Below are 57,671 nucleotides of genomic sequence, written 5' to 3' on the forward strand. Positions count from 1 at the left end.
CGAACTTGCCGCCCGCGGCACCGCGGTCGTCAATCTGCTCTCCAGCCCGGGCAGCGGGAAGACGGCACTGCTCGAACGCGAACTGGTCCTGGCCCGTGAGACGGGTGTCCCCGTCGCGGCCCTGACCGCCGACCTGGCCACCGAGAACGACGCCACGCGCCTGGCCCGCTCCGGCGCCCCGGTCAAGCAGGTGCTCACTGATGGACTCTGCCACCTGGAGGCCCGGATGCTGGGCGGGCACCTCGACGGGTGGCTGCCCGACGACACCCGCCTCCTCTTCGTGGAGAACGTCGGCAACCTGGTCTGCCCGGCCTCGTACGATCTCGGCGAAACGCTGAGGGTCGTCCTCGCCTCGGTCACCGAGGGCGAGGACAAACCGCTGAAGTACCCCACCGCCTTCGGGCTGGCGCACCTGGTCCTCGTCACCAAGACGGACATCGCCGAGGCCGTGGAGTTCGACGAGGACGCATTCCGCGCCCATGTCGCACAGGTCAATCCCGGTGTGGAGGTGCTCCTCACCTCCGCCCGGCGCGGGGACGGCGTCGGGGCGCTCCTCGACCGGGCGCTGGACGCCGCGAACGGCGCCCCGGTCCACCGGCCCGTCATGGCCCAGCACCACCCCTCCACCCACACCCACACCCACACGCACGCGGAGCACGGCGCGGACGCTCACGGCCGGCCCCACACGCCTGCCGGCCGAGGCGAGCCGGACGCCGTGACGGATGCGCCCGGCGCCGTGGCGCGGACCCGCGCGTGACGACGCCACGCTCCGGCCCGGCCAGGGGTGAGCCGACGCAGCGCCGCCGGGTCACCGTCCGGGGCGTCGTCCAAGGCGTCGGGTTCCGGCCCTACCTGTACACGCGCGCCGTCGCGATGGGCCTGGTGGGACACGTCACCAACACCCCCGAGGGCGTTGTCGCGGAGGTCGAGGGAACACCGGCCGCCGTGGCCCTGTTCTGTGAAGGGATCGCGGCGGACGCGCCGCCCATGGCCGTTCTCGATTCCGTCGAGCACAGGGAAGTCCCCACCACGGGCGGCACCGCTTTCACCATCGTCGCCTCCCGGACCGGCGGACCCTCCCGCACGCTGGTCTCCCCGGACGTGGCCACCTGTGCCGACTGCCTCGCCGAACTGGCCGACCCCGCGGACCGGCGCCACCGGCACCCTTTCATCACCTGCACCAACTGCGGGCCGCGGTTCACCATCGTCACGGGTCTGCCGTACGACCGCGCACACACCACCATGGCCCGCTTCCCCATGTGCCCCGACTGCGCCCGCGAGTACGCGGACCCCGCAGACCGCCGCTTCCATGCCCAGCCGGTCGCCTGCCACCGATGCGGGCCGCGGCTCGATCTGCTGGTGCCACACCCCGATCCGGACCGGCCCCCACGGCGCGTGTGCGCGACTGATCCGGTCGCCGAGGCCCGCAGACTCCTGTCCGGCGGCGCGACCCTCGCCGTCAAGGGCCTCGGTGGCTACCACCTCGCCTGCGACGCGACCAACCCCCGGGCCGTCGCCGCACTCCGGCGCCGCAAGGCCCGTGGAGACAAGCCGTTCGCCCTGATGGCCCGGGACATCGATGACATCGAACATCTCGTCCATGCCGGTGCCGAGGAGCGGGCCCTGCTCACCGGCACCGTACGGCCGATCGTTCTGCTGAGGCGCCGCAGCCGCGCCGTCCCCGGACCGGGCGCCCCGGCGCCGTTGGACGAGGTCGCCCCGGGCAGCCCCGACCTCGGGGTGATGCTTGCCTACACCCCCCTGCATCACCTGCTCCTCGGCCTGCCCGGCGACCCGGCCGGGCCGCGTCTTCTCGTCATGACCAGCGGCAACGTGGCCGGGGAGCCGATCGTCACCGACGACGCCGAAGCGCTGGACCGGCTGGCAGGCCTGGCCGACGCCTGGCTGACCCACGACCGCGCGATCCACGTACCGTGCGACGACTCGGTCGTACGCGTCTGTGACAGGGAACGGCTGACCGTACGCCGTTCACGCGGATACGCTCCCCGGCCCGTCGAACTGCCTTTCCCGGTACCGGCGATCCTCGCCGCGGGGGGCGACCTGAAGAACACCCTGTGCCTGGCGGAGGGGCGCAGAGCCTGGCTCTCCGCCCATATCGGAGACATGGACGACCTCGCCACACAAGACGCTTTCGAGCACGCCGGACAGCAGCTGGAGACCATCACCGGGGTGCGACCCGAGGTACTGGCCGTCGACAAGCATCCCGGCTACCGCTCGGGGCGGTTGACCGGCCGTCTGGCCGGTGAGCGGCCCGTTGTACCCGTGCAGCACCATCACGCACACATCGCCTCCGCCATGGCCGAACACGGACTTGACGGCAGCCGCCGGGTGATCGGCGTCGCGTTCGACGGCACCGGCTACGGTGACGACGGAGCAGTGTGGGGCGGAGAGATCCTGCTGGCGGACTACGACGGATACCACCGGTTCGGGCATCTCGCGTATGTCCCCCTGCCGGGCGGTGACGCCACCGTACGGCGTCCCTACCGCATGGCCCTGGCACATCTGCACGCGGCAGGAATCGGCTGGGCGCCGGACCTGCCGTGCGCGGCGGCCTGCTCTCCCGGCGAACAGGGCGTGCTGGCCCGTCAGATGGAGCGCAATCTCAATTGCGTCCCCACCTCCAGTATGGGCCGGCTGTTCGACGCCGTCTCCTCCCTCACGGGCATCTGCCACCGGGCCGGATACGAGGCCCAGGCCGCCATCGCACTCGAAACCGCCGCCCTCGGGACAGCTGAGGACGACTGTCACGGATACGACTTCGCCCTGCGCCCTCCCGCACCGGACAGCGGGAGCGCACTGATCGCCGACCCTGCCCCCGTGCTGTCGGCGGTGGTCGACGATGTGCGCGCGGGTACCGCGCCGGGAGTCGTCGCGGCACGCTTTCATGAGGCGGTCGCCGCCCTTGTCCGCAGAACCTGCGTCCTGGCGCGTGAGCAGTACGGCCTGGACACCGTGGCCCTGACGGGCGGAGTGTTCGCCAACGCCCGGCTCTCCTCGGCCTGCGCCCGGATACTTCGCGGACACCACTTCACAGTGCTTCGGCACCACCGGATCCCCCCGAACGACGGAGGGCTGGCACTGGGGCAGGTGATGGTCGCTGCCCGGAGCCGTTCCGTACCCACGCTCCAGGGCCGCATCGGCGTGGCCCGGAGGAGCGCAGCCACCCACTGACGGCGTGTCCCGGCACGACCGGGCAGGCGGATCAACCACAGCAAGGAGAAGCCATGTGCCTGGCGGTGCCCGGCAGAGTACTGGAAATCGAGGAACGGGACGGCACACGCATGGCCACCGTCGATTTCGGCGGAGTGGTCAAGGAAGCGTGTCTGGAGTACCTGCCGGACCTTCAGGTCGGCGAGTACGCCATCGTCCACGTGGGGTTCGCCCTGCAGAAACTGGACGAGGAGTCGGCTCGGCAGACACTGGAGCTTTTTGCCCAACTCGGCATGCTTCAGGAAGAGTTCGGTGACCCGTGGGAAATGGCGGCAGAGGCGGGCGGGCTGCCGCTGCCCGGTGCCGGTGGAGCGGTCCAGGAGGCGCAGCAGTGAAGTACATCGACGAATTCCAGGACCCCGCACTGGCCCGGCGGCTGCTCGACGAGATCCGCTCCACCGTGACCAGGCCGTGGGCGCTGATGGAGGTCTGCGGCGGGCAGACCCACACCATCATCCGGCACGGCATCGACCAACTGCTGCCGGACCAGGTGGAACTGATCCACGGGCCGGGCTGCCCGGTGTGCGTCACCCCTCTGGAAGTCATCGACAAGGCGTTGGCGATCGCCTCCCGCCCGGAGGTGATCTTCTGCTCCTTCGGTGACATGCTCCGGGTTCCTGGCACCGGCCGGGACCTGTTCACAGTCCGCAGCGAGGGCGGCGACGTACGGGTCGTGTATTCCCCGCTCGACGCGTTGGAGATTGCCCGGCAGAACCCGGACCGGGAGGTCGTGTTCTTCGGAATCGGCTTCGAAACCACCGCACCGCCCAACGCGATGACGGTCTACCAGGCACGCAGGCTCGGCATCCGCAACTTCAGTCTGCTGGTGTCCCATGTCCGGGTGCCACCCGCGATCGAAGCGATCATGCAGTCGCCGAGCTGCCGGGTTCAGGCGTTCCTCGCCGCAGGACATGTGTGCAGCGTCATGGGCGTGGGCGAGTATCCCCAACTGGCCGAACGGTTCGGCGTCCCGATCGTGGTGACGGGATTCGAACCGCTGGACATCCTGGAAGGCGTGCGCCGTACAGTGGCCCAGCTGGAACGCGGTGAACACACGGTGGACAACGCCTACCCGCGCGCAGTGCGCCCAGAGGGAAACCCCGCCGCTCTGGCCATGCTGGAGGACGTCTTCGAGGTGACCGACCGGGCCTGGCGCGGCATCGGCGTCATCCCCGGCAGCGGCTGGCGGCTCTCGCCGCGCTATCGGGACTACGACGCGGAATACCGCTTCTCCGTGACCGGCATCGATACCCGTGAACCCGCTCAGTGCCGCAGCGGAGAAGTCCTGCAGGGCCTGCTGAAACCCCATGAATGCGAGGCATTCGGCACCACCTGCACCCCTCGCACCCCACTCGGAGCCACCATGGTCTCCAGCGAGGGCGCCTGCGCCGCGTACTACCTCTACCGGCGGCTGGACATGAAGAAGACCGCACCTGTGGAGGCGAGCTCCGTTGGCTGAGACCGTCGAGACCCCCACGCGCGGTGACGTATCCGCTTCGGCAACGCCTCCCTCCGGTATCCCACCGCTCGATCCCACGGCATGGACGTGCCCGGCCCCCTTGCGCGATCACCCGCGCATCGTGATGGGCCATGGCGGTGGCGGCGCGCTCTCCGCCGAACTGGTCCAGCACATCTTCGCCCCCGCCTTCGGAGGCGAAGCGCTCGCGCAGCTGGGTGATTCGGCGACGGTGTCGCTGGGCGGCGCCCGGCTGGCCTTCTCCACCGACTCCTTCGTGGTGCGGCCACTGTTCTTCCCCGGCGGCAGCATCGGCGACCTCGCGGTCAACGGCACCGTCAACGATCTGGCCATGAGCGGTGCGCGTGCCGCCTATCTGTCCTGCGGATTCATCCTGGAGGAGGGCGTCGAGCTCTCCGCCGTCGCGCGCGTGGCCGACGCCCTGGGCGCGGCCGCGCGCACCGCGGGCGTCGAGGTGGCGACGGGGGACACCAAGGTGGTCGAGGCGGGTCACGGGGACGGCATCTTCATCAACACCGCGGGCATCGGACTCATCCCGGCCGGAGTCGATCTGCGTCCGCAGCGTGTCGTCCCGGGTGATGTCGTGATCGTCAGCGGGGCTATCGGTGTCCACGGCGTGGCGATCATGAGCGTGCGTGAGGGTCTGGAGTTCGGAGTGGAGATCGAGAGCGACTGCGCGGCCCTGGGGGGCCTCGTGGAGGCCATGCTCGCGGTCACCCCGGACCTGCACGTACTGCGCGATCCCACTCGTGGAGGGCTTGCAGCATCCCTCAACGAGATCGCGACGGCATCGGGTACCGGTGTCGTGATTCAGGAGCGACACGTCCCCGTCCCTCCGCCGGTGGCCAGTGCCTGCGCCATCCTGGGGCTCGACCCGATGTACGTCGCCAACGAGGGGAAGCTGGTGGCGTTCGTACCGCGTGAACACGCCGACGCGGTCCTGGACGCGATGCGTGCGCACCCCCTGGGCCGGGACGCGGCAGTGATCGGGCAGGCGGTGGACGCCCACCCGGGCATGGTGGTGGCCCGCACCGGGCTCGGCGGTACGCGGGTGGTCGACCTGCCGGTCGGGGAGCAGCTGCCACGGATCTGCTGAGGGTCCGGCTCACTGCACCGGCTGGCCGCAGCCACCACGTAGGCCCGTCCGTACGACGACAGAACCGCCCCGCCCGTGTCCCCACGTGGGCGGGGCGGTTCCCGCTACAACGAACCGGCCATTTCGAGTTGCCCGCCGAACCCCGTGCGCGGCGGACCGCCGAGACGGACATCCGTCAGCGCTGGGGCCGGCAGCAGGAAAGCGAAGGGGTGCGGGAAGCCGTCAAGCATGGTTCTGGCCAAGAGCGACAGGTGCTCGTGGCAGTGGCGTGGTGACAGCGGCGCTGAATGCCTAGGGTCTGAGTGCGCGCAGCGGGGCAGACCGGTCGAACCATGGAAAAGGTCAAAGACGCATCGCACAGGGGGAAGCAGTGCCGCGTGTCAAACCCGTCCTGGCACGGGCCCTCCGTAAGACTCCCTTACTCCACCTGGACGCCGCCCACCGGGGCCGGGTGCGGCGTCTGGGACTGAAACTCGAGGAACACGGCCCCACCGGATCGGTGAAGGACCGCAGCGCCGTGGGGCTGTTACAGGCGCTGGACGACGAACGACCGCTCAGACCGGGCACGGTGGTGGTGGAATCCACCTCCGGCAATCTCGGTCTGGCCCTGGCCCGGCTGCTGCCCGCCATCGACTGCACCCTTCTCGCGGTGGTCGATCTCAAGACCCCGCACGCCACCCGCAGTATGCTCACCGACCGCGGCGCCCGGGTCATCGTCGTCGACGAGCCGGACGGCCAGGGCGGCTACCTGCTGAGCCGGCTGCGCACGGTGCGGGAGCTGTGCGCCCACAACCCTGCGTACCGCTGGCCCAACCAGTACGAGAACTGGGCCTCGCCCGACATCCACCGGCGCACCACCGGACCCGAACTCACCGAGCAGGCGGGACCGGATCTCGGCGCGGTGTATGTACCGGTTTCCACCGGCGGCACCCTCGCCGGCATCAGCGCACATCTGCGCGCGCACCGGCCCGATGTCGCCGCGGTCGCCGTGGACGTACGCGGCTCGCTCGCCGTTGCCGGCAGTGCCGGACGCCGGTTGCTGCCGGGCATCGGAGCCAGTCGGCCGTCGGCCTTCCTGGAAGGGCCGCACAGCTACGACCGTGCCGTGCACGTCGACGACATCGAGGCGATCGCCGTCTGCCGGATCCTCGCCGAGGACGTGGGACTCGTACTCGGGGGTTCCAGCGGCTGTGCCGTACGCGCGCTCCTGACCGACCAGGAGAACGGCTACATGGACGGCCGGCTCGCGGTCTGCCTGGCCGCCGACGGGGGCGGCAAATACCGCGACACGCTCTACTGCGACGACTGGGCGACCGAGCAGGGCGTCGTCAAGGAGATCACCGCCGCCGTGGAACAACTGCGCCGCGAAGGCCTCTTCTTCGACCGAAAGCACCAGGAGCACTGACCATGAGCGCGAGCACCACCCTTGACGGGCGGCGGACGAACCCCGACTACCGGCAGTTCCTGCCGATGGTGCAGGGTGCCACGCTGATCGAGTGGACCGGCACGGGACTGTTCCTCGCCGTCTCGACCATCTACTTCGTCAAGGTCGCTCATCTCAGCACCTCCTCCGTCGGCACCGGCCTCACCATCGGCGGGGCGATCGCCATCGCCGCCGCCGTGCCCCTCGCCCGCCTGGCCGGACGCTTCGGGCCGAAGCCGGTGCTGATCGGTGTGATGCTGCTGCGCGCGCTGGCCACCGTCGGCTATCTGTGGGTGGACGGCTGGTGGAGCTTTCTCCTCGTGGTCACCGTCATCGCCGTCACCGAGCAGTCCTCGCCCCCGCTGGTGCAGTCGTACGTCGGCGCGCGAGCCCCCGAGAGCCTGCGCGCGAAGGTGATGGCCGTGCAGCGCACCGTCGTCAACCTCGGCATCAGCCTGGGCGGTCTGATCGCCGGAGTCGCCCTGGGATCCGGAGCGCCCGGAGCGTTCCGGCCGCTGCTGATCGGTGGCGCACTCGCCTATGTGGTGGTGGCAGTGGTGTACGCCACCGCGCGGGGAGAGGAGGGCGTGAGGGCTGTCGAGAGCGCCCGTGTCGCGGATCTGCTCAAGGACCGCCGCCTGCTGGGCTTCACCGCGTACAACGCACTGGTGTCGCTCTGGATGCCGGTGCTCAACGTGGCCTTCCCGCTGTGGCTCGTCACCGCGACCGACGTACCGGAGCGCTATGTCGGCATCCTGTACGCCGTCAACACCGTGCTGTGCATCGCCCTGCAGTACCCGCTCAACCGCTGCTACAGCACCACGCGCCGGGCGTGGTACGCGTACGCGACCGCGGCAGTGCTGCTCAGCTGCGGCGCCCTGGCCTTCGCCGCCGCGCCCGGCTTCGGATCCCGGGCGGCGCTGCTGGTGCTGGGAGCTGCCGTCGTCCTTCTGACGTTCGCCGAACTGCTCCAGGTCGGCGCCTCGTGGACCCTCTCCTTCGACCTGGCACCGGAACGGGCACGCAGCGCCTACCTGGTGCTGTTCAACACCAGCCGCACCGTCGCCAACCGGGTCGCGGGCCCGGTGCTGATGACCGGCGTCGTCCTCGCCCTCGGCACGGCCGGCTGGATCGCGCTCGCCTGCGTACTGCTGCTCGGCGCGCTCGTCCCCTTCGCGGTGCTGCGCGGACCGCGCGGCACCGGCGGCTGAAGCATCCTCCGGACTGTCCCCACCATCACCGACCCTCTCGCCAAGGAGCCCCGCCCGTCATGGACTTCGAGCGCTACCCCGCCAGTCACTTCCGTCATTTGACCCGTGCGGACGTCATCGAGGCGGCCCGTGACGTGGACATTGTGACGGCGGTGGCCGAGGCGCTGACGCTGCACTCCGCCGGACAGTCGGTCCTTCCCGAGGAGGCCTATCTCGGCTGGACCACCCCGCAGGGCGACTCGGCCCGGCTGCTGGCCATGCCCGGAGCGCTGGTTCAGGAGGGCCGCCCACCGGTCATCGGCATGAAGACCATCAATGCCTCGATCGGCAACCCGGGACGCGGCATACCGCGCTCCCAGGGCTTCACCCTGCTCCTCGACCCGGAGACCGCCCGCCCCCTCGCACTGATGGAGGCCGCGTACATCAGCGCAATGCGCACCGCGGCGGTGACGGCGCTCGCCGTTCGTCATCTGGCGGTCGAGGAGCCGCGACAGCTCGCGCTCCTCGGCTGCGGCGCGCTCGCACAGGCGCATGTGGCGCTGCTGCTGCGCACCGTGCCCACCCTGCGCCGAATCGCGCTGTACGACGTGGCACCCGACCGTGCGAAGGCCGTTGCCCAGTACATCGCGTCGCTCCCCGGGGCTGCGGACATCGAGACCGTGCTCGCGGAGGGTCCGCACGAGGCGGTGCGCGACGCCGAACTCGTCGTGCCCGTCACGACGGTGACCCAGGGCTACATCGAACCGGACTGGCTGCGGCCCGGCGCGCTCGTCTGCCATGTCTCGCTGGACGACCTTACCGAGGCGGCGGTGCTCTCGGCCGACACGCTGATCGTCGACGACTGGAGCCTCGTCCGTGACGACCCGCGCCGGCTGCTGGGCCGGATGCACCGGGCGGGCACTCTGCTCGGCCCCGACGGCACCCCGCGAGAAGGAGTCACCGCACGGCCCGGTGCCCGCCGCGTCGACGGCACGCTCGGCGATGTGCTGGCCGGCCGGCACCCGGGCCGCCGCGACCAGGGCGAGATCGTGATCAGTAATCCGTTCGGTATGTCGATCCTCGACGTCGCCGTCGCCGACCGCATCCACGCCCGTGCCGAAGCCGCCGGTCTGGGTGCCCGGCTCTCACTCTGAGGAGGATCCGCATGACGATCGATCGATACGTCCAGGAGATCAACCGCACCATGTGGTCGTACGGCGAGTACCGGCACGTCGCCGATCTGCTGCGGCCCGGCGCCGAGGAACTGGTCGACCGGCTCGCCCCGGAGGCGGGCACCCGCCATCTCGACGTCGCCACCGGGAACGGAAACGTCGCGCTGCTGTCCGCCCTGCGTGGCTCCGTCGTCACCGGACTGGACTTGACCGACGAGTTCTTCCCCGACGCGCGCGAACGGTTCGCCGACGCCGGTGTCGCGGTGGAGCTCCACTGCGGCGACGCGCAGGAACTTCCTTTCACTGATGCCTCGTTCGACCTGGTGACCTCCACGTACGGAATTCAGTTCGCGCCCGATCACGCCGCGTCCTCGGGTGAGATGGCGCGGGTATTGCGGCCCGGTGGCCGAATCGGCATGTGCAATTGGACGGCACGCAGCTGGACCGCGCACTTCCAGGAGATCCTCTCCGCCTACTTCCCCTCGCCCAACGGCCACCAGGGGCAGCCCATGCTGTGGGGATCACCGGACTATCTCGCCGAACTGCTCGGTCCCGGATTCACAGTCACGTCCGAACTTGGGGAACTCTTCTACCCGTTCGGAACGGCCGAGGACCTGGTCGCCTTCTTCGAGAACTGCTTCGGACCCTGCATCGCCGCGAAGAACACCATCTCGCCCCCCTCGCGCTGGAAGGAACTGCGAGCGGAAATGGTCGAGATGACTGAGCAGTTCCACACCACCGACGACCGGGGCACAGGCGTGCCCGTCGAGTATCTGCTCGTTATCGCGGAGAAGAAGGGGGACCGGTGACCGGCCTGCCCGAGCACTACCCGGCGCTCCCGCTGGCCGAAGGGGCGCGGGAGCGGGCCGTTGCCGCGGCGCTGACTCGCAGCGAGCCGTACGAGCTGCGTGAAGGAGTCCACGCGTACGTCGAGCGGTATGCGGCCACGCACCCGGACCGTACAGCGATCGATGACGGCGAAGCCTCCCTCGACTACGGCCGGTTGGCGGACCGTATGCGCCGCACCGCCGCACGGCTCTCGACTGCCGGGATCTCTCAGGGGCAGATCGTCGCGGTCGGCGGCCGGCGCGGCAGCGATGTCGTCACGGCCTTCCTCGCGCTGGAGCTGCTGGGTGCCGTCTACCTGCCGGTGGACGCGGGCTGGCCCGCCGCCCGCGTCGAGTCGCTGCTCATCGACAGCGGCGCCGTGCTCATGCTGACCCCCGGCGGGCCGGCGGACAGCGGTGAACTGGTCAAGGGAGCCCGGGCGGCCGGTGTACCCACCGCGATACCGGAACCGGCGGACACCGCGTACACCCGGGCCGTACCGCCGGCCCCCGACGAGGTGCGCTACGTCCTCTACACCTCGGGCTCGACCGGCCGTCCCAAGGCCGCGATCGTCGAGCACCAGGGCATGCTCAACCATCTGTGGGCCAAGGTCGACGACCTGGGGCTGACCGCGGACGACCGGCTGGCGCAGACCGCACCGCTGGGATTCGACATCTCCGTCTGGCAGATGCTCGCGCCGCTGCTCGTCGGCGGCCGCGTACAGATCTTCAGCGACGAGGAGGCACAGGACGGCGCCCTGCTGCTGGCGGAGCTGCGCCGCCACGCAACCACGGTTCTGGAAACCGTACCCACACTGATCCGCTTCCTGCTCGATGCCCACGAGCGCGCGGACATCAGCCCCGGCGCGCTGCGCTGGATGATCGCCACCGGCGAGGAGCTGCCACCCGCCCTCGCCCGGCGGTGGCACGACGCCATGCCGGGCATCGGACTGCTCAACGCCTATGGCCCTACCGAGTGTTCGGACGACGTCACCCACGCCGTACTCGGCTCACCGGCCGCCGGGGTACGCCATCTGCCGATCGGCTCGCCCGTCGGAAACGCCGAACTGTACGTCCTGCGCGCCGAGGAGGGGGAGTGGCACGCCTGCGCCCGCGGGGAGACGGGGGAGCTGTTCGTCGGGGGACTCGTCGTGGGCCGCGGATACCTCGGCGACCCGGACCGCACCGCACTCGCCTTCTTCACCGACCCGTTCAGCGACGGCGGCGGACGCCTCTACCGCACCGGGGACGCCGTACGCGTACTGCCGGACGGACAGTTGGAGTACCTGGGGCGGGTCGACCGGCAGGTGAAGCTCGGCGGCGTACGCATGGAGCTCGCCGAGATCGAAGCGGTCCTCGGCGGCCACCCCAAGGTCGCCGCTTGCGCCGTCACTGTCCACACCCCCGACGACGACGGCGCCCTGGTGGCCCGCGAGAGCGCCCACACCCCGGCGACCGCACAGCCGCCCCGGCTCGTGGCGTACGTCACCGCCTCCGGCGACGAGGTGGCGGAAAAATCACTCCGCGCCCACCTGGCTGAACGGCTCCCCGCGCCGATGGTGCCGCACACCTTCGTCGTCCTGCCCCACCTCCCGCTCACTCGGAACGGCAAGACTGACTACAAGGCGCTCCCCGCACCACCGCGCCGCAGCCGCCCCGACAGCCGCCCGTACACGCCACCGCGCGACGATGCGGAAACCGCGATCGCCGCCCTCGTCGCCGAACTCCTCGGCATCGGGCAGGCCGGCCGGAATGACTCGTTCCTGGAGCTGGGCGGCGACTCGCTGCTGGCCATGCGGCTGGTCGCGGCCCTGCGTGAGACGGGTTCGCCCGCGGGCCTGCGCGATGTGCTGCGCGACGGCAGCCCCGCCGCACTCGCCGCGTTGGGCCGCCACCGGCAGCAGGCGGCGGGTATTCGTACGGAGACGGAGCGGGCATGGGACGCCCCGCGGACCCGGCCGCTCACCCCGCAGCAGGCCGGTGTCTACTTCCACTGGCGACTCGACCCGCTCAGTCCCTACTACAGCTACCAGGGCTCCCTGGAACTGGACGGGCCACTGGACGTGCCACGGCTGGCACGGGCCTGGCACCTGTTGCTCTGCGAGAACCCGCTGCTCCTCGCCCGGTTCGCCGAAACCGACGAGGCGGGCGGGCAGGAGGTGGTGCACCACTATCCGCACTGGGAGGTTTCACTGCCCGGCCGTGCGCGGCACATCACCGCCCACGAGTTCCGCACGGTGGCCGCCGAGGAAGCGGCCAGACCCTTCGACCTCCTCGCCGAACCCGCGCTGCGGGCAGAACTGTTCCGACTGCCCGGCGGACAGCACCGGCTGCTGGTCACCATGCACGAACTGCTCCTCGACGGCTGGGGCGCCACCGTGCTGTTCCAGCGGCTCGCCGAGCTGTACGAACAGCAGCCGGAGCGACCCGATCCCGAGCGAGCCACCCGGTACGACCGCTATCTGGACCACCTGGAGGCGCGCCTCGCCACCGACGAGGTGGCCGAGGCGGGGGAGTACTGGATGCGTCAACTCGCGGGGGAACTACCGGCACTTGAGATCGCGCAGAAGCAGCGGCCCGCCACGCCCTCCTACCGGGGCGAGATCACCGAGGCGGTCCTCGACGAGCGCTTGTCCCAGCGGCTGCGCGACACCGCACTGTCCGCCTCCGCCACCGCGTTCGTGCCCCTGCTGGCCGCGTACGCCCTGGCCCTGAGCTATTACAGCGATACGGACGAGGTGATCGTCGGCGCTCCGATGGCGGGCCGGGAGCGGCCGGAGACGGCCGAGGTCCCGGCGTTCACGCTCGCCATGCTGCCGCTGCGGCTGCCCATCGACCCGGCCGTGACCCTCGCGGAGTTCACCGCACGGGTGAGGGAGACGGTGTACGACGCGTACGCGGCAGCCGACCACCCCTTCGGCTGGACACTGCGGCGGCTTCCGGCCGCCTCACGGAGCTCCTCGGCGACACCGGTCTTCCAGACCATGCTCAACATGCTGCCGTACCCGGCGCGCGCCACCACCGCCTCGGACGTCGGGTTCCGCTTCGTCGAACTGGACACCGGCTACACCAAGTACGACTGCGCGCTGTACGTCCAGCCGCACGGCCCCGGCCAACTGCTGTTGCAGTACGCCTACCAGCAGGAGCTGCTCGACGCCCCGGCCGCCCGCAACGTACTGGAATCCACGCTGATCGCGCTGCGGGCCCTGACCGACCCGGAGCGTGCGGAGCACACCACCATCCGTTCCCTCGATCTGCTGCCCGGAGACGATCAACGATGACCACGCCGACCCTGCTGGAACGCTTCGCCGAGCAGGTGGCGGCCCACCCCCGGGCCGTCGCCCTGCGCCACACCGGCACCAGCCTCACCTACCGCGAACTCGACGAGTGGAGCGGCCGAATGGCCGCCCGGCTCGTCGCCAAGGGCACCGGCCCCGGCACGCTGGTGGCGCTCGCCGCCCAGCGTGGCCCCGCCGCGATCGCCGGAGTCCTCGCCGTACTGAAGACAGGCGCCGCCTATCTCGGGCTGGACCCCGCGATACCCGTGCGTCGGCAGCGCCGGATGGTGGAGGAGACAAGACCGCACTGCGTGCTGGCCGAGCCCGGACTCGACCAGTTCCCCACGCTGGACGCTCCCCGCGTCACGCTCGCACCCCTCACCGAGGGCCCGCTGCACCAGGCTCCCGGTCAGGAGCCCGACGAGGACTCGCTGTTCCACATCGTCTACACCTCGGGGACAACCGGAAACCCCAAGGGCGTGCGCATCAGCAGGCGTTCGGTCCGCGGTCGGCTGGAGTGGATGTGGCGGGACCACCCGTTCCCCGACGACGCGGTGCTGGCTGTCCAGAAGTCCCTGGCTCTGGTCGCCTCGCCCTGGGAGCTGCTGGGCGGACTGCTGAAGGGCATCCCGTCCGTCGTGCTCGGCACCGACGAGCTGCTCGACCCGGTGCTGTTCGCCGCCGCCGTCGACCAGGAGCGCATCACGCATCTCTTCCTCACCCCGCAGCTGATCGCGGGGCTGCTGGAGGAGAGCGCGAAACGCCCCGGCGGACACCACCCCGTACTGGTCACCAGCGGCGCCGACACCCTGCCGGTCGACACGGTCCTGCGCTTCCGCGAGGTCTGGCCCGACGCCACACTGCTGAACCTGTACGGCATGACGGAGACCGCCTCCAACGTCGCCGCGTACGACACCGCCCGACTGCCCGCGGACGCCGAACGCGTGCCCGTCGGCAGTTCCGTGGCGGGCGCCACGCTCTCGGTCCGCGACCGGCTCGGCCGACGGTTGCCACCCGGTGTGACGGGCGAGGTGTGGGTCTCCGGGCCGCCGCTCGCCCTCGGCTATCTCGGCGGTGACGGCGAGGAACGCTTCACCACGGACGACTCCGGAGTCCTGCACTACCGCACGGGCGACCGCGGCCGCCAACTCCCTGACACCGTAATGGAGATCATTGGGCGCGCCGACAACCAGATCAAGGTACGCGGCTACCGCGTCGAGCTGGAAGAGATCGAGGCCACCCTGCGCAAGGCGCCGGACATCACCGACGCGGGGGCGTACGCGGAGAGCGAGGGCGGCGAAGCACGCATCGTCGCCTGTGTCACTGCCGACGCGGAGACCGGCCCCACCGCACTGCGCGGCTATCTGCGCGACCGACTGCCCGACTACATGCTGCCCGCCCGGATCCAGCAGGTCCCACAGCTCCCGCTGAGCACCAACGGCAAGCTCGACCGCACCGCCCTGCGCACGCTCGTCGAGAGCATCGGTCAGAAACAGACGGCCGGATTCACCCCGTCCGACGCCACCGAGGCTGCTGTCGCCGCTCTCTGGCAGGAGCTGCTCGGCGCCCCGCCGGCCTCGGCGGACCAGAACTTCTTCGACGCCGGAGGCCACTCCCTGCTCGCCGTACGACTCGCCAACCGGCTGGCGAAGCCGGCAGGCCGACGCGTACCGCTGCGCCGCATCCTCGGCGCACCCACCGTCATCGCGATCGCCGCACTGTGCCGCGAGACCCAGCAGGAGGAGCCGTCATGAATGTCCCATGGTTGAGCGTGCCGGACGAGGGCCCACGGGGCGGCGCGGCCGGCACCCTCGCCGTCTGCTTCGCACCCACCGGCGCCCACGGTTCGACGTTCGCGAACTGGCGGGGGCGGCTGCCCGAGGACACCGCACTCGCGCTGATCACACCGCCGGGCCGCGGCACCCGCGTCGACGAGGAGCCCGTCACCGACATGGCCGCCTACGCGGATGCGGTGGCCGCCGAAGTACGCGCACTGCGGGGCGGGCGGCGACTGGTGCTGATCGGCGTCAGCCTCGGCGCGCTGCTCGCGTACGAGACGTGCTGCCGACTTCTCGACGCCGGGGTGCCGGTCGCGCGGCTGTGTGCCGTGGCCGGACAGTGCCCCGGCGACTTCCACGGCGACGGCGGCTACGTGACCGTCGAGGACGCCCGTGCCTTCGTCACCGGGACCGGACTGACCGACCCGGAGCTGCTGGCGGACCCTGAGTTCGAGGAGGTGCTGCTGCCTCCCGTCATCGCCGATCTGCAACTGGCCGCGCACTACGACGGCCGCCGGACTCCCGTACCGCACGTGGAGTTGCGCGCGGTGTGGGCCACCGACGACCCGCACGTGCCGGAAGCGACCGTGCGCCGCTGGGCCGACTGGACCCGCGGCGAGTGCACGATGCTGTCCGCCGAAGGAGGCCACTACGCCCACCAGGAGAATCCGGCAGCGGTCATCTCAGCCTGTCTGGACGGTCTTACCGGGACCCGGCCGTCACGGCGCTCCGTGCTCGGCGCCGGTGCTACGGCCGTCGCGGGCACCGTGCTGGGCCTCGGCACGGTGGCGGCCCCGGCACCCGGAGCATCGGCCGCCGCGCCTACCGCGGCGGGCAGCGTCTCCTTCGACGGCGATCCCACCGACCCCGTGAGCCTCGCCGTGGCCATGATCCGGCAGAACACCAGCAACCCCGGCGACGGCGCGCTCACCCTGCCGTTCGCCCAAATGCTCCAGGGCATCTTCCGCGCGGCCGGGGTCAGCACCGAGACCGTGCCCACCCCCAAGCAGGACAATGTACACTTCTTCGCCCGCGTCCCCGGCAGCGGGCCGGCCCGGAAGAGACCACTCGTCCTGCTCGGCCACTCCGACGTGGTCCCCGCCATCGGCGACAAGTGGACGACGGACCCCTTCGCCGGAGACATCGAGGACGGCAAACTGTACGGCCGCGGCTCGCTCGACATGAAGGGCGTCAACGCCGCCTTCGTCGCCGCTCTGTTGCGCCATGTCCGCGAGGGCGCGACCTTCGACCGCGACATCGTCTTCTGGTCCGACTGCGACGAGGAACAGGGGCCGTACGGAGTGCGCTGGTTCCTCACCGAACACCCCGGCCGGATCGAGGCGGGCGCGGTCATCACCGAGGGCGGCTGGGTGCTCAACCAGCGCGACGGCAGGACTCCCATGATCGCCTCGCTCACCTGCAACGACAAGCGCTCCCAGCTGCTGCGCCTGGAGACCTCCTCGTACGCCACCCACACGTCCAAGCCGTTCACAGGACAGGCTGTGATCCGGCTGGGCGAGGTGCTCGAACAACTCGGGGACTGGCGCGCCCACATCCGCCCCAACGCACTGTCCCGTCAGTACTTCGCCGAACTCGCCGAGGCCACCACCGACCGGTCACTCGCCGAGGCCGTCCGGGAGATGCTCGACGCCCGTACGGAACAGCAGCGGGACAGAGCGGGTGAAGCGGTGGTACGGCTCAGTGAGGCACCGGAGCTGCACAATGCGATGCTGCGGACCACGCTCGCCTTCACCTCCGCGCAGTCCGGCTACTACCCGAGCATCGTGCCGGGCACGGCGACCGCGGAATTCCGGGCGGCCTTCCTGCCCGGGGCCGACGACCCCGGCCGGATCGTCGCCGAACTGCGCTCGCTGATCGGCAACCGGGCGACACTGACCGTGGTCGGCAACCCCGGCGAGAGCGAACAGCAGGCCCTGGACCGGCTGCGCGGCTATCTGTCCGTACCCGACTCCAGCTACGACACGGACGTCTTCCGCGCCTGGCAGACAGCCGTACGCCGGACACACCCCGGAGTACGGGCCACCGCCTGCCAGTTCGAGGCGGTCACCAGCGCGGTGCCGTTCCGGGAACAGAATGTGCCCGTCTACGGCATGTATCCGTTCACCGTGAACCGGGACATGCTCAAGCGCATGCACGGTACCGACGAACACATCGGCGTCGAAGCCCTGCGGCAGGGCACCGAAACCGTCTACCGGCTACTGGCCGAACTGCGTACCGACGCCTGAGCCGACCGCACCGTACGGGCGCACCCGGCCGGGCACACCCGTACGGTGCGGTCGGAACCCCGACGTCATCCCACCCTGACCCGGTCGAGGGTGCGCTCGACCGCCCTCTTCCAATTCTCGTACCCCTCGGATCGCTGTGTCGCTCCACTGCGGATCCCAGCGCTTCGACTCCTGCCAGTGCTCCCGCAACTCGCTCTCATCGCGCCAGAAGCCGGTGGCGAGCCCTCCTCAAGTCCGCGCTCGATGAAGGAACCGGGCGTCACTTCTCCGACGGCAGGGGGATGCTGCCCTCCGGCTCCGGTTCCGCGGTGGGCAGGAAACGGCCGATGAGCGTCTTGTAGACGAACGCGCCGATCGGGCCACCCACGAGTGGGCCCACGATCGGCACCCAATAGTAGAAATTCCCGTATTGGTCCCGCCACGCACCTCCGTAGCCGGTGAGGAAACTCGCGAGCCGGGGCCCGAGGTCACGGGCCGGATTGATCGCGTACCCGGCGTTGGTGCCCCATGCCATGCCGATGGCCACCACGATGAGGCCCACGATGAACGGCCCCAGATTGGCGCCCGGCGGCGTATTGAGAAGGTCCGTGACCGCGAAGATCAGCAGCACAAGAATGGCGGTGCCGATGACCTGGTCGCGCAGCGCTCCCCATGCATGAACCGGAAGGGCAGGGTTTCCGTTGGCGGGCAGCGTCGAGAAGACGGACTGTGTCTTGATGGTGTGTCCCGGGTCCGCCTTCGCCAGGGCCTCGGTGTAGTTCCATCGCACCACCAGCGCCGCGACGAAAGCACCGGCGAGCTGCGCGAGTGCGTAGGGTGCGACTTTCTTCCAGGGGAAATCCTTGAAGGCGGCAAGCGAGAGGGTCACAGCGGGATTGAGATGAGCTCCGCTCAGCCTGCCCGCCACATAGACGCCCAGAGTGACTCCGAGGCCCCATGCCCAGGCGATGCTGTCGTGATCCCCGAGGCCCCCCGCCGGGTCGGTGAGTGCACCGCCCGCCACGACCTGGGCCACCACACCACAGCCGAAGAGGATGAGAACCATCGTGCCCAGGAACTCCGCCGAGAGTTCCCCGGTGAGTCCCGACATCTTGAGCCGCTCCATGGGGATCTCGCTTCCTGTCGAGTCACGACGTCGGCGGCATAGATCCACATATGAGCGTAGACGCAGGGAATTGGTTCCGCACTTGGTGGTGCAAGCAATGCCGTCCGCTCCGGGCTCACCGGGTGAACAGGCCGGATATCGCGCGTACGGTCAGGTCGAGTCAGGCCACGTCGACGTGGTCGAAGAGTTCGAGCGTCGTGCTGAGCACCAGTACGCAAGCCGTCACGTCGGCGTCGGTCAGGTCCCCGTCGACCTGACGCAGCAGAGCATGCTCACGGGCGAGGGCGGCGACCGCTTCTCTGTCTCCCGCTGCCCGCCGCCGCACGCTCGCGGCCGCCGGCACCGTCGCCGCACTGGCTCTCGCGCTGGCCGCCTGCGGCTCCTCCGAAGGTTCCGAGTCCAACGGCTCGTCCATCATCGCCAGGCTCTGACCGCCGACCGGGGTGCGGGCCTTCGCCACATGAAGGCCCGCACCTCCCTCTCGTACGTCATGCCGGACGAGCGCGGCCCCGCGGAGTCACGTGGTCGCTCAGCCCGCTTCCGGCGTTGCGAGCAGGTCGCCCACCTCCTCCGCGGTGGTGTCCTGGAGCTCCTCCGCGAGCAGCAGCCAGCGGGTGATGCCGACCGATTCGAGGAACGGCAGGTCGTGGCTGGCGATGACCAGCGCACCCTCGTAGGACTCGAGTGCGCTGGTCAGCTGCCGCACGCTGGCGATGTCGAGGTTGTTGGTCGGTTCGTCCAGCATCAGCAACTGCGGAGCCGGTGCGGCGAGCATCGTCGCGGCGAGCGCGGCACGGAAGCGTTCGCCGCCCGAGAGGGTGCCCGCCGGCTGTTCCGCGCGTTTTCCCTGAAAGAGGAAGCGCGCGAGCTGGGAGCGGATGTGGTTGTCGGTGATCCCGGGAGCCATGCGGGCCACGTTCGCCGCGACGCTCAGCTCCTCGTCCAGCACATCCAGCCGCTGGGGAAGGAACCGCAGCGGTACGAACGTTTTGGCCTCGCCGGACAGAGGAGCCAGCTCGCCGGTGAGGGTGCGCAGCAGCGTGGTCTTGCCGGCGCCGTTACGCCCGACGAGTGCGATCCTCTCGGGTCCGTGCACATGAAGATTGCCCTCGTGCAGCCTGCCGAACCGGGGGCGCAGTTCGTGCAGGCTCAGCACGGTGCGGCCGGTGGGAACGGCGGTGTGGGGGAGGCTCACGCGGATCTCGGCGTCGTTACGGATTGCGTCCGCGGCTTCTTCGCGTCGCTCCCGGGCCTCACTGAGCCGGTCCTCCTGGAGGCCGCGGAGCTTGTCCGCCGACTCCTGCGCGGACCTCTTGCGCTCCCCGGCGACGATCCGGGGGGCCCGCCGCTGGGCATCCATCTTCTTGCTGTGCCGCTGGCGACGTGCCAGCTTCACATGGGTCTCCTCAAGCTCGCGCTGCTGGCGGCGTACGTCCGCCTCGGCGGCCCGCAACATCCGCCCGGCGGCCTCCTGTTCGGTGGTCAGGGCCTCTTCGTAGGCGGACCAGCCGCCTCCGTACCAACTCACGGATCCGGACCGCAGTTCGGCGATGCGGTCCACGCGCTCCAGCAGTTCGAGGTCGTGACTGACCACGACCAGCACACCGGAGCGCCAGGAGTCGACGGCTTCGTAGAGCCTGCGTCGAGCGAACACATCGAGGTTGTTGGTCGGTTCGTCCAGCAAAAGGATGTCGGGACGCTCCAACAGCAGTGCGGCCAGACGCAGCAGGACGGTCTCGCCGCCGGACATCTGACCCACGGTGCGGTCCAGTTCGACGCCGCCGAGTCCGAGAGACCCCAGCGTCGCCAGGGCCCGTTCCTCGACGTCCCAGTCGTCACCGATCGTCTCGAAGTGCTTCTCGTCGACATCCCCGGCCTCGATGGCGCGCAGCGCGTTGCGCCGCTCGGCGATGCCCATAGCCTCGTCCACACGCAGTGTCGTGGCGAGGGTGATGTTCTGAGGGAGGTGGGCGAGGCTGCCGCCGATGGTCACCGAGCCCTGGGAGGGGCGCAGTTGGCCGGCCAGCAGCCGCAGCAGTGTGGATTTGCCCGCGCCGTTGGTGCCGACGAGACCCGTGCTGCCCCGGCCGATGCTGACAGAGAGCCCGTCGAAGACGGTTGTGCCGTCCGGCCACTGGAAGGACAGGGCGGAGCAGCTGAGAGAGGCGCCGGGGGTGGTGGGGGTTGCCATGGGTGATCCTCGCATTCGCAAGCGCGGTGAACGGGGGCTTCGCGTGCGAGCACCACGCAGCGACCGAACCGAGAGGGAGGTGCGGCGGTCCGAAAGATCGAGGGACGGCTCATGCACCGAGGTCGCATCCACGCGGGGTCACGGGCAGGAGAAAACACTGCTACTGCGTGACAGGCGTACGGCTGGGGCCGTACGGCGCGGTGATCGCAAACCTCAGATGCGCAACGTCCACCTCTATCGGAGACAACAGGACCCTCGAAACGATATCGATCCGGACGGCGAAAGGCAAAGCCTGGGCGCTGGGCGGGGGAGCGTGCGGAGCGTCACGCGGTGCGCCGCCGAAGCGGAGGGTTCCCGCGATGGCGGGCAAAGTGTCATGGTATGGGCGATTTGATTTGAATCGCATCCTTGGTTAACAAGAGGGCGCTTTATGAGGGTTGTGGCGCTTTAGGTATCGAGTGAAATGTCCCTTTTGTGGCTTCGTGGTATGAGTCACTCTTCAGGGTTCGGGATGCCGCGGATGGTGGCTCGGTTCCCTTCTGTGCAAGGAAAGTTGGCTTCGAGGTGTGAGGTGGATTACTGCAAATTCCGTGACTCGATCTTGCGAATTGATTGTGATCCAAAATCAGGGTCTTGTTCCTTTCGGTGTTTCTCGCCTACGGTCGCCGTGAATCCGGATGGAACGCCGAATCCTGCCGCCATCCGGGAATCCCACTCACTCACTCACGCATGGCAGGAGCGGGGGACCCAGGTAAGTCGCCGTTCCGGTATCCGGAACGGCTCGGGGTGAAGCTGCATTCTCATGCGGCCAGGCATCTCCAGCCTGAACCCGACAGCTCACCCCGTAGGCGCCGGAGAGGAATCAGTCATGCCCGCATCGGGTAAGTACCGTAGCCGCAAGTCCATTTCGCTGACTCGCGGTCTCGTCGCCGCGACCACGAGTGGAGCTGCCCTCATGCTTCCGCTGATCGGCGCGGGTGTCGCCTCGGCGGCGCCGGCCAAGGCGGTCAGCGCCGAAAAGGCCGCGGCGTCGACCGCCGCCACTGGCAAGGGAATTTCCGCACAGAAGGCCGCGCCCACCACCTATTCCGTGACCGCAGGCGATACCCTTTCCAAGATCGCACAAGAGCATTCGCTCAGCGGTGGCTGGGAGAAGCTGTACGAGGACAACCAAGAGATCATTGGCGAGAACCCTGCGCGGATTCTCCCGGGCATGAAGCTGACAATCGGTGCCCAGGCCGAGTCCAAGGCTTCCGGCGCGTCGAACGAAGTCGCTGCGTCCGCCACTTCCGCAAAGCCCACGACGTACACGAACGATCTGGACGGCTGGATCAACGAGTCGCTGGCCATCATGGCCGAGCACGGCATCCCCGGCAGCTACGACGGCATCCACCGCAACGTCATGCGCGAGTCCTCCGGCAACCCCCGGGCCGTCAACAACTGGGATTCGAACGCCGCTGCCGGAACGCCGTCCAAGGGTCTTCTCCAGGTCATCGAGCCGACGTTCCGTGCCTACCACGTGCCCGGTACGTCGACGGACAGCTACGACCCGGTCGCCAACATCACCGCGGCGTGCAATTACGCCGCCGACAAGTACGGCTCGATCGACAACGTGTCCGGGGCGTACTGACCCGCAGCAGCGCCGATGGCGGTCCAGGACCGACGGGTGGCGAGAGGCCGAACAGGCCACTCGCCACCCGTCGGTCAGGGGCCGCCTTTCGGCTGTTGGCCCGCATGGACAGCAGGCGCGTTCGACGTCATGCGGCACACCGGTGGGAGCCGGGAACGGACACATGGCCGGCGAGCCAGGACAGCAGGGGCTCCAACTCCGCCGCCGCTTCCAGCGCACGGTCGGCCAGCGCCGCCGTGTGCTGCGCGCAGTCCCCGCCGAGGGGAGGGGCGGCGGAGACCGAGCGGTACCGGAGGAAACCGGCACGGGGATGACCGGCGTCATGGCCGCGCGGCATGCGCTTCATGGTGTCGCCGGTGATCTCGTACCCCTGCGCCTCGAGTTCCTCGATGGCGCGCACCAGCTCGGGGCCGCTGTCCTGCGAGGCAACTGCCGTACGGAACAACGGGATCTGCCCCGGGTCCGGGTAGGTCCAGCCACCCTTGATCCGAAGCCCGTCGAGGTCGAAGCGCAAGCCGATCTCGACACTGCGCGTGATCCGGATCACCGCCACTTGGTGCTGCCACCACCACGGATCCTTGCGGAACCCCCAGACGGAGAAGTCTTCGTACGCCTGGTCCGCGTCGGCCATATCGTTCAGCAACGCGATCATGGGCTGCCGGACGAGGCGCTCCCGGTCCTTGCGCCGTTCCTCGCGTGCCTCTTGCGAAGGCATGCCCTCCAATCGCAGGAGTAGCTCGAATGCTTGCTCTGTCCAGCCGCTGAACGCTCTGCTCACACACGAGATCCTAATGATCCAGGACTTGTGGACGGGCGTGCCCCGGGCCCGGATCCGTAACCGTCACTCCTGGGCGGTCCCCGGCTCCTGAGCCGGTGGCGTGGGAACCGTCGCCGCTGCTCCCTCCCGGACGGACTGCACCACCGCGTCGTGAAGACGCCGGCTGTCGTCCTCGGAGCAGCACGGCACGGGGCTGCCCGACATGGTGAACCAGTCGATCGCACCCGTGTACTGCACAGTGACCTGGGCCGTGTCATCGGCCCAGGTCGTGTGAACAGTCAGGTCCCCGGACAGGACGCCGACCTCATCCGTGAGCACTCCACCGTGCCCGGAGAACACACCGCGAGTCGTCCATGACGCCCAAGCCATGTCTCCAGGCTGGCACCAGGGCCATGGATGCGCGACCCGCAGCATCCGTGCATCGCGACGCTCCGGGCGCCCCGCCCTTCCGAAATCCGGACCGGGTGAAACTTTTCACCGGATCCTGCTGCGGTAGCCGTCCCCACAGTCCCTCGGCAGAATGACGCGCTCTTAACGCCAAGCCATCGGTTCACCTCGCCAAAGCAACGAATTCCGTAGGTGAACACCTCTTGACCTGTGGAACTCGTCAGGATTGCATCTCACGCCGGGAACGACGAAACCACCCACCACGTCCTCGGCCGGAGGTGATACCGCTCCCGTGCTCAGACACCGCGCCTGTTGATCGGAATTGCACGATGGCCGAAACGCTCAGCGCGCCCCAGGCGCTCGCCCCAGCGACCGGCCCCACCCCCCACAGAAGCTCAGGCGTTCGATCGGCGTCGTCACGCTCCACCGGGCGCTGTACCGGCGGCCCCGCCGGGAGACTCGTCGGCTGGTCAGCATTCCGGAGAACGCGCAGTCCTGACCGGGGCCGACGACGCGCATCCCGACCCGGGGAGCCCGATCGCCTGACCGGGACCGGTGTGTCGACCCGGCAACGGAGCCGGCACCCGCAGGGGCCATCAAGGTGGGACCAGGCATCGTCGAAACGCGGGGAGTGGTAGCGAGATGAGTGTCGAGCGGGTGGGAGTCGTTGTCCACCAGGGCCGGCCCGAGGCCGTCGCCGCTGCGCGCGTCGTACGCGACTGGTGTGCGGACGAAGGCATTCCGTGCACGGACATCGACGTGTGGCGCGACGACGCACGCCGGCGCGGCGGGCGGGAAGAAGCCGATGTCGCGGGGAATCCCGACCTCATCGTGACACTCGGAGGCGACGGGACCTTTCTGCGCGGCGCCAGGATCGCGGCCAAGAACGATGCCGCCGTCCTCGGCATCGACCTGGGCCGGGTCGGCTTCCTGACCGAGGTGCCGGCCGAGGACGTCGTCCGGGCGCTCGACGCCGTCCACCATGGGCGGGCGGGTGTCGAGGAGCGCATGACGCTGACGATGAGGACCTCCCGCGTGCTCGAAGTGCCCCAGGACATCGACGCCCTGATGGCCTATGGACGACGTCCGATGCTGCCGCCTCCCCAGGTCGACCGGGAGGCGGAGGCCGGAGCGGAGGGCTGGGGCGTGGCGCTGGATGTCACAGCCCTCAACGACGTGGTCGTGGAGAAGCTCGCACGCGACCGGCAGGTGAGTCTCGGCGTCTACATCGGCGGCCGGCTCCTCGCCTCGTACTCGGCCGACGCTGTCATCATGGCCACCCCCACCGGGTCGACCGCCTACAGCTTCGCCGCAGGTGGTCCGGTGGTCTCACCCCGCATGGACGCCGTCATCTTCACACCCGTCGCAGCACACATGACCTTCGACCGCACAGTGGTTGCCGCGCCGGACGAACCGATCGCGGTGCGGGTCCTGCCCCACTCGGGGCAGGGCGTGGTCACGATCGACGGCCAACTGCGCGGCGTACTCGATGCAGGGGACTGGCTGGGGGTGTACGCGGCCCCGCGTCGCCTGCGGGTCATCAGGCTCGGCCCGCACGACTTCTACGGACGGCTGCGCACACGCCTTCGCCTCACGGACGCTCCGGCCACCGCCGCCGACGGGGAGAGCGCGCCCCTCTTCCGCCCCGACGGTCCGGTCCCGCACGACCTGGCCCATCTCCATCTCTCCCCGGCGGGCAGGGACGAGCCGGCCAGTGACTGACCGGGCAGGGCAGAGCCCGACGGCGGAAGGGTCTGACAAGAAGAGCCGATCTGCCGTACGACGAAGGAGCCGCACGCCCGGCCAGAGGGCAAGGTGACGAACCCTGCGTGACCTCGATGGGACTGACAACTCCCGGGCCGACGCGATGCGGTTGATTTTGCGGTGCAGGCGCGAAGACGGGGGAGTAAACCGCCGGGGTGACGGGAACAGCCATGCGCGCACCGATCGGGAGCTCCTGAATCAGGTCCGCAGGCAGTTCACAGGCGTTGTAGAGCTGTCCCTCACCACCGGTGATCCGCCGATCCGCCACAGAGAGCTGTAACAGCGGGTGGCAGCAGCCCCGCGAGAACCGGGTCTGGACGGGGCATGCTGCTTCGGGGCGCAACCAGTCGGCTGCCCGGAAGCGTTGTGTGCAGGGAGTACGTCTGCACAAGTTTGCACAAGAAGGAAGGAAGAAGGTCTTGATGCCAAGCAGGGGGACGTCACGCCGTGCAGTGCTTGCCGGGGGCCTGGGGGCGGTGCTGGCCGCTGTTCCCATGGCACCGGCCGCGTACGCCTTGGCCCCGGTGAGCGAAGCGGCACGGAAGCTGCGGAATCTGGAACGGGAGCACGCGGCTCGTCTGGGGGTGTTCGGGTGGAACACAGCGACGGGCAGGAGCGTCCTGCACCGGGCGGATGAGCGCTTTCCCATGTGCTCGACGTTCAAGACGCTGGCCGTTGGGGCCGTCCTGAGGGACCTCGACCATGACGGGACGTTGCTCTCGAAGGTCATTCACTACACGGAGCAGGACATCAAGAGGTCGGGAGGCGCGCCGGTGACCGGTCTGCCCGAGAACCTCGCGCACGGTATGACGGTTGAGGGTCTGTGCGGCGCGGCCATCTCGCAGAGCGACAACACCGCGGCGAACCTCCTGCTTGCGGAGCTGGGCGGACCGACGTCCGTCACGTACTTCTGCCGGTCCATCGGCGACACGGTGACCCGGCTCGACCGCTGGGAGCCGGAACTGAACTCGGCGGAACCGGGGAGTGTGGCCGATACCACCAGTTCCCGCGCCATTGGCAGGACGTACGCGCGGCTTGCCCTCGGGGACGCGCTGGGGGCGGGGGACCGGAAGCGATTGACCGGATGGCTGCTGGCCAGCACGACCGGCGGCAATCGCCTGCGCGCCGGCCTCCCGGAGGGCTGGACCATCGGTGACAAGACCGGCACCGGAAGCTATGGCACCGCGAACGACGTGGGCATCGTCTGGCCGCCCGACCAGGGGCCCATCGTGATGGCTGTCCTGTCCACCCAGAACGACGTCGCTGCCGTGCCGGACGATTCTCTGGTCGCCGATACAGCCGCCATCCTGGCAGCCGCCCTCACCTGACGCCGGTACCAACGGCCTTTTTGCTCGTACAGCGGGCTTTCGAACGCTGAAGCTCGTACGCGCCCGGTCGGCACGGCGGCATGGTGGTGCGGTGGTGCCGACCGGGGCGTGTAGCCAGTCCTTCGGGGAGTCCCCTTGGCCGCCCGGGAAGCGACCTGGCCGGCAGCGGAGCGCGAAGCGTGCGGAATACGGGTCCTGAACCGGTCCCACGCTTGAGGACGGGCTGACCCCGGACATCGAGCAGGCTGTCCGTCTGCGTGACCGACAGGGTCGCCGCTCGGGATCCGGCGCTTTTTGGCCACCGCAGCCCCCGATTGTGTCCTGTGTGTCCGGCCGCCCGATCATGAGGCCCGCAAAGCCTTGTGGGCCCTGCTCCATTGCCAGGACCGGGCCCCGAGCCATGCTGCCGTTTCGGCCCCGGCGAGCGAGATCCTGACCGCAGGGAAGGCCGTTCCGGCCCGGGTGGCCTTGCGGGCCCGGGCGGCCTTTCCGAGGCCTACCCGGCCCGCGCAGACCATTCGAAGGATCCCTCCCGGAAGGGGGAAATCATTAAGTCTCAATAGATTATCAGTAGTACTAATAACTCACTTGGCGGAGGTGAATTATTCGCATTCCGCCCAGCTGGTCCGCCTGGTTCATTGAAAACCGGACGGGGTGGCGAATCCTGTCCCGCCTTGCCGGCGCATCGAGCAAGGCTTGAATCTGACGGTTGATGGCGCCGGACGAGGAAATGGAAACAGGGCGGGCTCGCCCGGCGGGCCCGCTCGGGTTCGCAGGGTCCGTGAGGAAGTTCGCATCGGTCTCGGGATAAGAATTCATTCATGCGTGAACAAATGGTGTCCGACGCTTCGGTCTTGCGTGTCCGCAGGAACTCATCAGTTCCTCTTTCGCGGTCTGCGCATTCTTCTGTGCTAATTCCTTCGTAAAGGTGCTGCGGATGGAAAACTGCGAACCACTGCCCGGTGGTCGTCCGGAGAGGGGCTCCGGTCCGGTGCGGCCCAAGGGAACGCTCGCACTTTCGGTGCGCGCCGTTCTCCGTGCGTCGGCGTACCCGTTCCTGCTGGGAGCCGCAGTTTCGGTGGCCGCGACTGCACTGTGTCTCGACTGGGATCCCGGCCGTGTGAGTCCGCTCTTCCTGCTCGGCACCATCGCCTATCTCACCACTCTCGAACGTCTGATTCCGCATCAGCGCGCCTGGCACCCGAGCCGTAGTGAATGGCGTTGGTACGGCGTCTACTTCCTGCTGACGATGGCGGCGAGCGCCCTGTCGCAATATCTGGTCACCAGAGCCGTCTCCGTGGTGACTCCGGACGAGTCGGCGCTGCATCTCTGGGCCGAAATCCCCGCAGCCCTGCTGACCGGTTCACTGGTGAGTTACCTTGTGCACAGGCTGGGCCACGTCAGCCCGATATTGTGGCGACTGCATGGTGTGCACCATGTGCCGCAGAAAGTAAATGTCGCCAATAATGGCGTCAATCATGTCCTGGATATCGTTCTCGCGCAGGGGGCCGTTCAACTGACCTTGGCGGTGATCGGGTTCTCCCCTGACTCCGTATTCGTCGTGGGTCTTTTTGTGGCCGCGCAGGGCTATTTCGTCCACGCCAACATCGACGTGCGCATCGGCCGGCTCAATCACGTGCTCGCCAGCCCTGAACAACACCGCCTGCACCACAGCGCCGATCTGTCCGAGGCGGGCCACTACGGCTCGGATCTGTCGATCTGGGACCACCTTTTCGACAGCTACACCTGGAGGCCCGGCCGTGAGCCGATCGCGGTCGGAATCGGCAACCCCGCGTCGTTCCCCCCGACCGGCGAGATCGCCACCACCCTTTTCCGCCCCTGGCGCCGTGCGAAGAGGGCCGGACCCGGCTCCGCCTGACCGGTCTGCCTTCTTCGGGAAACCGCACCGCCCTCCCTTATCCATGCCGTGCCGCGGCGCCACGACTTGAGGAGTACGAACTTGCCCGATGTGAACAGTGCCTCTGCGAGCGACAAAGTAGCGATCATCGGCATGGGTTGCCGGCTGCCCGGCGGTGCGTCGGACCACCGCACGTACTGGCAGAACCTCATGGACGGCAAGGACTGCATCACACCGACACCGGCCGACCGCTACGACGTCACCACGCTGGGCAGCAGATACAAGGAGAAACCCGGACGTCTGCTCGGTGGCCGAGGCGGATACATCGACGGCTTCGACGAGTTCGACCCCGGCTTCTTCGGTATCAGCCCGCGTGAGGCCGATCATATGGACCCTCAGCAGCGCAAACTGCTGGAGGTGGCCTGGGAGGCGCTGGAGGACGGCGGCCAGCGGCCCTCGGAGCTTGCGGGAAGCAATGCTGCCGTGTTCGTCGGCGCGTTCACGCTGGATTACAAGATCCTCCAGTTCTCCGACCTGGGCTTCGCCTCACTGGCCGCGCACACCGCGACCGGCACCATGATGACGATGGTCTCGAACCGCCTCTCCTACTGCTTCGACTTCCGAGGGCCCAGCCTGTCGATCGACACCGCGTGCAGTTCCTCCCTGGTGGCGGTCCACCTCGCCTGCCAGAGCCTCAACAACAGGGAGACCGATCTCGCGCTGGCCGGTGGCGTCCTGCTGCACATGGCACCGCAGTACACCATCGCCGAGACGAAGGGAGGCTTCCTGTCGCCCGACGGCCGCTCACGTACGTTCGACGCCGGAGCAAACGGCTACGTGCGGGCCGAGGGCGTCGGACTGGTCGCGCTCAAGCGGCTGGACGACGCCGTGCGCGACGGCGATCCGATCCACGCAGTGATCCTCGGCACGGGGGTCAGCCAGGACGGCCGTACCAATGGCATCACCGTGCCCAGCGCGGACGCCCAGGCCGCCCTCGTGGAACGCGTCTGCGCCGGTGCCGGCATCACACCCGGGGCCCTGCAGTACGTGGAAGCGCACGGCACCTCGACGCCGGTCGGAGACCCGATCGAGGCGAACGCACTGAGCAGGGCGCTGGCCGTGGGCCGCAGTCCCGGAGCCGCCTGCTATGTCGGGTCCGTCAAGACGAACATCGGGCACACCGAAGCGGCAGCGGGCATCGCCGGACTCATCAAGACCGTTCTGTGTCTCAAACACCGCCGTATCCCGCCCCACATCAACCTGGAGCGGATCAACACCGCCATCGACCAAGAATCCTCCCCGTACCGGATCCCGACCGAGCTGACCGACTGGCCCGAGCACGAGGGCCCCGCACGGGCCGGGGTGAACTCGTTCGGCTTCGGCGGCACGAACGCGCACGTCGTGTTGGAGGAGGCACCCGAGAGGAACACGCAGCCGGCCGCGCCGAACGAACGGGCCTGGAATCTCCTTCCATTGACCGCCCGGACCCCGGAGGTCCTGCCGGAGCTGGCGGCGGGCATCCGCCGTGAGCTGGCAGGGGACCACGGACCGGAGGTGTCACTGCCCGACCTCGGCTACACGCTGGCCCGCCGCCGCCAGCACCTCGAGTCGCGGCTCTCCGTCGTGTACTCCTCACGGGCCGATCTGGACGAAGGACTCGCCGCCTTCCTACGGGGTGAGCCTCACCCCCGGGTCGTCCATGGCAGGCAGCTCGACACCGAACAGCGCGGCGGCCTGGTCTGGGTCTTCACCGGCATGGGGCCGCAGTGGTGGGGCATGGGCCGCCAACTGCTCCAGGGCGATGAGGTGTTCCGGGACGCGGTCACCCGCTGCGACTTGGCCGTCCGCAAGCTCGCGGGCTGGTCCCTGATTGAGGAAATGACGGCCGACGAAGCCGGATCGCGCATGGCCGAGACATGGCTTGCGCAGCCGGCCAACTTCGCCGTCCAGGTGGGACTCGCGGCCATGTGGCGCCAGTACGGAGTGCGGCCCGACGCCGTGGTCGGTCACAGCACCGGCGAGGTCGCCGCCTTTTACGAGGCGGGGGTCTACACCCTGGAGGACGCGGTCAGGATCGTGGTGCACCGCAGCCGACTCCAGCAGAGGCTGACCGGGACCGGCACCATGCTCGCCGTGAGTCTGCCCGAGGAGGAGGCGCAGTTCCGGCTGGGCGCGTACGGGGACGGGGTGTCCGTGGCCGCGGTCAACAGTCCCTCGGCGGTCACGCTGGCCGGGGACCGTAAGGCGCTCGCCGAACTGGCGGACGAGCTGCGGTCCGAGCAGATCTTCGTCAAGTTCCTGACCGTGCAGGTCCCGTATCACAGCGCCGCAATGGAGGCGATCAAGGATGAACTGCTGGTCTCACTGGACGGGATCGAGCCCCGGGCGGCGACGGTTCCGCTGTATCTGACGGGCCAGGAAGGCACCGCGCACGGCAGCGAGCTGGACGCCGGCTACTGGTGGAAGAACGTCCGAGACCGGGTCCGCTTCCGCTCAGCCGTCGACCGGCTCGCCGACGACGGGTACGGGCTGTTCCTGGAGATCGGTCCGCATCCGGTGCTCGGCCACTCCATCCGTGAGTGCCTCGACGACCGGGGCGCGGCCGTACGGACCCTTCCGTCGATCCGCCGCCAGGAGAATGAACCGGAGCGTTTCGCCACCTCGCTGGCGGAGCTGCACAACCTCGGCGTACCCGTCGCATGGGACACCCTGCACCCGGCGGGCAGTCCGGTGGCCCTTCCCCGCTACCCGTGGAAACGCGACCGTTACTGGACGGAACCAGGCCCCGTGGCGAAGGTCCGCCTCGGCGGCGCCGACCATCCATTGCTGGGCCGCCGCACGACGCACACCGAACCCACTTGGCACACGACGCTCGACACCGAGCGGCTGCCCTACCTCGACGACCATCGCATCCAGTCCACCGTGGTTTTCCCGGCAGCCGGGTACCTGGAGATGGCCACCCAGGCGGTCCGATCCCTGACCGGAGGCACCCATGTCGTACTGACGGACATCGAATTCCGTAAAGCGCTCTTCCTGCCCGAGGGCGAGGACCGGGCCGTGCGCCTGACGCTCTCGTCGCAGAACGCGGCGTTCACGATCGCGTCGGCAGGGGAGAGCGAGGGCGACCGGGCGGTGCACGCGAGCGGAGTCGTGCGCTCCGGGCAGCCGCGCCCGGTCGGCTCCCGTGTCGATACCGCCGCCCTCCGGGCACGAACCCGGCGCCGGCTGGACGGCGAGGACTGCTACGCGGCGCTGGCCGACCTGGGTTACCACTACGGCCCCGCGTTCCGGGCCATTGAGGAGGTATGGATCGGTTCAGGTGAGGTCCTCGCCCGACTCCGTCCACCTGCGGTGATCGGTGACGACGCGGCCGGACACCACATCCATCCCGTGCTGCTCGACGCCTGCTTCCAGTCGTTGCTGACGACACAGCTCCTCGACGACGACGCGGGCAAGCAGACCTCCGGCATCCGCCTGCCCCTGTCGATCGAGGAGGTGTGCCTCGCCCCGGTGGGAGACCGGCCGATCTGGGTGCATGCCACGGTGACCCGCAAGCACGCAGACGAGCTCGTCGGGGACATCGCGGTCTACGCGGACAGCGGCGAACCACTGGGCGGCATCGGTGGATTCCGTGCAGCCGACGTGGAGAAGGCGTCTACCGCGGTCGGCCTCGGCACGATCGATTCCTGGCTCGCCGAGACCGTCTGGATCGACAGACCCTTCGACGCCCCCGAGGACGAGGGCGAGGACGGAGCCGTGGCCGGCGCCGACAGCCACGTATTCACCGGCAGCGACTGGCTGGTGTTCGCCGATCGCCAAGGCGTCGGCGACGCTCTCAGCGCCCTGCTCGCCGCGCGCGGCGAGCGCTGCCACCTCGTGCGTCCGGGAGACACATACCAAAAGAGTGGCGACGGAAGGGAGTTCACTGTCGTGCCAGGGTCCGCCACGGACCTGGAACGGCTCTTCGCCGACCTGGGCGAGGACGGCGGAAGCGGCCGGGGCGGCGAGGCCGACGGAGCATTCTTCACAACCGTCGTGCATCTGTGGAACCTCGACCGGCCGCACCTCGGTGCGACCACATCGCAGGACCTTGTACAGCACAGAGACACCGGGGCGTACTCGCTGATCGCGCTCGCCCGGACACTGCTCTGTCGCGGGGCCGGCGGCCGACTGCACATCGTGACGCGCGGTGCGCAGCACGCAGAGCCCGGCGAGACCGTCGAGCCATTGGGGGCGCCCGCCTGGGGGGTCGGCCGGGTGCTCAGGCATCAGGAGCTGATTTCCCACCGCGGCAAGCTGATCGATCTGGATCCCGGCCGACAGGGAGAGACGGACTGCTGGGCCGACGCCCGGGCGCTGCTGCGCGAGGTGCTGATCGACGACGAGGAGGAGATTGCGCTGCGCGGCGCCGGCCGCCTCACCAGCAGAGTGCGGCAGGCCGAAGGGCTGACGCGCCCTCTTCCGCTGCGACTGCGCGCCGACGCGAACTATCTGGTCACCGGTGCCTTCGGAGCGCTCGGCCGACTGCTCTGCCGGACGCTCGTACGGCGTGGGGCGCGCAGTCTGATTCTGATCGGACGTACCGCGCTGCCGGAGCGCTGCACGTGGCGCGGTCTCGACCCCGCCACTGCCGAGGGCCGTGCCGTGGCCTTCGTCAAGGAGTTGGAGGCGCTCGGCACGCGGATTGTCCTGGCACCGCTCGACATCACCGATGAGGCCGCGTTTACGGCCTGGCTCGACGCACACCGGCTCACCGACCCGCTGCCCATCCGCGGGGTGTTCCATCTGGCCGGTCAGGTCCGCGACACTCTCGTCGCGGACATGGACCACCGGTCGTTCGCCGAGGCCCACGATCCCAAGGCCGTCGGCGCCTATCTGCTGCACCGGCATCTGCGGGACGAACCGCTCGACCACTTCGTCCTGTTCGCCTCGATCGCTTCACTGATGACCACGGCGGGCCAGACCAACTACGCCGCCGGGAACGCGTTCCTGGACGCGCTGGCCCAGCACCGTCGGGCGCTCGGCCTGCCGGGGCTGAGTGTGGACTGGGGTCCGTGGGCCACCGGCATGATCGAGGAGCTGGGGCTCGTCGACCACTATCTCCACAGCCGGGGGATGAGCTCGCTCGCACCGGACGTCGGCATGGCGGTCCTGGAACGCGTCATCGGCCAGGACCGGGCCCAGTTGCTCGTCGCGACCGTCGTCGACTGGCCGGTGTTCCTGGCCTGGTACGCCTCGCCGCCCTCGCTGGTGGCCGAACTGGCGGCGACGGCCTCCGTCGGCACGGCCACCGGGGCGGGCGACGGCATCCTCGACGCCTTCCGCGACGCGGACGCGCAGGAACGCCTCGCCCTGGTGACCCGGCGGTTCACCGAAGTGGCCGCCTCGGTGCTGCGGACGAGTCCCGATCAGATCGACCCTCAGGCGGGCCTCAACGCCCTGGGACTCGACTCTCTCCTGGCGATGGAGCTGCGCGCTCGGCTCAGCTCCGAGCTCGGCGTCGCTCCGCCTGTGGTGGCCCTGCTGAGTGGTACTCCGGCCGGCGAGCTGATCGCACAGCTCCACGACGGTCTGGCCGAGTCGGTGGCGTTCGCGGCGGGCGGTGACGACACGGCTGAGGTGGAGGTGTTCAAGGACGAGCTCCGTCATCCGCTGACGCAGAACCAGAAGGCCCTGTGGTTCCTCAGGCAGCTCAACCCCGAGGGCTACGCGTACAACATCGGCGGCGCGGTCGAAGTACGTGTCGCACTCGACCCCGAGCTGATGTTCGAGGCTGTCCGTTGCCTGGTCGCACGTCACCCCGCGTTGCGGACCAACTTCCTCACAGTGGACGGCCTGCCGTTGCAGCAGGTGTCGACGGCCCAAAGCCCGGACATCGCGCTGTTCGACGTGCAGGATCAGGAGTGGGAGGACATCCACCGTACAATCGTGGCGGAATACCGCAGACCGTACGACCTCGAGCATGACCCGCTGTTCCGCTTCCGTCTTTTCAAACGCGGGCACGACCGCTGGGTGATCATGAAGGCGGTCCACCACATCGTCTCCGACGCGATCTCGACGTTCACCTTCATCGAGGAACTCCTCGCGGTGTACGAGGGGCTGCGCCAGGGCCGTACGCCCTCGCTGCCGCCGGTCACCGCGCGCTATCTGGACTTCCTCAACGCGCAGAACCGCTTCCTGGCCGGTCCTGCGGCGCAGCACATGCTCGACTACTGGCGCTCGCATCTGCCGGCCGAGGTGCCGGTCCTGGAGCTGCCTGTCGACAAGCCCCGTCCGACCGTGCAGACACACAACGGGGCCTCGGAGTTCTTCGTGCTGGACGCGGCTCTCACCGCCCGTGTGCACGCCCTGGCCCGCGAGCACGACGTGACCCCGTTCATGGTGCTGCTCAGTGCCTACTACGTGCTGCTGCAACGCTATTCCGGTCAGGATCACGTCATCGTTGGCAGCCCGGTCACCGGCCGGACCGAGCAGGAGTTCGCCTCGGTCTACGGCTACTTCGTCAACCCGCTCCCGCTGCACGCGGATCTGTCCGGCGAACCTTCGGTCGCCCAACTGCTGCAACAGGTCCGCACGACCGTGCTGGGCGGCCTCGACAACCAGGATTACCCGTTCGTCCTGCTGGTCGACAAGCTCGGGCTCCAGCACGACCCCAGCCGCTCCGCGGTGTTCCAGGCCATGTTCATCCTGCTGACCCACAAGGTCGCCACCGAGAAGTACGGCTATCGGCTCGAGTACATCGAACTCCCGGAGGAAGAGGGGCAGTTCGATGTCACCCTGTCCGTCTACGAAGATGAGGCGGAGCATCGGTTCCACTGCGTCCTCAAGTACAACACCGACCTGTTCCTGGCGGAGACCATGCGGCGGATGGCCTCGCACTACACCACACTGCTCGACAGCATGACCCGGGCACCGGCCGATCAGCCCACCTCCCGGCTGGAGATGCTGACTGCCGAAGAGCGCGAGCGGCTGGTCTGCGAGTGGAGCGGCGCCGGGCGCACCACGCTGCCTCCCGGCGCCGGGGAGCGTGAGGCGGGCCGTGTCCGTCCGGTGCATCAGCTGATCAGCGCGGTCGCCGCCCGGTGCCCGGACGCTGTGGCGGTGACGGCGCCGGCGCCTCACGGGGCGGGCCTCCGGCTCACGTACGCGGAACTGGACCAACGCTCCGGGGAGCTGGCCCGGCGGCTGCGAACGCTGGGGGCCGGTGCCGGCTCGGTGGTGGCGCTGTGCCTGGACAAGTCGCCCGACCTGGTCATCGCACTGCTGGCGGTGCTCAAGGCCGGTGGCGCCTATCTCCCGATCCCGCCCGACCACCCGGCCGACCGCGTCGCCCACACCGTGCGGACAGCGGCCGCCACCCTCGTCGTCGTCGAGGACGACGCCTGCCGGGACCGGATGGCGGGGCTGTCGGCCGAGACGCTGACCCTGCGGGAGCTGTACGAGGCCGCGCCCGATGCGGACGGTGAGCGGGCGCCGGAGGCCGGATCCGAGGACCTCTCGGTCCTCGACTCGCCCGCATACATCATCCACACCTCCGGTTCGACCGGGCTCCCCAAGGCAGTGCAGGTCAGCCACCGGAACCTCGCCTCGGCGTACGGAGCCTGGCTCCAGGAATACCGGCTGGACCGTGACGTGCGGGTGCACCTCCAGATGGCGGCCCCGTCGTTCGACGTCTTCACCGGCGACCTGGTGCGCGCACTGTGCTCGGGCGGCAATCTGGTACTGGTCGACCGTGATCTGCTTTTCGACACCGAACGCCTGTACCGGACCATGCGCGAAGAACACGTCGACTGCGCGGAGTTCGTCCCCGCTGTCGTACGCGGTCTCATGGACCACTGCGAACGCGAGGGCCTGCGGCTGGACTTCATGCGTCTGCTGGTCGTCGGGTCCGATGCGTGGAAGGCAGGGGAATACCGACGACTGCGCGAGCTGTGCGGTCCGCACACCCGCCTGCTCAACTCCTACGGGGTTACCGAGGCCACCATCGACAGCGCCTGTTTCGAAGGACCCGTCGACGACCTGGAACCGGGCCGGACGGTGCCGATCGGGCGCCCCTTGAGCAACAGCACGCTCCATGTGCTGGATCAGCACGGTGAGCCCGTGCCGCCCGGCGTACCGGGCGAACTGTGGATCGGCGGCGAGGGCGTCGCACTCGGCTACGCGGGGGACCCCGCGCAGACGGTCCAGCGATTTGTGACCCGGACACTGAGCCGGGAGTCGGGCGCCGCACCCGTACGCCTCTACCGCAGCGGCGACGCGGCGCACTGGGACGCGGACGGTCGGGTCCATCTGCTCGGGCGGGTCGACGGCCAGGTCAAGCTTCGCGGCCATCGGATCGAGATCGGCGAGATCGAGGCCCACCTCGCCCAGTGGCCCCAGATGACCCGGACGGTCGTCACGGTGCGCCCCGACGCCCGGGGGGAGGACGTGCTCTGCGCCTACTGCGTACCGGCGGACGGCTCAGCGCTCGACCGGCGCGCGCTGCGTAGGCACCTTGAGGGACTGTTGCCCGCGTACATGGTTCCTTCCCACTTCGTCGCTCTGCCGGAACTGCCGCTGACCGCCAACGGCAAGGTCGATGTCGCCAACCTGCCGATGCCCCGGTTCGACGCGGACGACGAGCCGGAGGAACTGCTCGGCACACCGTTCGAAGTGAGCATGGCCCGGCACTGGAAGGAACTGCTCGGGCTGGAGCGGGTTGGCCTGACGCACGAGTTCTTCGAGGTCGGAGGCAGCTCCATCAAGCTCATCGAGCTGATCCACCGAATGCGGCAGGAGTTCGGCGTCGGCATCCCCGTCAGCCTGCTGTACCGGGTCACGACCCTGCACGGTATGGCCGCCACGGTGGAGCGTCTCGCCACCGGCAAGAGCGCGGACGACCTGCCCTGCCTGGACTTCAACAGCGACCGGGAGACGACGGTGTTCTGCTTCCCGCCGGCGGGCGGCCATGGACTCGTCTACCGGGGGTTCGCCGCCCAGCTGCCCGAGTACCGTCTGATCGCCTTCAACTACGTCCCCGGCGAAAGCAAGGTGGCCCGCTACGCCGACCTCGTCGAGTCCCTCCGGCCCGAGGGCAGATGCCTGCTGCTCGGCTACTCCCTCGGCGGCAACCTTGCGTTCGAGGTGGCCAAGGAGCTCGAAGAACGGGGACGCGACGTTGCCCACGTGATCGTCCTGGACTCGCGCCGCATCCTGGAGCCCTACGTCCCCGGCCGCGAACATTTCGAGATCTTCGAGGCAGAACTGGCCGAACACCTGTTCAAGCACACGGGGTCGGAGGCCGTCGCCCGCGAAACCCTCGACCACGCCGCGGAGTACCTGGCGTTCTGCGGCCGCACACCGAACCTCGGTGTGGTGTCCGCGACCGTCAGCGTCGTCACGGACGAGGACAGGACAGCCCTCTACGCCGTGGGCGCACGCGGCACCTGGCACGGCAGCTCCACCACGGCCACAGCCGTGCTGCGCGGCTCGGGAATCCACGCCGACATGCTCGACCCCAAGCATCTGGCCCGCAACGCCGAGCTGGTGCGCGGCATCCTCCAGGAGGGCGGCGCCGATGGCCGGTGACATCGACGCGTGGAGCGCCCGTGAGCGGGAGGCGGACGGCAGACCCCGTGTCATCGTGATCGGCGCGGGAGTAGCCGGAATGTCCACCGGATGCTACGCGCAGATGAACGGGATGCGGTCGCGCATCTTCGAAAAGCACGTGCTGCCCGGGGGCTGCTGCACGGCCTGGTCGCGCGACGGCTACATCTTCGACTACTGCATCGAGTGGCTGATCGGCACGGCCACCGGCAACGACGCCCACCAGGTGTGGCGCGAACTGGGGGCGCTCGACGGCAAGACCATCACCAACTTCGAGATGTTCAACCGAGTCGTCGACGAGACCGGCCGGTCAGTGGTCTTCTACAACGACCCGGACCGGCTGGAGCGGCACCTGCTCGCCCTCTCGCCCGCCGACGCCCGGCTGATCCGCTCGTTCTGCCGCGATCTGAGGCGATTCATCGCCATCGACCTGTATCCGTTCCTGACCGCCCCCGCCCTGCGGACCGTACGCGAAAGAGCGGCGACGCTGCGCACCGTCCTGCCCGCGTTCCGCCTGTTCTGGCGTACGGCGGCGACGCCGATGCACGAGTTCGCCGACCGGTTTCAGGACCCGTTGCTGCGCCGGGCGTTCCGCAACATCTTCTTCCAGGACCCGGAGGGCTTCCCGCTGCTCCCCTACCTGTTCAACATGGCCAGTGCCCACCACCACAACGCCGGTTTTCCGCAAGGAGGTTCGCTGGGACTGGCCCGGTCGATCGAGGAGCGGTACAAGGCGCTGGGCGGCGAGATCAGCTACCGGGCACGCGTCGAACGGATCATGGTCGAGGACGGGCGTGCCGTCGGCATCGAACTGCGCAACGGCCGGCGGTACTACGCCGACCATGTCGTCTCGGCCTGCGACGGCCACACCACGATCCACGGCCTGCTGCAGGGCCGGTACACCGGGCCGCGGATCGACAAGCTGTACAACGACCTGCTGCACCGTCCCGGCACCCTGTTTCCCGCCGTGGTCTCCGCCTTCGTCGGGGTCCGGGGCGGCCTGGGCCCCGACCGGGCGCACAGCACCACGTATCTGCTCTCTCCCGAGGACTCCGCACGACTGCCCGGCGCACTCCAGAGCAGTCTGGTGGTCCAATTGCGCTCCGACTACTCGGACGGGTTCGCCCCGCCCGGACGATCGGTGGTCCACTGCACCTACTTCAGCGACTTCGCCCACTGGAAGGCGCTGCGTGCCCGCGACCGCAAGGAGTACCGGGCGCAGAAGCGCCAAGTGGCGGACTTTGTAAGGGACTTCCTGGAACGCCGCCTGCCGGGCACGGCCGATCGCATCGAACTGGTCGATGTCGCTTCCCCTGCGACGACCAGGCGCTACACCGGGAACCACGACGGTTCCATCCTCGCCTGGAAGGCGTTCTCCGAGGCCGATGACATCGCGGCCAAGCTGGTCGGCAAGGACCGCATGCGCCTGCCGGGCCTGCGCGGCTTCTCGATGGCCGGGCAGTGGGTCGGCATGGGCGGCCTGATCCGTGCCGCGTCGACCGGCCGCTTCGTCGTGCAGTACCTCTGCGACGAGCTGGGACGCGGGTTCACGGCGTGTGAGAGCCGGGGCGGCGAGCCGTGGCATCCCGGGAAGCTGGGCCGTCTGCCCCAACTCGACAAATGGTCCGCGCGCGGGGATACCCGCACATGAACACCGAGGAGAGCAGGTTCTTGTCGCGTTCCGAACGAGAGTCGATGATCATCATCGGCGCAGGGCTCGGCGGTCTGTCCACCGGCTGCTACGCCAGGATGAACGGCTATCGCACCCAAATCCTGGAGATGCATGAACTGCCCGGTGGCTGCTGCACGGCCTGGGACCGTGGCGACTTCACTCTGGACCCCTGCGTCAGCTGGCTCCTCGGCAGCGGCCCCGGCAACGAGATGCACCAGATCTGGCTGGAGCTGGGCGCGTTGCAGGGCAAGGAGGTTCGGCACTTCGATGTGTTCAACGTGGTGCGCGGCCGTTGCGGACGGGCCGTGTACTTCTACTCCGACCCCGACCGGCTCCAGGCACATCTGACGGACATCTCGCCCGCCGACTCCGCTCTGATCCGGGACTTCTGCAAGCAGCTGCGCACGTTCCGCAGATGCCTCGCCGTCTATCCGTTCCTCAAGCCGGTGGGGTTGATGCCGACGCTGGAACGCTGGCGCATGCTGGCCTCCTTCGTCCCGTACTTCAACGTCGTGCGCAAAACCATCAGTGTCCTGATGACCGACTACTCGGCCAGGTTCAAGGACCCGCTGCTGCGTGAGGCGTTCAACTTCATCCTGTACGAGAAGCATCCGGCGTTTCCCGTGCTGCCGTTCCACTTCCAGCTCGCCTCGCACGCGAACCTCTCCGCGGGCGTCCCCGAGGGAGGGTCGCTCGGGCTGGCCGAGTCCATTGAGCGGCGCTACCGCAGGCTAGGCGGGGAAGTGACCTACAACGCCAAGGTCGAAGAGGTGCTCGTCGAGGACGACCGTGCGGTCGGGGTGCGGCTGAGCGACGGGAAGGAACTGCGCGCCGACATCGTCGTCTCGGCCTGCGACGGCCGCACCACGATGATGGATCTGCTGGGCGGCCGCTACCTCAACGAGGCGTACCGCCGTCTCTACACCCGGACCATCCGAGAACCCGGCATGGTGTTCCCCGGGTACTTCACGCTCTTCCTCGGCCTGCGCCGTGACTTCCCCGACGCCGACCCCTGCACGACCTATCTGCTCGATGAAACGGAAGCGGCCGAACTGACCGGCATACGGCACCCGAGCATCAACGTCCAGTTCCGCAGCAGGCACTACCCGGAACTCTCCCCGCGCGGGACGAGCATCGCGTACGTCACCTACTTCTGCGACATTGCCCCCTGGCGGGCCCTGGACGATGGCCCGGAGCAGGTCACCCGGACCCGTGGCGGCAAGGAACTCCACACGCTGCCGGTACGCCACGGCCGCGGGTACTACACGGCCAAGCGGCGGGCCCGTGACGCACTCGTCGCATTCCTGGAACGGCGCCACCCCGGCATCGCGGACGCGATCGTCGTGCGCGATGTGTCGAGCCCGCTCACCCAGGTCCGTTACACGGGCAACTACGACGGCACAGTGCTCGGCTGGCAGCCCTTCGTGGAGAGCGGCGAGACGCTGGAGACGCTCATCAAGAAGCACGGCCCCGGCCTGCCCGGACTGCGGAACTTCTACCAGTCCGGCGTATGGGCGACGACGGGTGGCCTGATCCGCGCGGCGGCGGCCGGTCGGCATGTCATGCAGTTCATCTGCCGGGACGACGGCCGGACGTTCACCGCGTCCGTCGACGAGAGCGGGCCGCCTCCGACCCATCGCGTCATCCCGGTGGGGCCCCGGCCGGACACACGGCCCGTCACAGAGGGCGGTCCGGCCCTCGCCGAGAGGAAGGGAACGGGATGAAAACGAAGAAATGGGTCGTGAACGAGCACATCGAGGGCATCCCCGACGTCGAGCGGGTCTACGAACAGGTCGAGGAGGAACTCGACATCGACCTCGCCCCGGACGAGATGCTGCTGAGGACCCGATATGTATCGGTGGACCCCTACCTCCAGGGGATCGCACTGGACACCCCGCTCGGCGCGCACATGGGCGCCGACTCGATCATGGAAGTACTGGAAGCGGGTCCGCTGGCGGCCCACCGGCCGGGCGATCTGGTGCAGGGGTTCGGCGGCTGGCGCACCCATCTCGTCAGCAACGGCGAGGCGACCCCTTGGCAGACGGGGACGTTTCCGATGGTCTTTCCGGCCTTCCGCCGTCTCAACCCGCGCTGGTACGACGACGCGCTGCCGCTCCCCACCGCGCTGAGCGTCATGGGCGGTCCCGGCATGACGGCCTGGGGCACCCTGACCAAGTTCCTGACGGTCCGCTCCGGGGACACGGTCGTGATCAGTGGCGCCTCCGGCTCCGTCGGCTCGCTGGTCGGCCAGCTGGCCAAGCTCGCGGGTGCCCGGGTGGTGGGCACCACCTCGACGGCGGAGAAGGCGGAGTACCTCGATGGGCTGGGATTCGACGCGGTCGTCGTCTACCGCCACGGGGACAGCTGCGAAGCGGTACGGGACGCCCTCACCCGGGTCGCACCGGACGGGGTCGACAAGTACTTCGACAATCTGGGCGGCACGGTGACCGATGCCGTGTTCTCCATGCTCAATGTCGGCAGCCAGGTGGCCGTGTGCTGGCAGTGGGCCACCCAGGTCGGCCGGGAGTTCTCCGGGCCACGGCTGCTGCCGTACATCATGTTCCCGCGCACATCGGTGCGTGGCATCTTCTCGCTGGAATGGTTCACCGAGCAGAACTGGCGCGCGCTTCACGAGGAGCTCGGCGGCAAGGTCCGGCGGGGTGAAGTCCGCTGCGGGCACACCCTCCACCACGGCTTCAAGAACATTCCGGATGCCTATAGGAGCCTTTACCAGGACACGGGGGCCAGCCGGGGCAAGGTGCTGGTCGAACTCTGACTTCCGGTTCCCCGTGGAACCCTGCTCCCGCTCCCCGCCCGCCCGTGCCCGTACGCCGGTGCCGCCCCGCCGCCCGCTCGCCCAGGCCCGCCCCGCAGTCCGCCGTGCCCGTGCATGACTGGAGGTCCCGTGCCCCGCTCCCACGACACCGACGCGATGACCGGCCCGCCGTCACTTCCTCTGCATTGTCTGAGGTTCGAGCCACCCGGACCGCCCAGGCCCGTCGCGTTGCCCGACGGGGCTCAGGCCTGGCTGGTGAGCCGGTACGACGACGTACGCAAGGTCCTGACCGATACCCGGTTCGGACGCGCACAGCTCCACGCACCGGACGCCCCGCCCCTGACGGGAGAATCCGGCCTGGTGGGCAGCCTCGACCTGATGTTCAACCAGGACGGCGAGGACCATCTGCGCCTGCGCCGCACCCTGCGGCGTGCGTTCACGCCGAGGGCCGTGGCCCGCTGGCGGCCCTGGATTGTCTCGATCGTGGAACAGCGCCTGGACGCACTCGCCGGCAGCGCCCCTCCGGTGGATCTCGTGGCCCGCTTCACCCTTCCGCTTCCGGTCGAGGTGATCAGCCGGCTGATGGGTCTCGACACCCCGGCGCGGGAACGGCTGCGCCACTGGAGCCAGTACGCCTTCTCCGACGGTTCCCACCCCAAGGAGGAAATGGAGTCGGCGCTGGCGGAGTTCGCCGCCTTCGGAACTGCGCTGCTGGCCGAGCGGCGCAGCACGCCGGGCGACGATCTGACCAGCGTGCTGGTCCGGGCGGCCGATGAAGAGGGCGGTATCCCGGAGGCACAACTGGTCGACCTCGTGTGCGGACTGGTGGTGGGCGGACACGACAGCACGATGACGATGCTCGGAAACTCCCTGCTGTATCTGCTCGGCGAACGACCGGAAAGCTGGTCCCGTCTGGGGGAGGACGAACAGGCCGCCGGAATGGTGGCCGAGCGGCTGCTGCATCTGGTACCGCTCGGCGACGACCGGGGGACCGCGCGCCACGCCGCCGCCGACGCAGAGGTCGGCGGCGTGACCATCCCGGCCGGCTCGGTGGTTCTCGCCGACTGCGGCATGGCCAACCGTGATCCTGATGTATTCCCGCCCCGGCAGTTCGACGACCTGTTCGCACCCTTGGAGGCCCCCACGCTGTCGTTCGGCGCCGGCCCGCACTACTGCCTGGGCGCCTGGCTGGCCCGGCTCGAACTCCAGCTGTCCCTGCACCGACTCGCCGCCCGCTTCCCCGGCCTCCGGCTGGCGAGACCCGAGGACGGAGTCGAGTGGCGGCGCGGCACCACATCCCGCAGCCCTCAGCGGATCGTAGTCACCTGGTAGGAGGAGACGACATCCGGCACCGCCGATCGGGGCCGGCTCACAGTTGCTGGCGTGAGCGGGATACCGGTGGGGGAGGAGGGACGGACGACGCAGTCCGGACCTGCGCCCGTGGCCCGACCGAAGCTTCGGGCCGGTGAGCTCCGATGATCCGTCAGGAAAGCGCGGCAAAGGAGGGACCGGGGTTGCCGGTCGGGGCAACGGAGGGACGGGGTGCAGTGTGCAGGCGGCGCTCTCAGGGTGTGCGCCTGCTCAGCGCAAGTGCACCGGTAGCGATTCGATGCCGTACACGATCGACAGCTTGCGGAAGGCCAGGTCCTGGGGCGGGACGGCGAGGCGCATCCGGGGAAACCGCCGGGCCAGGGCCGGGTAGGCGGAGCGCAGTTCCATACGCGCCAGTTCGGCGCCGATGCAGCGGTGGATTCCGTAGCCGAATGCGAGATGCCCTGAGGTGTCGCGGTGCGGGTCGAAGCGTCCGTCGTCCATCACGTACGACCTGTCGCGGTTGGCGCCGCTCAATGAGCAGAGCACCATGTCGCCCTGGGGAATGACCACTCCCGCTATCTCCATGTCCTGACGGGCGAACCGGGGGAAGGCGATCTGCACAGCGGAGAGGTAGCGCAGCACCTCTTCCACGAACGGTGCGGCCAGTGCGTCGTCCGTCCGAATCCGCTCGAGGACGTCCTCGTTCTGCAGCAGTACGAGGGATCCGAGGGCGATCGTGCTGGCGGTCGTCTCGAACCCGCCGGTGAGCACGCCGTCGGCGAGGCCCGCGAGTTCCTCGTCGTCGACGCTGTCGCCGTGCTCCTTCACGATCATGCCGAGGAGGCCGTCGCCCGGCGCCTCGCGTTGCATCTTGACCACATTCCTGAAGTACGCCAGCGACGCCGACATGGCACCGAAGGGTGCGGTCGTTCCACCGAACAGGTCGAAGCGGTCCATGGCCAGCCGCTGGAAGTCGTGGCGGTCCTCGTAGGGCACGCCGAGCAGCTCACAGATCGTGAGGGAGGGGATCGGCAGCGCGAACTCCTGCACCAGGTCGACCGGGTCCTGTCGGCCTTCCATCGCGTCGAGGCGTTCCTCGATGATGGCATCGATCCTGGGGGTGAGGCGACGCAGCCGACGCATCGTGAATTCGGGGGTCAGGATGCGGCGCAGCCGCGTATGCACCGGGGGATCGCTGAACCCGAGGCCGCCGGGACTCTGCTCAGCTGCCACTCCGGCGTTCATGGCGAGGTGGGCGAAGTCGGTACTGAACCCGTCGACCGATCCGAGAACGGCTTTCGACTCCTCATGGCCGGTGACCACCCACGCGTCCATACCGAACGGCAGCGAGACCTTGGATATCGGCGCCTTCGCCCGGAGCCCGGCCAGTTTGTCCACCGGGTCCAGGCCATCCCTGCGCATCAGCATCAGCAGGTCTTCGGGCAGCAGCCTGATCGTGGAAGAACCGATCCCGTTCTTCTGGATCCTGGACAGGTAAGTGCGCCCAAGCCGGGCGGTGATACGAGAACGGAACTGCGTCCTCAACGTGTTCTCCATGGGTCGTCGCGCGGTCCGCACATACGGTGCGGACATGAGAGGGCTGTTCAACAGGCTCGGAAGTGGACATCGGTCGGCGCCAACACGGCTGGTGCCGAAAGACGTTGTGTCTCAGGGCATGAGCCGGAAGAGCGCTGGTAGCACACGGTAGCGTGAGCGGGCGCGGTGCTCGGTCGGCATGCATTCGAAGCCAGGACAGACCGTCCGCGGCGGAGTCCGCTGCCTGCCCGTGCTCGCTGCCCACGTGGTCGAACACGGGATGGCCGAGCGGTCGGCCTCTGTTCCGAAATGCCTGGCAGGCGGTGCCGTTGCAGTCGGCGGCCGTCAGTCGGCCGACTGCTCCGCGATGCGCGGATTCATGAGCAACGTGGGGCCTGCAATGGATTTGCGGCGGAAGCCGATTGAATGCCCCAGTTCTGTAGTGAAGGCACGCTCCATGGGCGACGGGACCGTGCCAGTCCGGCCGGCAGCGTAGAACTATGCTCGGAGGCGTGACCGAGACTGAGTGACTGTCCCTACGGCCCCTTCGGATCTCCGATGTCGATGCCTTCGTCGACCTCCATGGAGACCCGAGAATCAACCGGTTCGTCGGCTCCTTCTCCCGTCAACAGGCGTTGGAACGGCTTGCTGCGGTTGAGCGTCAGTGGGCTGAGCGGGGGCACGGGCTGCGCGGTTGAACTCAGGTCGAGCGGCGAACTCATCGGCCGAAGCGGCCTTCAGTACTGGGAGCAGTCCGACGAAGTCGAGTTGGGGTGGACGCTTCGTGCGGAGCACTGGCGCAGGTCGAGATCCACGGCATCTCCTAAGGCTCCAACGCCATGCCCTCAAGCCGGTGTCCCTTGGACAGTGTCATCGGAAAGACCGGCGAAGATCAACGGAGCAGGCCTGGCCACCCCTTGAGCACCAGGCGGGGAGACGCGGCTGCCGACGGCCGGAACCGACAAGTCGCGCTGCCCTCATGGGCGACCGATCACGCCAGCTGTTGGAGGCCTGCGCGCAGCGTATGTTCCCGCGCCTGCCGCCAGCAGCATCACACAGCCCGTGAAGATCAGCCCGGCCTGGCGCAGCCCGAGCCATGTGGCCATGGCGCCGACGCCGACCACCGGCACTGAGATCCCGGTGTAGGCGACGACGAAGAATGCCGAAATGGTGCCGCCACGATGCTGTGCCGGAGCCGCGCCGCTGACCAGGGTGAGTGCCGCGCGAAAGGCCAGTCCCTGGCCGGTGCCGCCGCACAGGGCGCCCAGGACGAGCAGGGGCAAGGAGTCGGCGATCAGCGATGACGCCACCAGCAGCAGGCCCACGACCAGGATGCCGCACCCCACGGGGAGCGCGAGGTGCGCGCCGATCCGTTGTGTCAGGGACTGCCCGATGGTCGAAGCGAGGAACACGGAGAACACCACGGAGCCCGAGACGGCCAGGTTGTGCACACCCAGCGTCTGCGAGGCAAAGCTCGGCGCGACCGCTGTGAACAGCCCGAGTAGCGCGAACCCGGCGAACGCCGCCAGTGAGGCGGGCATGAACACACCCTTCACCTCGGGAGGCACCGTGACCCCCTGCGGCGCAAGCGGCGGCCATCGCTTGGGTTTCGCCACGGTCTCCGGCAGGAACCAGGTGATCCCACAGGCCACGGCCACGAGCCCCAGGTGGACCCAGAACGGCAGCGTCAGCGGCCAGGGCGTGTACTGCGCGAGGAGGCCGGAGAGCAGTGGCCCGCAGCCCAGACCACCCATGTTCGCCGCGGTGGCGGCGAACCCGGCCCGCGCCTTCTGCCCTGGACCGGCCAGCTCGATGACGGCCGCTGTTGCCGCGCCGCTCAGCAGGCCGGCCGCGCAGCCGGACAACAGCCGCCCCGCGAAAAGCAGAGGCAGACCGCTCTCCATGAGAAAGCAGCCCGCACTCGCGGCCGACAAAGCCATGGCGCCCAGGAGCACGGGTCTGCGACCGACCTCGTCGGAGTAATTTCCCGCCACCAGAAGCACGGTGATGACCGCGATGGCATACACGGCGAAGACAACGGTCACCACCAGCTCGGAGAATCCGATCTTTTCCTGGTAGAGCCCGTACAACGGTGTGGGCAGGGTGGTTCCGGCCATCCCGATGGCGAACACCGCTGCCGCAGCCCGATAGCCCGGTCGCCGACCAGCGGCTGCGTTCCCTGCGCCCTCGCGAATGATCACGCACGTCACCCAGGGAATCGGGGTCGGGAATCGTCAGTTCCAGAGTTTATACGTCATCACCTGCTGCGTATGTGCTGGTCTGCTGTCGGTGTAGATGAGTTGCAGCCGGGTGAATCGCTGTAGCTCAGGATGCCTCTGCCAGGTTTCTGGGCGGTCGAGCCTCACAATGACAGGGTAGGAGTGGAATTTTCCTGCGGCGCAATAGGGCTGACAGTCATTCACCACATCGAGTCCGCTACCCACGGCGGATGTCGCTCCCCAGGTGTTCCAGCGGAGTGTGGTGAGGCGATTGTTTCCATCCCCGCATGCGAGCAAGAACTCGTCGGGTCGTATCTGGGAATTCCAGAAACAGTCGACGGCCACGACGTGAACGGGTGAGGGTGCCCTCGCGGAAGCGGGTGACGGTACTACTGCCGCTACAAGCGCTGTAGCAGCACACAGCATGAGCGCTGTCTTGCGTTTGTCTCCCTGCATACCGGCTCCCCAGCTGCCTCTTTTCGAGCCCACGCCACCTTCCGTGCACACCTGACTCGCCCCGCGCGCCGAGGTCTGCGCCTCGGGGGCAGTCATCGGCGGCGGTGCCATTCCTTCAGTTTCAGTGGCCGTTCTTGAATCGACAGTACGACCGCGCCCAGGGATGCACCACCCGTACAGGTGGTTGCCGCGCCGAGCAGTACGAGCCGCCAGGGCCATGTGCCCCGTAGCTGCGGTGACGCAGACCTGCCTTCCTCGGGAGAGTTCGTTCACGCAGACGGTGGACAACGCCGCCTTGACCGGCACGGACGTCGCGTCGAACGCCGTTTCCGCCACGACACGTGCCTCGCGGTGCGCCGCCTCGTCGGCGACCGCAAGTGCACCCCGCAGCAGCCTCCAGGTCGGGGCGCACTCGGCCACCTGGTGGGAGGCATGGCGGTGGGCTCGAGAGGCATGGCGGTGGGCTCGATCAGCCACGTCCCCATGTTGAAGGGGTGGAAGTGGACGTCGTGGTGGCTGTGGGCCAGTCCGCGCAGCCGGAGCAGCGCACGCAGCGTCCAGGCGGAGCCCTCAGCCTCGAGCCAGAACGGCACCGCAGCCGATTCCGGCTGCAATTGCTGCTGCGGCGGGGTCGACAGCCGGTCCGGCGGTACGGCTACGCCTCTCCGCCCCAACCTCTGGTCCGTGCGCCGGTGCAAACACAAACGTGGCAGCTGCGTCAGGCGTCAACAACCGTGATAGAAGAGGGCGTTATGAAACACGAGACGTACAACGCAGACCAGTTCCACAGTGCTGTTCCGCACTCAGCCCGCGTCTGGAACTACTGGATTGGTGGCAAGGACCACTACCCAGTGGACCAGGAGCTGGGAGATCAAGTCATCGCGAGCTACCCCCAGACGCGGGACCTCGCCCTGGCGTCACGCGCCTTTCAGGCGCGTGCGGTGCGGTATCTGGCCGAAGCGGGAATAACCCAGTTCCTTGACATCGGGACCGGGCTTCCCGTGCAGAACAGCACCCATGAGGTCGCGCAGAGCGTCGAGCCAAAGGCTCGCATCGTGTACGTCGACAACGACCCGCTGGTACTGGCACATGCCCGCGCCTTGCTGACAAGTGCACCAGAGGGGATGACGGACTACGTGCACGCGGACATGCTGGAAGCCGAGCAGGTACTCCAGGAAGCGGCGCGCACCCTGGACATGACACGACCCTTGGCCGTGATGGTGCTGTCCACACTTGGGCACCTCCAGCCCCAGGCCGGCATCGAGCTCATGCGCCAGTACATGGCCGGCACAGCGGCGGGCAGCTATCTGGTCCTCTGCGACACGGTCGCCACGCCCCAGACGCTCGCCGCGCAGAAGGCCTACGCGGCGGGCGACACTCCGCCATACCTGGTGCGCCAGCCGGAGGAGATCCTCGCGAGCGCCGACGGGATGGAGTTGGTCGAGCCCGGATTCGGGTCGATCACCCTCTGGCGAACGAACGAAGAGGACCTTGAACCGGTCGACCAGTGGGGGTTCGTCGCCCGTAAGGTGTAGAAGTCGGCGACTGCATTGTTTCTCCGTTCGGATCCAGGTAAGTCAATTGGCCCAGGAACCTGCATTCGAGTTCCCTCCGGGCAGCTGTTTGACTCGTTATCACCATGATGTCGGCCGACATGGCCCCCTGCGCGTTCGGCGTTGTTGAGGTTGTTGAGGTTGGTGAGTGACGACCGGTTTTGCCCTGACTGGCCCTGCCTCATCCCTGGATGCGCCGTTGTGCGACCTCTGCATCGGCTGCGGAGTTCTCATGCCTGCGCTACGAGTGGGACTTCGGTGACGGCGAGACTGCGACCACGACGGAACCAGCGATCACCCACACCTACCGCGAGTCCGGCCATCGATCCGTCACCGTCCCTTCACCGACGACGAGGACTGCTCGACCCAGCTGATCCACACGGGCCGGACCGTCAGGTGCAACGCCGGCCCGAGGGCCCGCGCATCTCTGGAGTTCTCGGGGTGATGCAGAGCGCTCCCCCGCTGCCCGCACCACCCGGGGAGCGCCGCCCCCCGTACGCCACAGCGGGCTTCACCGGCGCGCAGGCTTACGGCCGCATGGTGCCGACGCTGCAGGCGAAGAGCGTCATGCAACGCCGGGGAACCGGTCACAACCATCCGCAGCGCTGCGCCTGCAAGGCCATCTGGAAGCGGTTCGCGGCGCCCAGCTGGGCCATCAGGATCTGCAGACGGCGGAACAGCGTGCGGCGACTGATTCCCAACTCGCGGGCGATGACGTCGTCGCCCGCGCCGCCTGCGAGGAGCCACAGCAGGCGGCGGTCTGCGGGTGGCAGACCACCTGGGCGGGTGGTGCGGCCGTGGAACGGCAGGGCGCTCTGCCACGACTGCTCGAACAGTGCCACGAGCGCGGAGAGCAGGCCGCACGGCTGTACGACCAGCATGGTGTTGTGCACGTCGGCCTCTTTGATCGACAACGACACGAGCGCGTACGCCTCGTCGATGATCACGAGTTTGACCGGCACCGACGGCAGCACCCTGGCCTGTTCGCCGGCCTTGATGCAAGGTTCGATGACTTCCTTCAGGTGGCCCGGATGCTCCAGCGACTCCCGCGAATACACGACACGCTGTGTCACACCGCGGGCGAGCGTGGCCAGCGCGTCGTCCGTGGCCCCGGACAAGGGGAAATACGGTGGTGACTCGAACTGCCGGATCTGATCGCGGGCGCTCGCCCAAGCATGACGACACCTGGGGCCGATGGCGTCGCCGGTGACGACCTCGACGAGATTGTCGTTGTACGCGGCGAGCCGCTGTCGTCGGAACGACTCGAACGCGCCCCCGACGGCGATGCGCGACTCCTCGACCTCGGCCGCCCGGTGCCGGGCGAGGATCTCCAGGCCCGCGGTGGGCGGAACCGGGGCCACCACGTCCCCGTCCGCCTCGGCGGCACTGGCCAGACCGGCGTCGACCAGTGCGGCGTACGCCGTGGCGAGTTCCGCATCGCCCAGACCGCCCGCGGTTCCGATCGCACTGAGCGGAGCGGGGGCCAGCTCCAGCAGTGTCAGATAGACCTGGCTCGCCGTGTGATCGATTCCCAGAAGCCGAAGGGCCTCGCCGATTTTCGCGTTCGTCATACTGCGCATTATCGACGGCTCCTGTCGTGCTGTGGCCGATCTGTGCCAGTGGCAGTGTTCGGCACCAAACGCGCGCGGTGCGGGATACCGTCCGGGAACCGTCGGCGACCGGCGGCAGCGAGGGCGCCCGGGCCGCACCGGGAGGGAGCTCCGGCCTGTCCGTAGGGCTCTTTCTGCCCCTTGCCGCTGAGGAACCCATCGAGAAGAAGGTGTATGACGTGGCGAAAGGCCGAAAGAACGGTCTCTACTCAGGGATCTCCGAGGAACTGTCCGCTCTGATGCGGGCGGGGTGGGCGGATACCGAGCGGCACGACCTGCGGCTCGGCGAGCAGGCTCCGTACGCGGCCCGCCGCCGCGACGTGCTCTCCGCCCGCTTCCCCGGCGAACGCCTTGTGATCCCCTCGGGGAATCTCAAGGTCCGTTCGAACGACGACACCTACCCGTTCCGCCCGTACTCGGGCTACGTGCACATGACCGGAGACCAGGCCCGGGACGGCGCGATCGTCCTCGAACCCCGTGCGGACGGCGGCCATGACGCCTACTGCTACCAGCTGCCGCGGGACAGCAGGGACAACAACGAGTTCTGGACCGGTGTCACGGCGGAGCTGTGGATGGGCCGGCGCCGCTCCCTCGCCGAGTCGGAGATCGTGCTCGGCCTGCCCTGCCGCGACGTCCGCACGGCGGCCCGTGACCTGGCCGCCGCCTCCGGTGCGCCGACCCGGATCGTCCGAGGTCTCGACCCGTCTCTCGAGGCCGCCGTCACCACCGAAGAGGAGCGCGACGCCGAACTGGAAGAGGCGCTCAGCGATCTCCGCCTCGTCAAGGACGACTGGGAGATCGCCGAGCTCCGCAAGGCTGTGAACTCCACCGTGCGCGGATTCACCGATGTGATCGGTGAGCTCTCCGGGGCGATCGCGTCGTCCGAGCGGTGGCTCGAGGGCACGTTCTTCCGCCGCGCACGCCTTGAGGGCAACTCCGTGGGCTACGGCTCGATCTGCGCCGCAGGCGAGCACGCCACGATCATGCACTGGACGGACAACGACGGTCCGGTGCGCCCTGGGGACCTGCTCCTGCTCGACGCCGGTGTGGAGACGCACACCCTCTACACCGCCGACGTCACACGCACGCTTCCGATCAGCGGGACCTTTACGCCCTTGCAGCGCAAGGTCTACGACGCGGTGTACGAGGCCCAGGAGGCCGGCATGGCCGCCGTCAAGCCGGGCGCTGCGTACCGCGACTTCCACGAGGCGTCCCAGCGCCATCTGGCGGCCCGGCTGGTCGAGTGGGGCTTCATCGAAGGCCCGGCCGACCGCGCGTACGATCTAGGCCTCCAGCGCCGCTTCACCATGGCGGGCACCGGTCACATGCTCGGTCTGGACGTCCATGACTGCGCGCAGGCCCGGCACGAGGAGTACGTCGACGGCGTACTGGAGCCGGGCATGGTGCTCACCGTCGAGCCCGGCCTGTACTTCCAGCCGGACGATCTCACCGTGCCCGAGGAGTGGCGCGGTATCGGCGTCCGGATCGAGGACGACCTGGTCGTCACCGAGGACGGTCACGAGAACCTGTCTGCGGGCCTGCCGCGGTCGGCGGACGACGTCGAGGAGTGGATGGCCCGGTTCGCGGGTTGAGTGCGCCGGCGGAGCGGTCCGGTGCCGGCCCCCGCTTCGCGGCTCGCTTGAGCCGGATGCGCTGAAAGGCGCACGTCCGGTTGGGGGCCGGGGCCCAGCCATGGGCTCCGGCTACCCGAACACAACTTTCCGTCGCACCGATGCTTGTCCCGTCGAAGATGTGTCGAAGATGATCTGGTTCGGGGCTGCAGATGAAGGCTTGGTTCGAGACATACCCCAACGAAGCGGCGGGGATCGATGAGACGTGGATCCGCGAGCACCGTGGGTCCTCTGTCGCCGCAGAGGGCATTGCCCAGTGGCGAGAGTTCATCGAGGAGGCCGAGCGTCAGCCGGACCTGCTCTTCTGCCGTGTCGTCCGCTCCGGGGCGGAGATCGTCGGGTTCCTTTGTGGCCGCCGCGACGAGATAGTCACCCTCGGACCGATGTACCTGCTCAACGAAGCCCAAGGCCAGGGCATCGGACAAAGGCTGATGGGCGATTTCCTCGCATGGGCAAAGGATGCGCAGATACGCCTCTGGGTGACTGATCACAACGAGAGGGCAATCCGCTTCTACGAGCGCCACGGATTCAAGCTCGCAGGTGAGCGCGAGCTCTGAAGAGGCAAGCTGCCCAATGTGCGCATTGTCCGCGACTCCATGCTGAGCCACAAGATCACCTGAGACGCCGAGCGGATCGGGCCGGTTGTCTGAGATTGAGGCACGGTCGACCGGGGCGCGACGCGATCTCACCGAAGCCCGATGACTGGGTGATCCGTCTCACCGCAGATTGGGTGCGCAGGTCAGCGCGGGAGTCTCTGCCGCAGCGCGAGTGGGGAGAGGCACGTCACATTCGGTCGTGTCACATCACGCCGGACCGTTGCGTCACAGAGGTGTAAGCACCAGCAAAGACACAGGAGTGCACCATGGAAGCTCGGTTGAATTTCTTCGCCAGCCCGGTCGCAGCCAAGGCTATGAAGCACATCGTCTCTGCCGGCAAGGCGCTTGCCGACTCGACGCTGCCGGCCGCGACGCAGGAGTTGGTGAAGATCCGCGCCAGTCAGATCAATGGCTGCGGTTTCTGCACCGACATGCACACCAAGGATGCCGCGCACGCCGGGGAGACCTCGACGCGCATCAACCTGGTCGCGGCCTGGCGGGAGGCCACGGTGTTCACCGATGCCGAGCGTTCAGCCCTGGAGCTGACGGAGCAGGGCACCCGCATCGCGGACGCGGCCGGCGGGGTCACGGACGAGGCCTGGGCGAATGCCGCCAAGCACTACGACGAGGAGCAGCTCGCCGCCCTGGTGTGCGCCATCGCCCTCATCAACGCCTTCAACCGAGTGAACGTCATCGTCCAGCAGCCCGCCGGCGACTACCAGCCCGGCCAGTTCGCATAACCAGGAGTGCCCTCTGTCGACGGTCACGTAATTCACGTGACCGTCGACATCGTCGAGGTGAACGGGTTCGCCCTGACCCGTTCGGTGGCCAGCGGGCCGACGGACCTCGTCTGCTCCACCGACCCCGAAGTCGTTCTGGCCGCCGAGGCCACCGAAGTCTTCGCCAGGCGCCCTGCTGCCGTCACCGACGCCGAAGCCGCCACGGCCGCAACCGTGACAACGCCGGTCTCCGAGCCCGGTTGCCACGGCACTGCCCCGACATCGCGCCGACGACAAGGTAACGTCCGTGCGCTTTTGGGCGCTGCCCCCAGCAGCCGTAGCTGCGGCATGCTCCTCAACCTTGGACGGGACTGCTCAGCCTGCGGTGAGACGGAACAGCAATCACTCGTGTCCTCTGTCAGGGAACCGTGGTCATTGCCATCGGAGGTCGATGAACAGTAGGCCCGTGTCACCGAAGTTTGCGATGGTCCAGCAGTTCTTGCGTGGCAGATCCGACAGCAGTCCGAGCGTCAACTGCCGGACTCGACACCGGGGTTCCACCCGAGCGAACCGACCCGCGATCCGGCCCATCAGGCCCTCGAACGCCTCCTGCCGGCGGGCAGGGTTTACTACCCTGTGGCCCGCGGCCACCGCCTGATCGTTTGTCTTCACACGCCTGTGATCAACGGTGGCCGGACCTGTCGGCGACCCTGGAGCAGCCAATGACCTCGCCCGGCCCCGTGACCCGCGACCTGCTCGAAACATTAGACGACGTACGTTCCAGAACCCTGGCCCGCCTGGACGGCCTCACCGACGCCGAGTACCTCTGGGAGCCCGTTGCCTCATGCATGACGCTTCGGACAGCTGCGGACGGGGTGTTCCGAGCCGACCCGCGGCCCGCGCATGATGTCCTTCCGGCTCCGTTCACGACGATCGCCTGGCGTATCTGGCACATCGGAGCGGACTGCCTGCGCGGCTACGGCCGTTTCTTTGAAAACGAACCCCAAAGCGGCGACCGACATCTCTGGCCGGGCTCGGCGACCGAAGGCGTCCAGATGCTGGCCGACGACTGGTCCCGATTCCGCACCCGCGTCGAGTCCCTCGGCGACGAACGTCTCCTTCAACCCATGGGACCCCGCGCTGGTGCCTACAGCCACGAGAGCTACCTACTCCTGGCGCTTCATGCCCTGGACGAAGCAGCTCACCACGGTGCCGAAGTGGGCGTCCTTCGCGACCTCTACCTTCACATCGTCGTCGCAGAGCAAGCGACGAACCCAGACGAGGCCGACGAGAAGACCGGACGCCCGTCCGCCTCCTGACGAACATCTGGGCCGTCAGATCACGGTCAACGGCTGGAGTGTTCAGAGCCACTCGGTAACCCGTGTCGCCCTCGATGCCCGCCGGTCGTCGAGAGTTTCGTGGTCATTCCCGAGATGCTGGACCAGCGAGCCAGGATCGACTGACCTTCGCACCTCCCGTGACCAGGAATCCATCTGCACCGCTCCGATAACGTGATCGAATTCATGGCGATCGCTTTCGTCGCCCGCGCTTCACCAGAAATTCGTGCTGTCCGGTACGAAGAGTGACCTAATCCATCAACATCTAACAAATCGGCCAAACAATTGATATCTATAGCATCGCGGGTGTTTTCGCGAATAAAGTGCAGAATTACTTTCGCCGCGTGGCGTCAACCACGGGCGATGCTGTGGGCCGCGGTGGCGGTGGCGGCCCTCGGATTCCTCGTCGCGCTGGAGATCGCGGCGCGTCGCTACGGTCTACCGGGGCCGATCGTCACCCAGGTGCAAGAGGTGGTATTCGCCCCCAAATCGGGTTTCCTGTTGTACGCCAGTATGGCGTTGATGATGGTGGTGCTCACCTGGCGGCAACGGTTCATCGCGGCTGGTGTCGCGATCGGCATCGACGTCGCCTTCCTGCTGGTGCGGTGGGCGGCCGACGCCAAGGCAACCGACGGCCATCCCTTCGGCAACGGCGCGTTGTGGGTGATTTTGGGCTATGCGGTCATCGCTATCACACGCCGCACAGGCCGGGAACGTGTCCTGCTGCTGAAGGGCGTCGGGCTGGGCCTGCTGCTGGTGGCCGGCCGCAAGACTGGGGATGCCTGGCTACTCATCACGTCGAAGACCCGCCCGCTGGTGCTCGACCAGTACGTGGCAACCGCCGATCACGCGCTGGGCAACCCGTCGTGGCTGGTAGGGCGGATAGTCACGGCCACCGGCCCGATCGGCGCCCATTTTCTCGACTCCGTCTACACTCAGCTTCCGGTGGCTGCCGTCATCGTCGCGATGTACCAGCTGCGTAACGTGGCGGTCGAGCGCCGCTTCCCGGGCCATCATCTGGTGCGCACCTTCCTGGTCATCGGCCTCCTCGGGCCCGGCATCTACATGATCTTCCCGGTGGTCGGACCGATCTTCGCCTACGGCGCCGACGGCGGACACTGGGCGGTGGCCAACCTGTGGCCGGACACGCCGCCGCCGGTCAATGTCCCGCATCAGATGCCATTCGACGAGATCACCCCACGCAACTGCATGCCCAGCCTGCATACAGCGTGGGCTACCGCGATCTTCATTCATTCCCGCAAGGGCCCACTGATTCTAAAATTCGCAGGCGCGTTCTGGCTGGTTGCTACGCTCGGCGCAACGCTGGGCTTCGGCTACCACTACGGCGCGGATATTGTTGCCGGCGTGGTATTTACGCTCACGATCGAGGCAGCTCTGCGCTCGCTCGAACGTGGCTGGGTCCGGTCAGGAATCCAGCTAGTAACCTACGGTGCAACGGTCTTCGCTGCGCTCTTGGTGTCATATCGCTATCTGCCGATGGAGATGGCCGAATATCCGTGGGTGTTTGGACCACTTCTCATTCTGGCGATGACCTCAGTGGTTTACGGCTACGTACGGACCACCGAACTGTGGGAACCGGAGGCCGCACCAGCGCGGCAACCGGAACCGCAACCCGAACTGAGAGTTGTCCGTAGATGATCTCCGGTGAGGTGAAAGGGCGGGCGTCCGCCGTGAAGGCGGTTCGCCCGCCCAGTGATCACGAGGTTGTGTAGGCGAGCGATGCCGCACATGGCGTGGTGGACGCCGTCGCCTTTGAGGCGACAGTCGCGGAGAATCTTCCAGGTCTTCATGGGGGTGAAGGCGTGCTCGACGCGGACGCGAACCTGTTTGTGCGAGCGATCGTGTTCCTGCTGCCAGCCAAGGAGTTTCTCGCCGACCCTTCGGCGG

General features: G+C 68.4%; 39 protein-coding genes, 3 pseudogenes and 1 riboswitch (2 of these 43 only partly in view). Of the genes and pseudogenes, 30 read left to right on the plus strand and 12 right to left on the minus strand.

Features of this window, described 5'->3' with window-relative positions; translation table 11 throughout:
• The 12 genes from hypB to ACZ3IC_RS25055 all read left to right on the plus strand — a co-directional run.
• On the plus strand, positions 1-757 hold the 3' portion of the coding sequence (gene hypB, locus ACZ3IC_RS25000) for a hydrogenase nickel incorporation protein HypB (protein ID WP_467419386.1). It extends 71 nt beyond the left edge of the window; 757 of the gene's 828 nt are visible here — the last part of the coding sequence; its start codon lies off the left edge, out of view; its stop codon occupies positions 755-757.
• Positions 754-3,192: a carbamoyltransferase HypF gene (gene hypF / locus ACZ3IC_RS25005; RefSeq protein ID WP_467419388.1), complete on the plus strand. Its 2,439-nt coding sequence runs from the start codon at positions 754-756 to the stop codon at positions 3,190-3,192. Before hypB ends, hypF begins: the two co-directional genes overlap by 4 nt.
• Before the next feature lie 53 nt (positions 3,193-3,245).
• Positions 3,246-3,566, plus strand: coding sequence for a HypC/HybG/HupF family hydrogenase formation chaperone (locus tag ACZ3IC_RS25010; protein ID WP_467419391.1), 321 nt, complete (start codon positions 3,246-3,248; stop codon positions 3,564-3,566).
• On the plus strand, positions 3,563-4,690 hold the full coding sequence (gene hypD / locus ACZ3IC_RS25015; RefSeq protein WP_467419393.1) for a hydrogenase formation protein HypD: 1,128 nt from the start codon (positions 3,563-3,565) through the stop codon (positions 4,688-4,690). The genes ACZ3IC_RS25010 and hypD overlap by 4 nt, the downstream gene beginning before the upstream one ends.
• Positions 4,691-4,748: 58 nt before the next feature.
• Positions 4,749-5,804 (plus strand): hydrogenase expression/formation protein HypE, encoded by a 1,056-nt coding sequence (gene hypE, locus ACZ3IC_RS25020; protein ID WP_467419469.1) that lies wholly within the window; start codon positions 4,749-4,751, stop codon positions 5,802-5,804.
• Positions 5,805-6,174: 370 nt separating this feature from the next.
• Positions 6,175-7,209 carry a pyridoxal-phosphate dependent enzyme gene (locus ACZ3IC_RS25025; RefSeq protein WP_467419395.1) on the plus strand — a complete coding sequence of 345 codons (1,035 nt, stop codon included), beginning with the start codon at positions 6,175-6,177 and terminating at the stop codon, positions 7,207-7,209.
• 2 nt (positions 7,210-7,211) lie between these two features.
• Positions 7,212-8,438 (plus strand): MFS transporter, encoded by a 1,227-nt coding sequence (locus ACZ3IC_RS25030; RefSeq protein WP_467419398.1) that lies wholly within the window; start codon positions 7,212-7,214, stop codon positions 8,436-8,438.
• 59 nt (positions 8,439-8,497) lie between these two features.
• A complete protein-coding gene (locus ACZ3IC_RS25035; protein ID WP_467419401.1) occupies positions 8,498-9,571 on the plus strand; it encodes an ornithine cyclodeaminase family protein in 1,074 nt (357 codons plus the stop codon).
• Positions 9,572-9,582: 11 nt separating this feature from the next.
• A complete protein-coding gene (locus tag ACZ3IC_RS25040) occupies positions 9,583-10,398 on the plus strand; it encodes a class I SAM-dependent methyltransferase (protein WP_467419404.1) in 816 nt (271 codons plus the stop codon).
• On the plus strand, positions 10,395-13,697 hold the full coding sequence (locus ACZ3IC_RS25045) for an amino acid adenylation domain-containing protein (RefSeq protein WP_467419405.1): 3,303 nt from the start codon (positions 10,395-10,397) through the stop codon (positions 13,695-13,697). The genes ACZ3IC_RS25040 and ACZ3IC_RS25045 overlap by 4 nt, the downstream gene beginning before the upstream one ends.
• A complete protein-coding gene (locus ACZ3IC_RS25050) occupies positions 13,694-15,448 on the plus strand; it encodes a non-ribosomal peptide synthetase (RefSeq protein ID WP_467419407.1) in 1,755 nt (584 codons plus the stop codon). Before ACZ3IC_RS25045 ends, ACZ3IC_RS25050 begins: the two co-directional genes overlap by 4 nt.
• Entirely contained in the window at positions 15,445-17,718 is a 2,274-nt protein-coding gene (locus tag ACZ3IC_RS25055; protein WP_467419409.1) for a M20/M25/M40 family metallo-hydrolase, read from the plus strand. Before ACZ3IC_RS25050 ends, ACZ3IC_RS25055 begins: the two co-directional genes overlap by 4 nt.
• A 65-nt stretch (positions 17,719-17,783) precedes the next feature.
• Here ACZ3IC_RS25055 and ACZ3IC_RS25060 read toward each other — a convergent pair.
• From ACZ3IC_RS25060 to ACZ3IC_RS25075, 4 genes and pseudogenes are all read right to left on the minus strand, one after another.
• Positions 17,784-17,943: pseudogene (locus ACZ3IC_RS25060) on the minus strand (glycerol kinase); the annotation flags it as partial.
• A gap of 34 nt (positions 17,944-17,977) precedes the next feature.
• Complete coding sequence (locus ACZ3IC_RS25065; RefSeq protein WP_467419411.1) at positions 17,978-18,823, minus strand: MIP/aquaporin family protein; 846 nt, start codon at positions 18,821-18,823, stop codon at positions 17,978-17,980.
• Positions 18,824-18,983: 160 nt separating this feature from the next.
• A complete protein-coding gene (locus ACZ3IC_RS25070) occupies positions 18,984-19,283 on the minus strand; it encodes a hypothetical protein (protein ID WP_467419413.1) in 300 nt (99 codons plus the stop codon).
• Between the two features lie 69 nt (positions 19,284-19,352).
• Positions 19,353-21,014 (minus strand): ABC-F family ATP-binding cassette domain-containing protein, encoded by a 1,662-nt coding sequence (locus ACZ3IC_RS25075; RefSeq protein ID WP_467419415.1) that lies wholly within the window; start codon positions 21,012-21,014, stop codon positions 19,353-19,355.
• A 706-nt stretch (positions 21,015-21,720) separates the two neighbouring features.
• Positions 21,721-21,880, plus strand: a riboswitch (cyclic di-AMP (ydaO/yuaA leader).
• 2 nt (positions 21,881-21,882) lie between these two features.
• Here ACZ3IC_RS25075 and ACZ3IC_RS25080 point away from each other — a divergent pair.
• Positions 21,883-22,644 carry a transglycosylase SLT domain-containing protein gene (locus ACZ3IC_RS25080; protein WP_467419417.1) on the plus strand — a complete coding sequence of 254 codons (762 nt, stop codon included), beginning with the start codon at positions 21,883-21,885 and terminating at the stop codon, positions 22,642-22,644.
• A 127-nt stretch (positions 22,645-22,771) separates the two neighbouring features.
• Here ACZ3IC_RS25080 and ACZ3IC_RS25085 read toward each other — a convergent pair whose 3' ends face one another.
• Entirely contained in the window at positions 22,772-23,359 is a 588-nt protein-coding gene (locus tag ACZ3IC_RS25085) for a DUF2461 family protein (protein WP_467419419.1), read from the minus strand.
• A 126-nt stretch (positions 23,360-23,485) separates the two neighbouring features.
• Positions 23,486-23,791 (minus strand): hypothetical protein, encoded by a 306-nt coding sequence (locus ACZ3IC_RS25090; protein ID WP_467419421.1) that lies wholly within the window; start codon positions 23,789-23,791, stop codon positions 23,486-23,488.
• A 660-nt stretch (positions 23,792-24,451) separates the two neighbouring features.
• On the opposite strand from ACZ3IC_RS25090, the gene ACZ3IC_RS25095 reads away from it, so the two are divergent.
• The 8 genes from ACZ3IC_RS25095 to ACZ3IC_RS25130 all read left to right on the plus strand — a co-directional run bounded on the left by ACZ3IC_RS25095 (position 24,452) and on the right by ACZ3IC_RS25130 (position 44,124).
• A complete protein-coding gene (locus ACZ3IC_RS25095) occupies positions 24,452-25,531 on the plus strand; it encodes an NAD(+)/NADH kinase (RefSeq protein WP_467419424.1) in 1,080 nt (359 codons plus the stop codon).
• A 464-nt stretch (positions 25,532-25,995) separates the two neighbouring features.
• Positions 25,996-26,901, plus strand: a complete 906-nt coding sequence (gene bla, locus ACZ3IC_RS25100) for a class A beta-lactamase (RefSeq protein WP_467419426.1) — start codon at positions 25,996-25,998, stop codon at positions 26,899-26,901.
• 937 nt (positions 26,902-27,838) lie between these two features.
• Positions 27,839-28,780 carry a sterol desaturase family protein gene (locus tag ACZ3IC_RS25105; RefSeq protein WP_467419429.1) on the plus strand — a complete coding sequence of 314 codons (942 nt, stop codon included), beginning with the start codon at positions 27,839-27,841 and terminating at the stop codon, positions 28,778-28,780.
• A gap of 132 nt (positions 28,781-28,912) precedes the next feature.
• Complete coding sequence (locus ACZ3IC_RS25110; protein ID WP_467419471.1) at positions 28,913-38,326, plus strand: non-ribosomal peptide synthetase/type I polyketide synthase; 9,414 nt, start codon at positions 28,913-28,915, stop codon at positions 38,324-38,326.
• A complete protein-coding gene (locus ACZ3IC_RS25115) occupies positions 38,316-39,995 on the plus strand; it encodes a phytoene desaturase family protein (RefSeq protein ID WP_467419431.1) in 1,680 nt (559 codons plus the stop codon). The genes ACZ3IC_RS25110 and ACZ3IC_RS25115 overlap by 11 nt, the downstream gene beginning before the upstream one ends.
• Before the next feature lie 44 nt (positions 39,996-40,039).
• Positions 40,040-41,740: a phytoene desaturase family protein gene (locus tag ACZ3IC_RS25120; protein ID WP_467419474.1), complete on the plus strand. Its 1,701-nt coding sequence runs from the start codon at positions 40,040-40,042 to the stop codon at positions 41,738-41,740.
• Entirely contained in the window at positions 41,737-42,792 is a 1,056-nt protein-coding gene (locus tag ACZ3IC_RS25125) for an MDR family NADP-dependent oxidoreductase (RefSeq protein ID WP_467419433.1), read from the plus strand. The genes ACZ3IC_RS25120 and ACZ3IC_RS25125 overlap by 4 nt, the downstream gene beginning before the upstream one ends.
• A 156-nt stretch (positions 42,793-42,948) precedes the next feature.
• Entirely contained in the window at positions 42,949-44,124 is a 1,176-nt protein-coding gene (locus tag ACZ3IC_RS25130; protein WP_467419476.1) for a cytochrome P450, read from the plus strand.
• Between the two features lie 249 nt (positions 44,125-44,373).
• On the opposite strand, the gene ACZ3IC_RS25135 is transcribed toward ACZ3IC_RS25130, so the two are convergent.
• Together ACZ3IC_RS25135 and ACZ3IC_RS25140 are read right to left on the minus strand one after the other, a co-directional pair.
• Positions 44,374-45,663 carry a cytochrome P450 gene (locus tag ACZ3IC_RS25135; protein ID WP_467419478.1) on the minus strand — a complete coding sequence of 430 codons (1,290 nt, stop codon included), beginning with the start codon at positions 45,661-45,663 and terminating at the stop codon, positions 44,374-44,376.
• 515 nt (positions 45,664-46,178) lie between these two features.
• Positions 46,179-46,364: a hypothetical protein gene (locus ACZ3IC_RS25140; protein WP_467419484.1), complete on the minus strand. Its 186-nt coding sequence runs from the start codon at positions 46,362-46,364 to the stop codon at positions 46,179-46,181.
• On the opposite strand from ACZ3IC_RS25140, the gene ACZ3IC_RS25145 reads away from it, so the two are divergent.
• Positions 46,297-46,563, plus strand: a complete 267-nt coding sequence (locus tag ACZ3IC_RS25145) for a GNAT family N-acetyltransferase (RefSeq protein ID WP_467419481.1) — start codon at positions 46,297-46,299, stop codon at positions 46,561-46,563. The two genes, ACZ3IC_RS25140 and ACZ3IC_RS25145, sit on opposite strands and share 68 nt — an antisense overlap.
• 56 nt (positions 46,564-46,619) lie before the next feature.
• On the opposite strand, the gene ACZ3IC_RS25150 is transcribed toward ACZ3IC_RS25145, so the two are convergent.
• A complete protein-coding gene (locus tag ACZ3IC_RS25150) occupies positions 46,620-47,843 on the minus strand; it encodes an MFS transporter (RefSeq protein WP_467419436.1) in 1,224 nt (407 codons plus the stop codon).
• Positions 47,844-49,069: 1,226 nt separating this feature from the next.
• On the opposite strand from ACZ3IC_RS25150, the gene ACZ3IC_RS25155 reads away from it, so the two are divergent.
• Positions 49,070-49,852, plus strand: a complete 783-nt coding sequence (locus ACZ3IC_RS25155; RefSeq protein WP_467419438.1) for an SAM-dependent methyltransferase — start codon at positions 49,070-49,072, stop codon at positions 49,850-49,852.
• A gap of 209 nt (positions 49,853-50,061) precedes the next feature.
• Positions 50,062-50,244 carry a PKD domain-containing protein gene (locus tag ACZ3IC_RS25160; protein WP_467419440.1) on the plus strand — a complete coding sequence of 61 codons (183 nt, stop codon included), beginning with the start codon at positions 50,062-50,064 and terminating at the stop codon, positions 50,242-50,244.
• A 213-nt stretch (positions 50,245-50,457) separates the two neighbouring features.
• Here ACZ3IC_RS25160 and ACZ3IC_RS25165 read toward each other — a convergent pair whose 3' ends face one another.
• Positions 50,458-51,441, minus strand: coding sequence for a LuxR family transcriptional regulator (locus ACZ3IC_RS25165; RefSeq protein ID WP_467419443.1), 984 nt, complete (start codon positions 51,439-51,441; stop codon positions 50,458-50,460).
• Between the two features lie 218 nt (positions 51,442-51,659).
• Between ACZ3IC_RS25165 and ACZ3IC_RS25170 the strand changes: the two genes are divergently transcribed.
• The 4 genes from ACZ3IC_RS25170 (at position 51,660) to ACZ3IC_RS25185 (ending at position 54,888) form a co-directional block, all read left to right on the plus strand.
• The gene (locus ACZ3IC_RS25170) at positions 51,660-53,072 is read left to right on the plus strand and encodes an aminopeptidase P family protein (RefSeq protein WP_467419483.1); all 1,413 of its coding nucleotides are present in this window, start codon (positions 51,660-51,662) and stop codon (positions 53,070-53,072) included.
• A gap of 191 nt (positions 53,073-53,263) precedes the next feature.
• Positions 53,264-53,668 carry a GNAT family N-acetyltransferase gene (locus ACZ3IC_RS25175; RefSeq protein ID WP_467419445.1) on the plus strand — a complete coding sequence of 135 codons (405 nt, stop codon included), beginning with the start codon at positions 53,264-53,266 and terminating at the stop codon, positions 53,666-53,668.
• A gap of 305 nt (positions 53,669-53,973) precedes the next feature.
• Complete coding sequence (locus ACZ3IC_RS25180; protein ID WP_467419447.1) at positions 53,974-54,447, plus strand: carboxymuconolactone decarboxylase family protein; 474 nt, start codon at positions 53,974-53,976, stop codon at positions 54,445-54,447.
• A 36-nt stretch (positions 54,448-54,483) separates the two neighbouring features.
• On the plus strand, positions 54,484-54,888 hold the full coding sequence (locus tag ACZ3IC_RS25185) for a hypothetical protein (RefSeq protein WP_467419450.1): 405 nt from the start codon (positions 54,484-54,486) through the stop codon (positions 54,886-54,888).
• Between the two features lie 12 nt (positions 54,889-54,900).
• Here the strand turns inward: ACZ3IC_RS25185 and ACZ3IC_RS25190 are convergent.
• Positions 54,901-55,077: pseudogene (locus ACZ3IC_RS25190) on the minus strand (IS701 family transposase); the annotation flags it as partial.
• Positions 55,078-55,148: 71 nt separating this feature from the next.
• On the opposite strand from ACZ3IC_RS25190, the gene ACZ3IC_RS25195 reads away from it, so the two are divergent.
• Together ACZ3IC_RS25195 and ACZ3IC_RS25200 are read left to right on the plus strand one after the other, a co-directional pair.
• The gene (locus ACZ3IC_RS25195) at positions 55,149-55,745 is read left to right on the plus strand and encodes a DinB family protein (RefSeq protein WP_467419452.1); all 597 of its coding nucleotides are present in this window, start codon (positions 55,149-55,151) and stop codon (positions 55,743-55,745) included.
• A gap of 381 nt (positions 55,746-56,126) precedes the next feature.
• A complete protein-coding gene (locus ACZ3IC_RS25200) occupies positions 56,127-57,422 on the plus strand; it encodes a phosphatase PAP2 family protein (RefSeq protein ID WP_467419455.1) in 1,296 nt (431 codons plus the stop codon).
• Between the two features lie 50 nt (positions 57,423-57,472).
• Here ACZ3IC_RS25200 and ACZ3IC_RS25205 read toward each other — a convergent pair.
• Positions 57,473-57,671 (minus strand): annotated as a pseudogene (locus ACZ3IC_RS25205) (transposase family protein); its annotated part runs 83 nt beyond the window's last position; the annotation flags it as partial.

The organism is Streptomyces sp. NPDC002958 (assembly GCF_055563255.1).

Coding starts and splice junctions, on each gene's coding strand:
- ACZ3IC_RS25010 (WP_467419391.1), top strand. CDS start 3,246: ATGTGCCTGGCGGTGCCCGGCAGAGTACTGGAAATCGAGGAACGGGAC.
- ACZ3IC_RS25030 (WP_467419398.1), top strand. CDS start 7,212: ATGAGCGCGAGCACCACCCTTGACGGGCGGCGGACGAACCCCGACTAC.
- ACZ3IC_RS25035 (WP_467419401.1), top strand. CDS start 8,498: ATGGACTTCGAGCGCTACCCCGCCAGTCACTTCCGTCATTTGACCCGT.
- ACZ3IC_RS25040 (WP_467419404.1), top strand. CDS start 9,583: ATGACGATCGATCGATACGTCCAGGAGATCAACCGCACCATGTGGTCG.
- ACZ3IC_RS25050 (WP_467419407.1), top strand. CDS start 13,694: ATGACCACGCCGACCCTGCTGGAACGCTTCGCCGAGCAGGTGGCGGCC.
- ACZ3IC_RS25055 (WP_467419409.1), top strand. CDS start 15,445: ATGAATGTCCCATGGTTGAGCGTGCCGGACGAGGGCCCACGGGGCGGC.
- ACZ3IC_RS25065 (WP_467419411.1), bottom strand. CDS start 18,823: ATGGAGCGGCTCAAGATGTCGGGACTCACCGGGGAACTCTCGGCGGAG.
- ACZ3IC_RS25075 (WP_467419415.1), bottom strand. CDS start 21,014: ATGGCAACCCCCACCACCCCCGGCGCCTCTCTCAGCTGCTCCGCCCTG.
- ACZ3IC_RS25080 (WP_467419417.1), top strand. CDS start 21,883: ATGCCCGCATCGGGTAAGTACCGTAGCCGCAAGTCCATTTCGCTGACT.
- ACZ3IC_RS25085 (WP_467419419.1), bottom strand. CDS start 23,359: ATGCCTTCGCAAGAGGCACGCGAGGAACGGCGCAAGGACCGGGAGCGC.
- ACZ3IC_RS25090 (WP_467419421.1), bottom strand. CDS start 23,791: ATGGCTTGGGCGTCATGGACGACTCGCGGTGTGTTCTCCGGGCACGGT.
- ACZ3IC_RS25095 (WP_467419424.1), top strand. CDS start 24,452: ATGAGTGTCGAGCGGGTGGGAGTCGTTGTCCACCAGGGCCGGCCCGAG.
- bla (WP_467419426.1), top strand. CDS start 25,996: ATGCCAAGCAGGGGGACGTCACGCCGTGCAGTGCTTGCCGGGGGCCTG.
- ACZ3IC_RS25105 (WP_467419429.1), top strand. CDS start 27,839: ATGGAAAACTGCGAACCACTGCCCGGTGGTCGTCCGGAGAGGGGCTCC.
- ACZ3IC_RS25110 (WP_467419471.1), top strand. CDS start 28,913: ATGGGTTGCCGGCTGCCCGGCGGTGCGTCGGACCACCGCACGTACTGG.
- ACZ3IC_RS25115 (WP_467419431.1), top strand. CDS start 38,316: ATGGCCGGTGACATCGACGCGTGGAGCGCCCGTGAGCGGGAGGCGGAC.
- ACZ3IC_RS25120 (WP_467419474.1), top strand. CDS start 40,040: ATGATCATCATCGGCGCAGGGCTCGGCGGTCTGTCCACCGGCTGCTAC.
- ACZ3IC_RS25125 (WP_467419433.1), top strand. CDS start 41,737: ATGAAAACGAAGAAATGGGTCGTGAACGAGCACATCGAGGGCATCCCC.
- ACZ3IC_RS25130 (WP_467419476.1), top strand. CDS start 42,949: ATGACCGGCCCGCCGTCACTTCCTCTGCATTGTCTGAGGTTCGAGCCA.
- ACZ3IC_RS25135 (WP_467419478.1), bottom strand. CDS start 45,663: ATGGAGAACACGTTGAGGACGCAGTTCCGTTCTCGTATCACCGCCCGG.
- ACZ3IC_RS25140 (WP_467419484.1), bottom strand. CDS start 46,364: ATGAGTTCGCCGCTCGACCTGAGTTCAACCGCGCAGCCCGTGCCCCCG.
- ACZ3IC_RS25155 (WP_467419438.1), top strand. CDS start 49,070: ATGAAACACGAGACGTACAACGCAGACCAGTTCCACAGTGCTGTTCCG.
- ACZ3IC_RS25160 (WP_467419440.1), top strand. CDS start 50,062: ATGCGCCGTTGTGCGACCTCTGCATCGGCTGCGGAGTTCTCATGCCTG.
- ACZ3IC_RS25165 (WP_467419443.1), bottom strand. CDS start 51,441: ATGACGAACGCGAAAATCGGCGAGGCCCTTCGGCTTCTGGGAATCGAT.
- ACZ3IC_RS25175 (WP_467419445.1), top strand. CDS start 53,264: ATGAAGGCTTGGTTCGAGACATACCCCAACGAAGCGGCGGGGATCGAT.
- ACZ3IC_RS25180 (WP_467419447.1), top strand. CDS start 53,974: ATGGAAGCTCGGTTGAATTTCTTCGCCAGCCCGGTCGCAGCCAAGGCT.
- ACZ3IC_RS25195 (WP_467419452.1), top strand. CDS start 55,149: ATGACCTCGCCCGGCCCCGTGACCCGCGACCTGCTCGAAACATTAGAC.
- ACZ3IC_RS25200 (WP_467419455.1), top strand. CDS start 56,127: ATGCTGTGGGCCGCGGTGGCGGTGGCGGCCCTCGGATTCCTCGTCGCG.